At 48.6% G+C, this 57,671-nt stretch carries 39 protein-coding genes, 3 pseudogenes and 1 other annotated feature (1 of these 43 only partly in view); of the genes and pseudogenes, 6 read left to right on the top strand and 36 right to left on the bottom strand.

The features are described 5' to 3' along the window. The first annotated feature begins 172 nt into the window (after window positions 1-172). Window positions 173-2,002 (top strand): translational GTPase TypA, encoded by a 1,830-nt coding sequence (gene typA / locus DWZ60_RS04635; protein ID WP_055266953.1) that lies wholly within the window; start codon window positions 173-175, stop codon window positions 2,000-2,002. 87 nt (window positions 2,003-2,089) lie between these two features. Here the strand turns inward: typA and DWZ60_RS04630 are convergent, their stop codons facing one another. From DWZ60_RS04630 to DWZ60_RS04550, 18 genes and pseudogenes are all read right to left on the bottom strand, one after another. Further along, window positions 2,090-3,181, bottom strand: a complete 1,092-nt coding sequence (locus DWZ60_RS04630; protein WP_119221322.1) for a polysaccharide deacetylase family protein — start codon at window positions 3,179-3,181, stop codon at window positions 2,090-2,092. Window positions 3,182-3,561: 380 nt separating this feature from the next. Further along, window positions 3,562-4,776: a hypothetical protein gene (locus DWZ60_RS04625; RefSeq protein ID WP_117761432.1), complete on the bottom strand. Its 1,215-nt coding sequence runs from the start codon at window positions 4,774-4,776 to the stop codon at window positions 3,562-3,564. Window positions 4,777-4,797: 21 nt separating this feature from the next. Beyond that, the gene (locus tag DWZ60_RS04620; protein ID WP_055266947.1) at window positions 4,798-5,034 is read right to left on the bottom strand and encodes a hypothetical protein; all 237 of its coding nucleotides are present in this window, start codon (window positions 5,032-5,034) and stop codon (window positions 4,798-4,800) included. Between the two features lie 308 nt (window positions 5,035-5,342). Next, window positions 5,343-9,067, bottom strand: a pseudogene (gene rpoC / locus DWZ60_RS04615) (DNA-directed RNA polymerase subunit beta'). A gap of 38 nt (window positions 9,068-9,105) precedes the next feature. Continuing rightward, window positions 9,106-12,943, bottom strand: a pseudogene (gene rpoB, locus DWZ60_RS20640) (DNA-directed RNA polymerase subunit beta). A 350-nt stretch (window positions 12,944-13,293) separates the two neighbouring features. Further along, window positions 13,294-14,844: a carboxylesterase/lipase family protein gene (locus DWZ60_RS04605; RefSeq protein WP_117761434.1), complete on the bottom strand. Its 1,551-nt coding sequence runs from the start codon at window positions 14,842-14,844 to the stop codon at window positions 13,294-13,296. 165 nt (window positions 14,845-15,009) lie between these two features. After that, window positions 15,010-17,508 carry a GH39 family glycosyl hydrolase gene (locus DWZ60_RS04600; RefSeq protein ID WP_158576315.1) on the bottom strand — a complete coding sequence of 833 codons (2,499 nt, stop codon included), beginning with the start codon at window positions 17,506-17,508 and terminating at the stop codon, window positions 15,010-15,012. A gap of 113 nt (window positions 17,509-17,621) precedes the next feature. Continuing rightward, window positions 17,622-19,016 carry an MFS transporter gene (locus tag DWZ60_RS04595; RefSeq protein WP_117510483.1) on the bottom strand — a complete coding sequence of 465 codons (1,395 nt, stop codon included), beginning with the start codon at window positions 19,014-19,016 and terminating at the stop codon, window positions 17,622-17,624. A gap of 200 nt (window positions 19,017-19,216) precedes the next feature. Next, complete coding sequence (locus tag DWZ60_RS04590) at window positions 19,217-21,763, bottom strand: GH39 family glycosyl hydrolase (protein ID WP_117510449.1); 2,547 nt, start codon at window positions 21,761-21,763, stop codon at window positions 19,217-19,219. Between the two features lie 156 nt (window positions 21,764-21,919). After that, window positions 21,920-23,593, bottom strand: coding sequence for an alpha-glucosidase (locus tag DWZ60_RS04585; RefSeq protein ID WP_119221320.1), 1,674 nt, complete (start codon window positions 23,591-23,593; stop codon window positions 21,920-21,922). Between the two features lie 149 nt (window positions 23,594-23,742). Next, window positions 23,743-25,437, bottom strand: coding sequence for a CocE/NonD family hydrolase (locus DWZ60_RS04580; protein ID WP_158576313.1), 1,695 nt, complete (start codon window positions 25,435-25,437; stop codon window positions 23,743-23,745). A 4-nt stretch (window positions 25,438-25,441) separates the two neighbouring features. Continuing rightward, window positions 25,442-25,741: an AtuA-related protein gene (locus DWZ60_RS04575; protein ID WP_055227777.1), complete on the bottom strand. Its 300-nt coding sequence runs from the start codon at window positions 25,739-25,741 to the stop codon at window positions 25,442-25,444. Window positions 25,742-25,745: 4 nt separating this feature from the next. Continuing rightward, window positions 25,746-26,651, bottom strand: coding sequence for an acyclic terpene utilization AtuA family protein (locus DWZ60_RS04570; RefSeq protein ID WP_330422105.1), 906 nt, complete (start codon window positions 26,649-26,651; stop codon window positions 25,746-25,748). Next, entirely contained in the window at window positions 26,570-27,097 is a 528-nt protein-coding gene (locus DWZ60_RS19275; protein WP_330422104.1) for an acyclic terpene utilization AtuA family protein, read from the bottom strand. Before DWZ60_RS19275 ends, DWZ60_RS04570 begins: the two co-directional genes overlap by 82 nt. 195 nt (window positions 27,098-27,292) lie before the next feature. After that, window positions 27,293-27,775 carry a helix-turn-helix domain-containing protein gene (locus tag DWZ60_RS04565; protein ID WP_158576311.1) on the bottom strand — a complete coding sequence of 161 codons (483 nt, stop codon included), beginning with the start codon at window positions 27,773-27,775 and terminating at the stop codon, window positions 27,293-27,295. A 255-nt stretch (window positions 27,776-28,030) separates the two neighbouring features. Then, on the bottom strand, window positions 28,031-28,405 hold the full coding sequence (gene rplL, locus DWZ60_RS04560; protein ID WP_022462823.1) for a 50S ribosomal protein L7/L12: 375 nt from the start codon (window positions 28,403-28,405) through the stop codon (window positions 28,031-28,033). A gap of 71 nt (window positions 28,406-28,476) precedes the next feature. Continuing rightward, the gene (rplJ, locus tag DWZ60_RS04555) at window positions 28,477-28,986 is read right to left on the bottom strand and encodes a 50S ribosomal protein L10 (RefSeq protein ID WP_055227784.1); all 510 of its coding nucleotides are present in this window, start codon (window positions 28,984-28,986) and stop codon (window positions 28,477-28,479) included. A 37-nt stretch (window positions 28,987-29,023) separates the two neighbouring features. Then, window positions 29,024-29,168, bottom strand: a sequence feature (ribosomal protein L10 leader region). A gap of 415 nt (window positions 29,169-29,583) precedes the next feature. Continuing rightward, window positions 29,584-31,140: a DUF5605 domain-containing protein gene (locus DWZ60_RS04550; RefSeq protein WP_119221318.1), complete on the bottom strand. Its 1,557-nt coding sequence runs from the start codon at window positions 31,138-31,140 to the stop codon at window positions 29,584-29,586. Between the two features lie 298 nt (window positions 31,141-31,438). Here DWZ60_RS04550 and DWZ60_RS04540 point away from each other — a divergent pair, with 298 nt between their 5' ends. From DWZ60_RS04540 to DWZ60_RS04530, 3 genes are read left to right on the top strand one after another with little or no spacing between them, the layout of a single operon-like run. Next, entirely contained in the window at window positions 31,439-33,154 is a 1,716-nt protein-coding gene (locus tag DWZ60_RS04540) for a sensor histidine kinase (protein WP_055266927.1), read from the top strand. A 35-nt stretch (window positions 33,155-33,189) separates the two neighbouring features. After that, window positions 33,190-33,723 (top strand): response regulator, encoded by a 534-nt coding sequence (locus tag DWZ60_RS04535; protein WP_158576309.1) that lies wholly within the window; start codon window positions 33,190-33,192, stop codon window positions 33,721-33,723. Continuing rightward, on the top strand, window positions 33,684-34,769 hold the full coding sequence (locus DWZ60_RS04530; protein WP_119221315.1) for a helix-turn-helix domain-containing protein: 1,086 nt from the start codon (window positions 33,684-33,686) through the stop codon (window positions 34,767-34,769). Before DWZ60_RS04535 ends, DWZ60_RS04530 begins: the two co-directional genes overlap by 40 nt. Here the strand turns inward: DWZ60_RS04530 and DWZ60_RS04525 are convergent. From DWZ60_RS04525 to DWZ60_RS04505, 6 genes are all read right to left on the bottom strand, one after another. Next, window positions 34,766-35,731, bottom strand: coding sequence for a carbohydrate ABC transporter permease (locus tag DWZ60_RS04525; RefSeq protein ID WP_119221314.1), 966 nt, complete (start codon window positions 35,729-35,731; stop codon window positions 34,766-34,768). The genes DWZ60_RS04530 and DWZ60_RS04525 overlap by 4 nt on opposite strands. 10 nt (window positions 35,732-35,741) lie before the next feature. After that, complete coding sequence (locus DWZ60_RS04520; RefSeq protein ID WP_119221313.1) at window positions 35,742-36,680, bottom strand: ABC transporter permease; 939 nt, start codon at window positions 36,678-36,680, stop codon at window positions 35,742-35,744. A 136-nt stretch (window positions 36,681-36,816) separates the two neighbouring features. Next, window positions 36,817-38,367 (bottom strand): ABC transporter substrate-binding protein, encoded by a 1,551-nt coding sequence (locus DWZ60_RS04515; RefSeq protein ID WP_158576307.1) that lies wholly within the window; start codon window positions 38,365-38,367, stop codon window positions 36,817-36,819. A gap of 175 nt (window positions 38,368-38,542) precedes the next feature. Then, window positions 38,543-38,899: a putative collagen-binding domain-containing protein gene (locus tag DWZ60_RS17870; RefSeq protein ID WP_243038211.1), complete on the bottom strand. Its 357-nt coding sequence runs from the start codon at window positions 38,897-38,899 to the stop codon at window positions 38,543-38,545. After that, window positions 38,887-40,155: an apiosidase-like domain-containing protein gene (locus tag DWZ60_RS04510; RefSeq protein WP_243038210.1), complete on the bottom strand. Its 1,269-nt coding sequence runs from the start codon at window positions 40,153-40,155 to the stop codon at window positions 38,887-38,889. The genes DWZ60_RS17870 and DWZ60_RS04510 overlap by 13 nt, the downstream gene beginning before the upstream one ends. 97 nt (window positions 40,156-40,252) lie before the next feature. After that, on the bottom strand, window positions 40,253-41,716 hold the full coding sequence (locus DWZ60_RS04505) for an alpha/beta hydrolase domain-containing protein (protein WP_119221342.1): 1,464 nt from the start codon (window positions 41,714-41,716) through the stop codon (window positions 40,253-40,255). Between the two features lie 388 nt (window positions 41,717-42,104). On the opposite strand from DWZ60_RS04505, the gene DWZ60_RS04500 reads away from it, so the two are divergent. Further along, window positions 42,105-43,376, top strand: a complete 1,272-nt coding sequence (locus DWZ60_RS04500) for a prolyl oligopeptidase family serine peptidase (protein WP_119188690.1) — start codon at window positions 42,105-42,107, stop codon at window positions 43,374-43,376. A gap of 184 nt (window positions 43,377-43,560) precedes the next feature. Here the strand turns inward: DWZ60_RS04500 and DWZ60_RS04495 are convergent, their stop codons facing one another. From DWZ60_RS04495 to trkA, 7 genes and pseudogenes are all read right to left on the bottom strand, one after another. Continuing rightward, the gene (locus DWZ60_RS04495; protein WP_119221311.1) at window positions 43,561-45,348 is read right to left on the bottom strand and encodes a glycoside hydrolase family 2 protein; all 1,788 of its coding nucleotides are present in this window, start codon (window positions 45,346-45,348) and stop codon (window positions 43,561-43,563) included. 195 nt (window positions 45,349-45,543) lie between these two features. Then, window positions 45,544-45,756 carry a small, acid-soluble spore protein, alpha/beta type gene (locus DWZ60_RS04490; protein WP_055220834.1) on the bottom strand — a complete coding sequence of 71 codons (213 nt, stop codon included), beginning with the start codon at window positions 45,754-45,756 and terminating at the stop codon, window positions 45,544-45,546. 300 nt (window positions 45,757-46,056) lie between these two features. After that, window positions 46,057-46,341: an HPr family phosphocarrier protein gene (locus DWZ60_RS04485; protein WP_117510358.1), complete on the bottom strand. Its 285-nt coding sequence runs from the start codon at window positions 46,339-46,341 to the stop codon at window positions 46,057-46,059. Between the two features lie 175 nt (window positions 46,342-46,516). After that, a pseudogene (locus DWZ60_RS04480) lies at window positions 46,517-47,892 on the bottom strand (MATE family efflux transporter). A 121-nt stretch (window positions 47,893-48,013) separates the two neighbouring features. Then, window positions 48,014-49,087, bottom strand: coding sequence for a histidinol-phosphate transaminase (gene hisC, locus DWZ60_RS04475; RefSeq protein WP_119221310.1), 1,074 nt, complete (start codon window positions 49,085-49,087; stop codon window positions 48,014-48,016). A 162-nt stretch (window positions 49,088-49,249) separates the two neighbouring features. Beyond that, entirely contained in the window at window positions 49,250-50,692 is a 1,443-nt protein-coding gene (locus tag DWZ60_RS04470) for a TrkH family potassium uptake protein (protein WP_119221309.1), read from the bottom strand. Between the two features lie 15 nt (window positions 50,693-50,707). Beyond that, a complete protein-coding gene (gene trkA / locus DWZ60_RS04465; RefSeq protein WP_334294804.1) occupies window positions 50,708-52,081 on the bottom strand; it encodes a Trk system potassium transporter TrkA in 1,374 nt (457 codons plus the stop codon). 171 nt (window positions 52,082-52,252) lie between these two features. Here trkA and DWZ60_RS04460 point away from each other — a divergent pair, with 171 nt between their 5' ends. Further along, window positions 52,253-54,076, top strand: coding sequence for a S8 family peptidase (locus DWZ60_RS04460; protein WP_117804643.1), 1,824 nt, complete (start codon window positions 52,253-52,255; stop codon window positions 54,074-54,076). Between the two features lie 209 nt (window positions 54,077-54,285). Here the strand turns inward: DWZ60_RS04460 and DWZ60_RS04455 are convergent, their stop codons facing one another. The 5 genes from DWZ60_RS04455 to DWZ60_RS04435 all read right to left on the bottom strand — a co-directional run. Further along, complete coding sequence (locus DWZ60_RS04455) at window positions 54,286-55,425, bottom strand: type II toxin-antitoxin system HipA family toxin (RefSeq protein ID WP_055227801.1); 1,140 nt, start codon at window positions 55,423-55,425, stop codon at window positions 54,286-54,288. Then, entirely contained in the window at window positions 55,412-55,690 is a 279-nt protein-coding gene (locus DWZ60_RS04450; RefSeq protein ID WP_055227803.1) for a helix-turn-helix domain-containing protein, read from the bottom strand. Before DWZ60_RS04450 ends, DWZ60_RS04455 begins: the two co-directional genes overlap by 14 nt. Before the next feature lie 358 nt (window positions 55,691-56,048). Further along, window positions 56,049-56,660 carry a VOC family protein gene (locus DWZ60_RS19265; RefSeq protein ID WP_330422101.1) on the bottom strand — a complete coding sequence of 204 codons (612 nt, stop codon included), beginning with the start codon at window positions 56,658-56,660 and terminating at the stop codon, window positions 56,049-56,051. Between the two features lie 21 nt (window positions 56,661-56,681). Further along, window positions 56,682-56,948 carry a YfhO family protein gene (locus DWZ60_RS18605; RefSeq protein WP_199669399.1) on the bottom strand — a complete coding sequence of 89 codons (267 nt, stop codon included), beginning with the start codon at window positions 56,946-56,948 and terminating at the stop codon, window positions 56,682-56,684. Beyond that, window positions 56,942-57,671: the 3' portion of a YfhO family protein gene (locus DWZ60_RS04435; RefSeq protein ID WP_119221308.1), read on the bottom strand. 2,030 nt of this gene lie beyond the right edge of the window; 730 of the gene's 2,760 nt are visible here — the last part of the coding sequence; its start codon lies off the right edge, out of view; its stop codon occupies window positions 56,942-56,944. Before DWZ60_RS04435 ends, DWZ60_RS18605 begins: the two co-directional genes overlap by 7 nt.

Raw genomic sequence — 57,671 nt, 5'->3', positions numbered from 1 at the left:
TTCCCTGTTTTTTTTCTCTGTTCTGTGCTATAATAGTTCAGATAGGCAGGCATCCAGCAGAGACAAAACGGCAAGGCACCTGCCTTTGTGCTGTGATAAACATTCCCGGCCGGCTTGAAATTTTGAAAAATTGAACCCGGCAGGGTCAACCCATAGGAAGAGGAATGAAGAAATGAAAACAACGAGAGAAGATGTAAGAAACGTTGCCATCATCGCCCATGTCGATCATGGTAAAACTACACTGGTAGACGAGCTTCTGAAACAGAGTGGCGTTTTCCGTGCCAATCAGGAGGTTCAGGAACGTGTCATGGACTCGAACGATATCGAGCGTGAGCGTGGAATCACCATTCTTTCCAAAAATACAGCAGTTTACTACAAAGGAACGAAAATCAACATCATCGACACCCCAGGCCATGCGGACTTCGGCGGCGAGGTTGAGCGAGTTCTGAAAATGGTAGACGGCGTTATTCTGGTTGTAGACGCATTCGAGGGCGCTATGCCGCAGACCAAATTCGTGCTGAAAAAAGCACTTGAGCTGAATCTTTCCGTTATCGTCTGCATCAACAAAATCGACCGCCCGGAGGCACGCCCGGACGAAGTCATCGACGAAGTGCTTGAGCTTCTGATGGATCTCGACGCATCCGACGAGCAGCTTGACTGTCCGTTCCTGTACGCATCCGCAAAGCTGGGTCATGCCGTACTCGATCTGAACGACACCCCGAAGGATATGACACCTCTGTTCGAGACCATTCTGAAATACATCCCGGCTCCGACCGGCGATCCGGAAGCTGGCACACAGCTTCTGATCAGTACCATCGACTACAACGAATACGTTGGACGTATCGGTGTCGGCAAAGTTGAAAACGGAACGATCCGCGTGAACCAGGACGTTATGCTGGTCAACCACCACGATCTGACCAAGAAGAAAAAAGTAAAGGTCAGCAAACTGTATGAATTTGACGGACTGAAAAAAGTAGAGGTTACTGAGGCAGGCATCGGTTCTATCGTTGCTGTTTCCGGTATCCCGGATATCCACATCGGAGATACTCTCTGCGGCGATCTGGACAACCCGGTTTCCATCCCGTTCCAGAAAATCTCCGAGCCGACTATTTCCATGAACTTCATCGTAAACGACAGCCCGCTGGCCGGTAAAGAAGGTAAATACGTAACTTCCCGCCACCTGCGTGACCGTCTGATGCGTGAGCTGAACACTGACGTTTCTCTCCGCGTCGAGGAGACTGATTCCGCAGACTGCTTCAAGGTTTCCGGCCGTGGTGAGCTGCATCTGTCCGTCCTGATCGAAAACATGCGCCGTGAGGGATATGAGTTCGCAGTAAGTAAGGCAGAGGTTATCTACAAAGAGGACGAGCGCGGACGCAAACTCGAGCCAATGGAAATCGCATACGTTGACGTTCCGGACGAGTTCTCCGGTACTGTCATCCAGCTCCTCAGCGAGCGTAAAGGCGAGCTTCACGGCATGAGCCGCGCAAGCGATGGTTCCACCCGTCTGGAGTTCGAAATCCCGGCACGAGGCCTGATTGGTTTCCGTGGAATCTTCATGACCTCCACCAAAGGAACTGGTATCCTGAACACCGAGTTTGAAGATTACGCACCGTACAAGGGCGACATTGAATACCGCAAACAGGGTTCCCTGATTGCTTTCGAGGCAGGCGAGTCCGTTACCTACGGTCTGTACTCCGCACAGGAGCGCGGTACTCTGTTCATCGGACCTGGCGAGAAGGTTTACGCCGGTATGGTTATCGGACAGAACGGTAAGGCCGAGGATATCGAGCTGAACGTCTGCAAGACGAAGCACCTGACCAACACCCGTACTTCTTCTTCCGACGAGGCACTGCGTCTGACTCCGCCGAGAATCCTTTCCCTGGAGCAGGCTCTGGACTTCATCGACAAGGACGAGCTTCTTGAGGTTACTCCGGTTTCCTTACGTATCCGTAAGAAAGAGCTGGATTCCAGACTTCGTAAGAGAGCGGCAATGAAATAAATTTTCATAAAATGACATAAGAACCGCCGGTTCACTCTTGATTTGAGAGTAAACCGGCGGTTCTTTGTCGTTTTTCTATTCTGTTTTCTATTCGTTTGTCGTTCCGCCATGGAAGCCGTAATACGTCTCTCCCGCTGCAAGATCCACGCCGTTTGCCGCTGCAAGAGTATGAATCGTGACAAGCTCATACCCGCGGTTGATCAGCTCCGGCACGATCGTTGCACACGATTCTACGGTCGTCTCGTGGATATCATGCATCAGGATAATGTCTCCCGGGCTTACACTGTCGAGAACGGCGCTGATGTTTGCCTGTACATTTTTTGTCTGCCAGTCCAGGGTATCGACATCCCACATGATGCTCGGGCGGCCGATAGATGCGAGCAGTTCATCGGTGCTGTTTCCATACGGGAAACGGATGACAGTTGCACCCTGTCCGTTGTTGTACTGGGCGATCAGATCATCCGTCATCTGGAACTGGGCAAGGCCGTCGTCGGTGCTCAGTTCTTTCATATTCGGATGCGCATAGGAGTGGTTTCCAAGCTCACAGCCGATCGCCGCCATGCGCGGGATCACATCTGCACCGTATTTTTCCACATTGCTGCCGAGCATAAAGAACGTCGCCTGTGCCCCGTACTGCTCCAGCGTATCGAGAAGCGTGCTGGTATAGACGCCTGGGCCGTCATCAAAGGTCAGGGCTACCATCATCGAGCCGTTGCGGTCTGGCTGGTAAACACCCTGGTCATCAAAGTAACAGCCTTTTCCGCCGATCGCTTTCCAGCCGGTCGCTATGTAACCATTGGAATCAAAATGGTACTGGTTTCCGTCGATATCTGCCCAGCCGTTGACGTAGTACGTTGTGGCATCCGTTGCGTACCACCAGCCCGACGAGCTGTACTGCCATCCCGGCGTCTCATTCGGCGGCGTGGTCTCCGCAAGCTTCTTAATTCCCGCATTTCCCGATCCGTCCTCCGCCTCCGGCGCCGTCTCGCTCACCGTCTTTGCGGCTGTGTCATTACTCAGTACAATTCCTTTTTTCGCAAGCTGCGCTCCCGCAAATTTCCAGATAAGCGCAAGAAAAAGAAGGCCGATTACCACACACAGGGAAATCCGTGATACTTTCTGCATCATCTGTCTGCGGCGCATCTGCTTTCTTCTCTGTTTCAATGATTTTCTTTCCATATGATCTGTTTATACTCCATCGTCCCGCCCCTTTGCGGAACTTTCTTCCATCGTAACACAAACGTTTTTCGACATTTTTCTACTTACTATCATAACGTGATCTGACCTAAGATGCAAGGCACAAATTCTTACATTTTTCCACTTCTGGTAAATTAATGTTTATCGTTTCTTAACATCTTGTCACAAAAAAAGAGTGACTCTGCACCCATGGTAAAAGCGGATACAAAATCACTCTTTGTCACTCTCTTTTAAAAAACCTGGTTTCTTTCTGGTGCTTTGCCACCAAATCACAGGTCTTTCACCTGTCCAGCCTGATTATCCTCTCTGCTTAAGAGTAACTGCAAAGTTTTAACGTTGCCAGAACAACGGAAGCAAACACCTTATGCCTCATGTCCTATTTTAGTCAGGAAATCGCTGCCCATCACCCATTTTTCGTTTTCCAGCGTCACAACGGACTCGAGTTTCCAGGTGACGGTCTCTATTTTGGTTTTGCGGAAGAAATGGAGGAAACGGGTTCGTCGCTCGATCGCAGCGGTCACGTTGGTTTCGATCTTCATCTGGTTGGATTCGTTGGTTACGGTTGTGGAGACGCTGCTCACGGTGATGCTGGTGATTCCGGTGTTGGTGTCGCTGTTCAGGTAGGCATCGCAGAGCTGCTGGTACTGTTCTTTGGCGGTTTTCTGTACGGCGGTGTCGGCGGAAAATTCATTTTTGATGGTGCTGAAGGATTTTCCGGCGGCTGCGGCTGTGAATACCTTGTCCAGGGACTCTTCTGCGCGGTCGGCGATGGTTTTGCCGGTGGAATCGTTGAGTTTTAAATCCGGCAGGAATTCCATGCTGCTGTTGTCCTGCACGAGGACGATCTCGCGGTATGGGTCTTTCTGTTTTTCGGTCAGTTCAATGGTGTGGCCGCCGAGGAAGAGATACGGGATTTTGTAGATGCTGACGTTATCTGCCGTCTCTTTTAAATACTTTTTCCCGACCTGCACGCCGTCCAGATAGAACGAGGCATCCGCCGGGACGGTGATTTCGACATCCGTCACGCAGCTGTCTTTCGGCACAACGTACCACTCTTTGAAGTTCCATTTTACGGTATCCCCGGCGGCGATCTCCAATGTTTCTTCCTGCGAGTCGCTCATGCCTTTTAACGTGTACCGCACAGTATAAATCCTGTTTTCCCCGGTCTCAAGATTCTGTTTTCTGCGCATGAAAAAGCTCTTGATCTCCGGTGTTTCCTGCCCGTCAGTGCCGTCCTGTTTTGCTTTCCAGGTCATTGCATTGACGTAGTTCTTCCGCGACAGAAACGTGCTGTCCGGGAACTGGCATACATCGTATGCACTGTTCCAGTCTCCTGCCAGGCATGCTTCCACGTAATTCCGTCCTGCCGCCTGCGGCGCATACAGATACGCGCCTGCCATAAAAAATACGGCGCACAGAATCAGAAACAGACTGAGATTCACGATCAGAATCCGCAGACTCATCGGCAGATCACGAAATTTTGCCGCCCGTATTTTCACAGAAAGCTCCGTCGTCTCTTCTCCGTCTTTTTCCACATGGCGGAATCTTTTTCCTTTTCTTTTCCACTTCTGGAGCATAGTTTACCTCATCTTTTCCTCTTATTTAGACTGTTCTTTCACCGCATACGTATGCACCCGGTCGCTCTTCTGGCTGTATGCCTCTCCCTCGGAATAATACTCCTCCGATGTCGTGGAAAAACGCGTAATCGTCTCTTTCACACGCTCTCCCGCCGTTTGCTGGTGGAGAAACAGCGCTGCAATCATCAGAATCACAAATATATCCAGAATCAGTACCGCCGCATTTGCCACGATGCCAGGTAATTTTTTTATCCACATAGGCTTCCCTCTTTTCTGTCTCCATTGTAACAAAATGCTCCCGAAAACACAAGGAAAGCAGAGACCCCGGCGAACCGAAAATTCTCTGCTTTTCACAAATGACATATTTATTTTTTAACCTTGTTTCAATCCACAGTCGGTAATTTCACAGAGTCTGACATGTCAGCAGAATGCTGACTGTGGTTTGCCTCATGTCAGTGGGGGATACCGATTTCTCTCCGCCCGCCACTGCCGTTAACTTTCTTATTTGCAATTCATCTCACCACCTATAGAGGTGGGAGAATCCTTGCTATTATTTGTTGAAGGGTTTACTCCTCGGTATCATCCTTTGACGGAATCATTTCCTCAAAGTCGAAGTCGAGCATCGGCTCTTCCTCTTCAGCTGACGGCTCTTCAACCGGAGCTTCTGCCATCGGAGCTGCCGGAGCATCGTCCTCAAGATCTTCGGTCAGAATCAGATCCTCGTCCTCTTCTTCCTCGATCATGCTGTCGGTATTCAGATGAATGTTGCTGTAGCACTTCATACCGGTACCGGCCGGGATCGGTTTACCGATGATAACGTTCTCTTTCAGGCCTACCAGATGGTCAACCTTACCCTTGATAGCAGCGTCGGTCAGAACCTTGGTGGTCTCCTGGAAGGATGCTGCGGACAGGAAGGAATCGGATGCCAGGGATGCTTTGGTGATACCAAGCAGTACCTGTTTTCCTTCTGCCGGCTCTTTGCCTTCTGCGATCAGAGCTTTGTTGGTCTCGTCGTAATCCAGGAAGTCTACCATGTCGCCCGGAAGGAATTCGGTATCTCCGTTTTCCTCGATGCGGATCTTCTTCAGCATCTGGCGAACGATAACCTCGATATGCTTATCGTTGATTTCTACACCCTGCAGACGGTAAACTCGCTGTACCTCGCGGATCATGTAATCCTGAACGGCACGTACACCTTTGATCTTCAGGATATCATGCGGGTTGACAGAACCCTCGGTCAGCTCGTCTCCGGCTTCCAGAACTGTTCCGTCTGCGATCTTAATACGGGATCCGTAAGGGATCAGGTATGTCTTGGATACGCCGTCTTCCGGATTGGTAACAACGATTTCGCGTTTCTTCTTGGTGTCTTTGATCTGTGCAACACCGGCGATTTCGGTGATGATGGCAAGTCCTTTCGGCTTTCTTGCTCGAAAAGCTCCTCGACACGAGGAAGACCCTGTGTGATATCTCCACCGGCAACACCACCGGTATGGAAGGTACGCATGGTCAGCTGTGTACCAGGCTCACCGATCGACTGTGCTGCGATAATTCCGACAGACTCACCAACCTGTACTGCCTCGCCGGTTGCCATGTTGGCACCATAGCATTTTGCGCAGATTCCGTTACCGGAACGGCAGGTAAGAATGGTACGGATTTTTACTTTTGTATAATGCTCACCGTTCTCGTTGATGCCGTCTTTGATGACACGGGCAGCACGTTTCGGGGTGATCATATGGTTTGCTTTTACAATGACGTTGCCGTCCTTGTCTTTGATCGTCTCGCAGGAGAAACGGCCTGTGATACGATCCTGCAGACTCTCGATCTGCTCTTTTCCGTCTGTGAACTCGCTGACCCACATACCCGGAATTTCGTCCTTGCCCTCGGCACAGTCGATTTCACGGATGATCAGGTCCTGAGAAACGTCTACCAGACGACGGGTCAGGTAACCAGAGTCGGCGGTACGAAGCGCGGTATCGGACATACCTTTTCGTGCTCCATGTGCGGACATGAAGTATTCCAGTACCTGAAGACCTTCACGGAAGTTTGACTTGATCGGCAGCTCGATGGTGTGTCCGGTTGTATCGGCCATCAGTCCTCGCATACCAGCCAGCTGTTTGATCTGCTTATCGGAACCACGGGCTCCGGAGTCAGCCATCATGAAGATGTTATTGTATTTATCCAGTCCGTCGAGCAATGCTTTTGTCAGCGCATCGTCGGTCTTCTTCCAGGTATCTACAACCTCTTTGTAACGCTCTTCGTCTGTAATCAGACCACGTTTGAAGTTTCTTGTAATCTTGTCTACCGTTGCCTGTGCTTCGGCGAGCATCTCCGGCTTCTGCGGCGGCACGGTCATATCGGAAATGGATACGGTCATGGCTGCACGGGTGGAGTATTTATATCCGGTTGCCTTGATATAGTCCAGAACCTCTGCGGTTTTGGTAGCTCCGTGTGTATTGATGACTTTTTCCAGAATCTGTTTCAGCTGTTTCTTTGCAACGAGGAAATCAACCTCAAGCGCAAGCTCGTTACCCGGAACCGTACGGTCTACGTATCCCAGATCCTGCGGCAGAATCTCATTGAAGAGGAATCTTCCGAGTGTGGAGCTTACGTTCTGCTGCATTACAGTACCATCTTCCATCTCTTTTTCGCAGCGGATGGTAATCTTGGTCTGCAGGGTAATATATCCGTTCTCGTATGCCAGGATGGCTTCGTTCATATCGCGGAAGAAGCTTCCTTCGCCCTTCTCGCCCGGACGCTCCTGTGTCAGATAGTAGATACCAAGAACCATATCCTGGGAAGGAACGGCTACCGGACCACCATCGGACGGTTTCAGCAGGTTGTTCGGAGAAAGAAGCATGAAACGGCACTCTGCCTGCGCTTCTACAGACAGCGGCAGATGGACAGCCATCTGGTCACCGTCGAAGTCGGCGTTGAATGCGGTACAAACCAGCGGGTGCAGCTTAATCGCTTTACCTTCTACCAGAATCGGCTCGAACGCCTGGATACCCAGACGATGCAGGGTAGGGGCACGGTTCAGCATAACCGGATGCTCTTTGATGACGTCCTCGAGAACGTCCCATACCTGCGGCTCGAGTTTCTCGACCATTTTCTTTGCATTTTTGATGTTATGTGCAGTGCCGTTGGAAACCAGCTCTTTCATAACGAACGGTTTAAACAGCTCGATTGCCATTTCTTTCGGCAGACCGCACTGGTAAATCTTCAGTTCCGGTCCTACGACGATAACAGAACGGCCGGAGTAGTCAACACGTTTACCAAGAAGGTTCTGACGGAAACGGCCGGATTTACCTTTCAGCATGTCGGACAGAGATTTCAGAGGACGGTTTCCAGGACCGGTTACCGGACGGCCGCGGCGGCCGTTGTCGATCAGGGCATCAACTGCCTCCTGGAGCATACGTTTCTCGTTGCGCACGATGATATCCGGTGCACCGAGCTCCAGCAGTCTCTTCAGACGGTTGTTACGGTTGATGATACGGCGGTACAGGTCATTCAGGTCAGATGTTGCAAAACGTCCTCCGTCAAGCTGTACCATAGGACGCAGATCCGGCGGAATAACCGGAACCGCATCAAGAATCATCCACTCCGGACGGTTTCCGGACTCACGGAATGCCTCAACAACCTCAAGTCTCTTGATGATGCGGGCTCTCTTCTGTCCGGTAGAATCTTTAAGACCTGCCTTTAATTCAGCAGACTCTTTTTCCAGATCGATTGCCATCAGAAGCTCTTTGATGGATTCCGCACCCATACCTGCACGGAAGCTGTTTCCGAACTCCTCTCTGGCATCCTGGTATTCTTTCTCGGTCAGAACCTGTTTGTACTGTAATTTGGTATCGCCTGCATCAAGAACGATGTAGTTTGCGAAATACAGAACCTTTTCCAGAGTTCTCGGAGACAGATCCAGGATCAGTCCCATACGGGACGGAATTCCTTTGAAATACCAGATGTGGGATACCGGAGCTGCCAGCTCAATGTGTCCCATACGCTCACGGCGCACACTGGATTTTGTTACTTCTACGCCGCATCGGTCGCAGATTACGCCTTTGTAGCGAATTTTCTTATATTTACCGCAATGGCACTCCCAGTCTTTGCTTGGTCCGAAGATTCTTTCACAGAACAGACCGTCTTTTTCCGGTTTCAGCGTTCTGTAGTTGATGGTCTCCGGTTTTTTTACCTCGCCATGGGACCACTCCCGGATTTTCTCCGGGGAGGCAAGTCCTATTTTGATGGCATCAAAGCTCATCTGGTAATTTTCTTTTTTTGCTGTTTCTGGCATTTGATTACCCCTTTCCTCGCAAAGCGAAGATCTACAAGTTACATGTCATCATCTGAACTTTCATCCAGATCAAGATAAGAGTCTTCTTCTTCATCCTCTTCCACATCTACCATTTCTTCTCCGTCAAATTCTTTCTTGGAGAATCCATAGTCACCAAATCTCTCGTCCTCTCTGTCAGAGTAACGGTCTCCCTCGATGATGTGGTTCAGGTTGGTATCACCGTAATCAACTGATTCCATAATTTTAACTTCGGTATTGTCATCACGCAGTACGCGGACATCGAGTGCCAGGGACTGCAGCTCTTTCAACAATACTTTGAAGGATTCCGGAATACCAGGCTCCGGAATATTGTCGCCCTTGATGATGGCTTCGTATGTCTTCACACGGCCAACCACATCGTCAGACTTCACAGTCAGGATCTCCTGCAGCGTGTAGGATGCACCGTACGCCTCAAGCGCCCAAACCTCCATCTCTCCGAAACGCTGTCCACCGAACTGAGCTTTACCACCCAGAGGCTGCTGTGTAACGAGGGAGTATGGGCCGGTAGAACGGGCATGAATCTTATCGTCTACCAGGTGATGCAGTTTCAGGTAATGCATGTGTCCGATTGTCGTTCTTCCATCGAACGGCTCACCGGTACGTCCGTCGCGGAGCTGTACCTTACCGTCTCTTGCGATATCAACACCCTTCCACAGTTCTCTGTGATCCAGATGCTCTTCCAGATACTGATATACTTCCGGAAGCAGAATATCTTTATATTTCTCGGAGAATGCATCCCATTCCATGTTTACATAATCGTTTGCCAGTTCCAGGGTATCCTGAATATCTTTCTCGTTTGCGCCGTCGAAGATCGGAGTGGAAACGTTGAATCCAGCGCTGCTGCTGCAAGGCTCAGGTGGATCTCCAGCACCTGTCCGATGTTCATACGGGACGGCACACCCAGAGGATTCAGCACGATGTCCAGCGGACGTCCGTTCGGCAGGAACGGCATATCCTCTACCGGAAGTACACGGGAAACAACACCCTTGTTTCCGTGACGACCAGCCATCTTATCGCCGACAGAGATTTTTCTCTTCTGTGCGATGTAGATGCGGACTGCCTGGTTTACTCCAGGAGAAAGTTCGTCGCCGTTTTCACGGGTAAATACTTTGGCGTCCACGATGATACCATACTCACCGTGCGGTACTTTCAGGGAAGTATCACGTACTTCTCTTGCTTTCTCGCCAAAGATGGCACGGAGCAGACGCTCCTCTGCGGTCAGCTCGGTTTCTCCCTTCGGAGTTACTTTTCCGACCAGAATATCACCGGCACGTACCTCTGCACCGATGCGGATGATTCCACGCTCGTCCAGGTCTTTTAAGGCTTCATCGCCGACGCCCGGAACGTCTTTTGTGATCTCTTCCGGTCCAAGCTTGGTGTCACGGGCCTCTGCCTCGTACTCCTCGATGTGGATGGAAGTGTAAACATCATCCTGTACCAGACGCTCGCTTAAGAGTACGGCGTCCTCGTAGTTATATCCTTCCCAGGTCATAAATCCGATCAGCGGGTTTTTACCAAGAGCAAGCTCGCCCTGGTAGGTAGACGGACCGTCTGCGATTACTTCGCCGGCCTCTACATGGTCACCTTTAAATACGATCGGTTTCTGGTTGTAGCAGTTGCTCTGGTTGCTTCGCATGAATTTGGTCAGATGGTAAACATCTTTTGTTCCGTCATCATTGTTCATGCGGATCTCGTTGGAGCAGGAATAGGAAATGGTTCCTGCTTTTTTTGCAACGACGCAGACACCGGAGTCTACGGCTGCTTTTGCTTCGATACCGGTTCCTACTACAGGAGCATCGGTGATCATCAGCGGTACGGCCTGACGCTGCATGTTGGATCCCATCAGCGCACGGTTCGCATCGTCGTTCTGAAGGAACGGGATCAGCGCCGTAGCAACGGAGAATACCATCTTCGGAGACACGTCCATGTAATCAAACATGTGCGGCTCGTAGGACTGGGTCTCATCCAGATAACGTCCGGAAACGTTCTTGTTGAGGAAGTGTCCTTCTGCATCCAGCGGCTCATTTGCCTGTGCTACATGGTAATTATCCTCTTCATCTGCGGTCATGTAGACTACTTCGTCGGTAACACGCGGATTTTTCGGATCTGATTTGTCAATTCTTCTGTATGGAGCCTCAACGAAGCCATACTCGTTGATGCGCGCATACGATGCCAGAGAGTTGATAAGACCGATGTTCGGTCCCTCAGGAGTCTCGATCGGGCACATTCTTCCGTAATGGGAGTAGTGTACGTCTCGAACCTCGAATCCGGCACGGTCACGGGACAGACCGCCAGGTCCAAGGGCGGAAAGACGTCTCTTGTGCGTCAGCTCTCCAAGCGGGTTATTCTGATCCATGAACTGGGACAGCTGGGAAGATCCGAAGAACTCTTTGATTGCAGCTGTAACCGGTTTGATATTGATCAGGGACTGCGGAGAAATTCCGTCGATGTCCTGTGTTGTCATACGCTCACGTACCACACGCTCCATACGGGACAGACCGATGCGGTACTGGTTCTGAAGCAGCTCACCTACGGCACGGATTCTACGGTTGCCAGGTGGTCGATATCATCGGCATTTCCTGCGCCGTATTCCAGATGCATGTTGTAGTTGATGGAAGCGAAAATATCTTCCTTTGTGATATGTTTCGGAATCAGGTCGTGAATGTCACGTTTGATCGCCTGTTTGATCTCTTCGATATCGGTATTTTCCTCCAGGATCTTTTCCAGAACCGGATAGTATACTTTCTCGTTGATGCCAAGTTCTTCCTCGTCAACATCTACCCATGCTTTCAGATCTACCATTAAGTTGGAAAGAACTTTTACGTTTCTCTCCTCTGTCTGAATCCATACATACGGTACTGCTGCGTTCTGAATCTTGTCTGCGAGTTCCAGAGTAACGGTGGTGCCTTTTTCTGCAAGGATTTCACCGGTTGACGGATCTACAACATCCTCAGCGAGGATCTGGTTGCGGATACGGCTGCGCAGTGCAAGTTTCTTGTTGAATTTATAACGGCCTACCTTTGCCAGGTCATAGCGACGCGGGTCAAAGAACATGCTCATGATGAGGCTCTCTGCATTTTCTACTGCGAGAGGCTCGCCCGGACGAATTTTCTTGTACAGCTCGAGAAGACCTTCCTGATAGTTGGTGGAAGTATCTTTGGTGAAGCTTGCAAGAATCTTCGGCTCTTCACCGAACAGCTCTACGATCTCTGCATTGGAGCTTACTCCAAGTGCACGGATGAGGACTGTGATCGGAACTTTTCTGGTACGGTCTACGCGGACATAGAAGACGTCGTTGGAATCGGTCTCGTACTCCAGCCATGCTCCACGGTTCGGGATTACGGTACAGGAGAACAGTCTCTTTCCGAGCTTATCATGTGCGATGCCGTAATAAATACCAGGGGAACGTACCAGCTGGCTGACGATTACTCGCTCTGCACCATTGATAACGAATGTTCCTGTTGCTGTCATCAACGGCAGATCACCCATGAAAATTTCGTGCTCTGTGATCTCGTCTTTTTCCTTATTATATAATCTTACTTTTACCTTTAACGGTGCCGCATAAGTAGCGTCACGCTGTTTACACTCTTCGATTGAGTATTTTACGTCATCTTCACACAGTGTAAAGTCTACGAATTCAAGGCTCAGCCGTCCGCCGTAGTCGGAGATTGGTGAAATGTCATCAAAGACTTCCTTGAGTCCGCTTCTCAGGAACCAGTCATAGGAATCCTTCTGGACTTCAATCAAGTTGGGCATTTCCAATACTTCTTTTTGTCTCTGGTAACTCATTCGCATACTTTTTCCGGTAGGTATCGGACGTATTCTGTTTTTCTCCATTGACGTTGTCACCCCTTGTGTTATAATATATTTATTACCGCTCATGCCTGAACAAAAGGTTTTAGGCATATCTTGCCATAATAGTGCATTTTCTAGATTATCATGTTTTTTCAAGTGTGTCAACAAAACAGATTGTATTTTTTTCAGTACAATCTGTTTTTTACTGGTTTTTCTTCCGTGACCCTGTTAGAATAATACTTTAGATGTGATTGAAAGCACCGAATTTTCAGAAAAAACCGCCTGTTTGATTTTTTTATTTTTCAAATCAAACAGGCGGTTTTTTTATTCTAATTTTTTAATATTTCAGAGCTCCATCCCGATTTCGCTTATGCCGCGTCGAATCGTTCTTTTTAATGCTGAATATTGTCAGCCATCATGTCCATAAAGCTCCATGGTTTCAGAACTTTGTTGATCTCTGCAAACACTTTATCATCGTAGTTGTGTTTTACTTCCGTTTTGCGGTCAAACACCATGGTATCCGCATCCTCTGCTTCTACTTCCGGCCAGTGCGGGAGTCCGGCATGATCCGGGGTGCCGTTCTTTGCGAAGGCAAGAAGTGCTCCGAAGATTTCGCTTTCCAGTTTATCGCTGACATCCGGGATGCCACAAATTTCTACGAGATCTGCGTTTCCGAAGAAATATGGGATATCGGAGCAGTGCCATGCCGGCTTGCCGTGCTGGAACGGGAATTCCAGAGCGAAGTTGTAGAGATATGCTTTGCCGCCGCCTTTTGCGAACAGTTTGGCAAGTTTTACGGTCGGCTCACGCATTGCACGGTCGATGGCAAGAACATCTACGCCGTTCTTCTCCGGATATGCTTCTTTGAAAGCGTCCAGAACCTTTTCGGCATTGTCTCCATAAACCTTTTTGAGGATTTCCAGAATCTCTTCCGCTGTCAGTTTGTTCTTATCATAAGCTGCCGGTGCAAACGTTGCGAACTCGCCGTATACGGTTCCGATCATCATCGGAATCTGATGTGCATGCTCACGGAAGCCTGCGTCGAATGGATTTCCATAGAAGTAATCGCCCTTTTTCGGGCCGCCGCCGATGTAGCCGCCACTCTGTGCAATCGCCGGAGCCACTTTTGCATATGCAGCAGCAAGCTGCGGATACGGTACAGTTTCCAGCTGAGCCACATCGTCAAAGCCGAGCGCTTTCATCATTGCCGTAATAATCTCCGTGCCGTCTTTCTCTCCTGCGCCGAGCGGATCGTCCTCCATAACACCGCTCATGACAAGGCCTTTCTGGAACAGGCCGTCTGCTGATGGAATCTGCATCAGGTCAATCACCTTCATTCCGCCGCCGGACTGGCCGAAAATGGTTACATTCTCCGGATCGCCGCCGAACAGGGCAATATTGTCATGTACCCACTGCAGGGCTGCCACCATATCGGCGTGGCCTGCGTTTGCGGAGTTTTTGTATTTTTCCCCAAACGGAGACAGATCCAGATATCCTAAAATATTCAGTCTGTGGTTGACAGAAACAAGAATCGAATCACCTTTCTTTGCGATGCTGACGCCGTCATACGCAACCTGCTCGATGGAAGATCCCGCTGCGTATCCACCGCCGTGGAACCATACGAGAACCGGTTTTTTGGCTTCCGGATCAAGTTTGTTTGTCCAGATATTTAAGGACTGGCAGTGCTCATCCTGCGGCCAGTAGCGGTGCGGAACCATAAGCTCGCCGTTCGGTGTATCTTGGTTCTGAAGCGGGCATACAAAGCCGTAGTTTGTCGCATCCTTCACGCCATCCCATTTGGACGGAACCGGCATCTGGAAACGGTCTGCGTATGCATACGGAATTCCTTTGTAAATGTAAACACCGTCATAAAAATAACCTTTTAAATCGCCGGATGTGGTATGCAGCACCGGCACGCCATCGTAATCAAATATTTTCCCCATTTTGAAATACCTCTTTTCTGTAGAATTTAGCATTTATGTTGTTTTCAGTATAAACAATATTTTCGTCCTTTTCTACTCGAATTGCCGCAAGATCTTCTTATATTGTTGCTTTTTTTCCACTCTTTCTCTGTATTCTCCCACCGCGAGTGCAATTTTTTGAAGATTTTACAGAATCTGCTCCACCTCAATCAGCGCCGTCTCGTGCGGCTCCAGGCGTTCCTGCACCGTGAGGCTGCCTTCCGGGTCGGTTTCCTGCTCCCAGACACGGTATTCCGGGTCCGCACTGTGGCACAGCATCGCGCGCTCCATCCGGTTCATCCGCTCCGGAGCTCCCATCCGCACCCACGCATCGTAGCTGCTGCCGTGCTCTTTCGTCACTTTATACAGCCGCAGGCAATATTTTCCCGGTTCCAGTCCGGTCAGCTTCACTGAAAAGGTCCGGATTTCCCCCATATTGAATACGCGGTAACGGTCCGTGCGGGAAATATTCACGGCATGGCGGTAGCGGTACAGCATATCGTAGTGAACATAGTTGTAAAGGTAAATCTGGCTTTGGTTTTTCTCCGGCTCTGTGCTGATAAAATAGCCGTCCCCACGCTTCACCAGACGAGATCCCATTCTGCCGAGCAGCCGCAGCGCAGTGCAGACCGCCTTTGGAATGCCGTTCATCGTGAACAGCCCAAAACCTCCATGATACGTTTCCCGCGCCGGAAATACTTCATCCAAACGGTCATTGACCGAGAAATACGCAATTCCCTGCAGCGCCTCTTCATTTTCCAGAAGATTTTTAAACAGCCATGCCGCTTTATAACAGGTATCGTTGCACAGATCCCTCTGCCAGATGTTGCTGCTGCACTCATCCACCAGAACCGGCAGTGCACCAAGCCCAGCCTTCTGCAGCAGACCTTTTACCTTCTCCCCGCGGTTCCGCAGAAAATCCGGGTCGCGGCTCACAATCATATTGACGCTCTCGTTGTTCTGGATCAGATTCATTTTCTCCTCTTCCTCTCCATAGATCACCGTGCCAAACGAGCGGAATGCAAAAATTTCCGGCACACATTCCTTTTCCTTCATAGTTTCGATAAAGGCTTTGAGATGTTCCTCCGGTCCAAGACCAAAGGAAAGACATGTTACAAGATCCGGGCTCACACGTTTCATCTCCTCGTACGATGCTTTCCACGTCTCAAAGAACTCATCTCCTCCATCAATCGTGATCACGTCTCCGCTGATCCACGGGTTGAAAATCCAGCGCCGCATCTGGTTGATTCCATACCGTTCCCTTAGATGTTCCATCAGGTTTTTGATCAGCATGCGCCACTCAGCCAGATCTCGCGGAGAGCTGCTTAGCGCCGGACGCATCGTTCTTCCCGGGTCTGTTTTTGCCAGCAGCAACGGCATATGGCCGAATTCCAGCAACGGCTTCGCTCCCGTGGAAAGGATGAAATCGATCACCTCATCAATATAGTTCCAGCAGAACTGAATCTCGCCCCACATATTCCGCCGAAATACGCACATATCATCATCAAGAATTCCTTTTACGCGGATCAGCTCATAGCCGAGCTCCTGCACCAGCTGTTCCAGCTCATCCTGCACCTCGCGGTTCAGCACACTTGCCGCATAGCCGGCATTGATCACGCGCTTCCAGTGGCCTGCCACTCTTGGTTTCCGTCCGTTTACTGCCGCTGTCACGGAAACGGCACTCTCATTTGTCGTCTCAACCTCCTGCTCCGTGACCGCTGCATACTGCAGGAGATTCTGGAAAATATCATGGTCTCCCGCCGTTTTTTCCCGCTCTTTTCCTTTCTTTTCACTCTGTTCTGCCGTATGTTTCATCTGCTTCCGGTATTCGCTCGGTGTCATACCGCGGTATTTGCGGAATGCGCGGATCATCGCCGTCTCGTTGACAAATCCATTGCGATAGGCAATCTCCGTCAGCGTTGCGCCGCTGTGCATTTCCTGTACGGCATGCGCCAGGCGCACCTGAGTCACGTACTCCAGAAATGATACGCCGAAATACCGCGGAAAGCTCCGTGAAATATAGGCACGGCTCAGATAAAGATGATCCGCCAGATCCTCCAGCGTAATCTCTTCCCGGTAATGCTGCAGAATATAGTCCGATGCCCGCTGAAGGCGTTCCCGTCCGCTCCGGCCCTGTTCCACCTTTTTCTTGGATGTAAAGTAAGAAAGCAGATCCTCCAGAAGCGCCGTCACACGGCTTTTCATATAGACCGGTTGTTCCTCATTATTTTTGTACATTTCAAGAAAGATTCGTGCCATATCCCGCCGGATCAGGTCAAATTTTTCCTGCTGATCTTCCATATAAAAAAACGACTGACATTTGACTTCACATTTCAGCAGCTTAATGTGAAATGAAGCAATTGTCTCCGCTGAAATGCAGAGCGACAGGGCCAGTCCGTCTTCGTCCAGATCCAGATCACAGATCTGAAACCGGTTGATCGCAAAGACAGATCCCACCGGGAGACTGTGAACTTCTCCGTCCTCGTAGCTGACTCTTCCCGTCCCACGAAGCAGAAATAAAAGTTCAAAATCCGGATTCCACAGTTCCCGTTTCTCCTCCGACCGGAGTAGCCGAAAATAGAATCCCGGCATTTCCTGTTTTGTTCCTTTCAGCATCATGTCTTCGTCTCTGTTTTCTCTTTCCATTTCACACCTCATGATAGATTTTTTTGTTGTATTGTACCACAAAAAAGGTCCCGCAAAAAGATCTTCTCCTTTTGTGGGACCGATTTTTCGGTTTTTGTTTTAGTGTTTTTGTTTTAGTGTTTTTCTTTTGCTGCCTCTCTTGCCTTCAGGTCTTCCATTACCTGCGGATAAATTTTGTCAAGTTTATAAAATACATAGAAGAGAATCATAATTGCATAGAACGGAATCGGAATCCACAGATACAGGGCTTTGATTGCAGAAAGTGCACTTGCGGTCTGGGTTGCGGCAAGTCCGTTATAACCAGCTGCGGAGATGACCCACAAAGCAACGGCACTTGCGAAGCCACTTCCTACTTTCGCACCGAAGGTTGTGGTGGAATACAGCATACCTTCGACACGTGTTCCATTTTTCCACTCGCCGTACTCAATCGTATCGGCTACCATTGCGAAGATGGTTCCGGTCAGGGTTGCTGAGCCGACACCTTTGATCAGCGAGCATACCAGAAGCCAGGTAGCATTGGTCGGATTGATGACCATCAGGAGCTGGCCGGCAAGGCTGAAGAAAGTTCCGACAAGGGCTACGTTTCGTTTTCCGTATTTCAGACTGAGCGGTACACAGAACGGCATCAGAACCAGAACCGGAATGATAGAAACAGATGAGATAAATCCTGCCATGTTCTCATTCATCAGAATATATTTTGCATAGTAAGTTCCAACCGCACCGCTGGCGCCCATGCCAAGGCACATAGTAATCCAGATGCCGCAGAGCAGCAGCCACTGGCTGTTTTTGAAGATCAATTTCAGAGACTGTACAAAGTTGACATCTTCTTTCTGCTCGGAAGATACGGTAACACGCTCTTTGGTGTTTTTGAAACATACTAAGAACAGAATTGCTGCGATGACTGCATAAATCGCAGATACGATGATCCAGCTCTTCTGGTTGCTGCTTCCACCCATTTTATTTACCAGCGGAAGGGTAGATGCATTGATGATAAGGGAACCAACCTGTGCCATAAACATGCGGAATACGTTGATGACAGTTCTCTGTCCCTGATCACGGCTCATTAAGGATGTCAGTGCGCCGTAAGGAATGTTGATCATCGTGTAAAGGAATGTGGTAACGAGGTTATACGTAATCGTTACGTAAACATACTTTCCAACGGTTCCGGTATTCGGAACGAGGAATACAAGTACACATGCTACTGCAATCGGTATTGCCAGCCATAACAGCCATGGTCTTGCCTTTCCATATTTCGTTTTGACGCGGTCCATGACATATCCCATGAGCATGTCGGTGACACCGTCTGCAAAACGGGAAAACATCATGATGCTTCCGATGATTGCTGCATTTAATCCCAGTGCATCGGTGTAGAAATACGCTACAAATGTGGATGTCAGCACGAGAATCAGGTTACTGGCCAGATCTCCGCATCCGTAGCTGACCTTCTCTTTCGTGCTGATCTTTTCGGTAAGGCTCTGCTTTGCCGAAGCTTGTTCTTTTGCTGCCATTGTTTTTTCCTCCATACATTTTTGAGGCTGCGGATGAATCTCCTTCTCTCTTCCGCCCTCTTTGTGGCCGTACCATGCGCCTACGACCTTTGTTCTGTTTCTCAGTATAAGGATTTTTTTGGCAATTTTCTACTCACTTTCCACACGCTATTTCTCATTTTCTTGTCTTTTTCTGTTTTATTATTATGTTTTCATATTTTTTAGTGCAATTCTCGATAATGATTCAGGCAAATTATCTCTATACATGCAACCTCATGTACCTTCAAATGTTCCTGAACAGAAAGAATCTGTTCCTCTCCCACCGTTTCCCGCCAGACACGGTACTCCGGATCTGCACTGTGGCATATCATTTCCTTCTCTTCCGATGTCATTGCCTCCGGCGCACCCATCGCCGCCCAGCAGTCATATGGGCTGCCCTGTTCGCGCGTAATCTTATAGCACTGGATACGGTATTCTCCCCCTGGCACTTTTTGGAGCTGCACAGAAAATGTCAGATTTTCTCCCGCCTGAAAAACACGATATCGATCTGTCCGTGAAATATTGACGGTATGGCGATGACGGTACAGCATGTCATAATGCACATAATTGTAGAGATAAATCTGTATTTTCTCTTCTCTTTCTTCGGTGCTGATAAAATACCCTTTTCCCGATGCAACAAAACGCGTCCCCATCTTTCCGAGAAGTTTTGCCGCACCATAAACTGCTTTAGGTATCCCATCATCCGTAAACATTCCGAATCCTCCATGGAAAGAATCGTGTACCGGAAAGATCTCATCCAGACGGTCATTGATGGAAAAATATGCAAGGCCATTTGCCTCATTCTCGTTTTCCAGCATGTTTTTAAACAGCCATGCCGCTTTATAGCAGGTATCATTGCACAGATCTCTCTGCCATACATTATTGCTGCACTCGTCCACAATGATCGGTGTTCCCTGAAATCCCATTTTCTGCAGCCTCTTTCTGATTTTCCGAAGATAGTTTTGCAAATAATCCATATCCCGGCTGACTGCAAAATCAAAGCTGTCACTATTGACAATCAGGTTCAGGTCTTCCTGCTCTTCCCATGACATAACTGCGCCAAAGCTGCGTACTCCGTAAATTTCCGGAAGGCAGCCCGCCTCCTCCATTTTCAAAAGCAGCTCTTTTATCCCATGTTCTCCCATCGTTCCATAAGAAAGACAGGTCAGAAAATCCGGGCAGATTCTTTTAATCTCCTGATGGGAAATCCGGTAAACCTCTATATACCGATCCATCCCGCAGTTCTCAAAGAAATCCGCGTTCACCCAAGGAACCCAAATCCAGTTGCGCATCCGTTCCACTCCATACCGGGTGCGCAGATGATCCATAATCCCGCCGATCAGTCTTTTCCATGCTTCCAGATCCTTCGGCGCGGCATTTTGCACCGGACGCATGGTAATCTGACTCGGCTGCTCTGCCAGCAGCCCCGGCATATGACCGAATTCTATCATGGGCTTCGCTCCAATGGAAAGAATAAAATCAAGAACCGCATCAATATATTGATATCCGACCCGTATTTCTCCTTTCATATCTCTCCGCAGCACGCACATATCATCGTCCAGAATTCCCTTTACCCGAATAAATTCATATCCGATATCACGAATCGCCTGCGCCAGTTCCTCCTGCACACGTGCATCCAGAACAGATCTTGCATAGCCGCCATTGATGATACGCCTCCAATGCCCTGCTATTCTCTGTTTTCTTCCTCCCAGTGCAGCCAGAATCTGAACTGAATTTTCTTTTTCCGCATCAAATTCCTGTTCTCGGAATCCCGCATACTGCAAAAGTACCCGGTATACATCGTTGTCTTTCTCATAGTCCTCTGTTGTTCTGTCGATATACTTAATGAGCCCGCAATTCTTTTCTTCTTCTCTTACGGCAGTCTGAACTATGCTTTTCCGATATTCTCCCGGTGTCATGCCGAAATATTTTCGGAATGCGCGGATCATCACATTTTCGTTAGAAAATCCGTTATTGTATGCAATCTCCGTCAGCGTCGCATCTCCATGCATATCAAGAATTGCATGCGCCAGACGTACCTGAGTTATGTATTCCAGAAACGAAACACCAAAATACCGCGGGAAGCTCCTTGAAATATACGTCCGGCTCAGATAAATATGGTCCGCCAAATCCTCTAGCGTGATTGCTTCTTTATAATGCTGCAGAATATAATCCGACGCCATCTGAATCCGTTCACGGCCGCTCCTGGAATGTTTCATCCGTTCACCGGCAGCAAAATACCTCGAAAGATCCTCAAGAAGCGCCGTTATCCGACTGCGCGCATTGACAGGCTGCATCATATCGTTTTTGTATGCTTCCTGAAAAACCCGTGCCAGATCACTGCGTATTACATCAAATGCTTCCTGCTGCTCCTCCGTGAACAAAAAGGATCTGCATTCTATCTCATATTTTAAAAATTCAATATGAACGGACGCAATCGCATCTGCACTCATTTTCAACGACAGCAGAATCCCCTGCTCATTCAGATCAATCGAACAAATCTGAAACCCATTCACAACAAAAAGATCCTTCTCTTGAACCCGATACACAACACCGTCTTCATAACTGACTCTTCCATCACCTTTCAGCAGAAACAGAATCTCAAAATCTGCATTCCATAGTGATCTCTTGTCTTCCGCCCGATAGATCTGAAACTGAAATCCCGGCAGCGTCTCCTGACCCCCTTTCAGGATTTCTTTCAGACCTGTTTTTTTCTCCTGTTTTTTCATCCTCTTTTCCTTTTGCTCTCCCACACCTTTTAATTCTATTTTTACGTTTCCCAAGGAGTATGTCAAGGGGAAATTTTAATTCTCTATCTGCGAAAAACTGCGGTTCCGCAAAGCATATGCATCCGCAGAACCGCAGTTTTTGTTTCCGTTTTTTGTCTATTTATTTACCTTCAGCACCAGACACTGATACGGCTGCAGACGGATCGTTCCCTCGCCCGCCTCGCAGGTGTCATAGTTATTCAGAAGTACTTCTTCGATTGTATCTGTAAATGGCAATGTAATGCCATCCGCAAGAGAAGTAGTAAGGATCAGAACATTATTCTTCTCATCCTTCCTGCGGTACGCCAGAACGCCGCTTACCGTCTCGTATTCCGGAATCAGCGTTCCGTAGAGGAAGGTTTCTTCCAGATCTTCACGTCGTCTTACTGCCACCATTTTGCGGTAGAACCACAGCAGGGAATCAGGATCTTTTTCCTCGGCCTCATAGTTCAGTTCCGTATAGTTTTTATTCACCGGGAACCACGGCGTACCTGTTGTGAATCCCGCCTCGGCAGATGCATCCCACTGCATCGGAGTTCTGCTGTGCTCGCGGCTCTCGCAGTTGATCTGCTCGAGCGCTTCCGCATCCGTTTTTCCTTCGGCAATCAGGCGGTCGTAAATAGCAAAGGTCGGTTTATCGACGAATCCCTGAATGGACTGTTTCGGGTCGTCGCGCATGCCGATTTCCTGTCCCTGATACAGGAACACAATACCCGGCAGGAAGAAATTAGTGACCGGAAGCATTTTTTCGCTGCAGCGGTTCTGGTCCTCCGGCATCAGGAACCGGTCGATGCTGCGCGGTTTGTCATGATTTTCAAGGAAATTACAGAGCATGCCGCGGCCATCCACGATTTTCTGTGCCGCAAAAAGCTGATCGCGATAATCGTCAAACAGCGCCACGGTATTGCCCCATTTCGGATTACGCACATTGTCGAGGGTGTGACAAAAATCGAAAACGGACGAGAAACTGCCGTTTTCCCCAATCACATCCTCCACATCCTCCGGTCCCATGTGATCGTACTCTCCGATCGTCAGCGCATCGGTCGGCGCAAAGGTGCGCTCCTTCATTTCACACAAGATATCGGCAAGACCGTCTACATTGTTGAAATACTCGAACGCCATATTGTACTCGTCCGGTCCATCCGGCGGAAGGTTGGTGTACTGATAATTCTTTTTCAGATGGCTGATCGCATCAAGACGGAATCCGCCAAGTCCCAGATCCATCCATTTTAAAATCATCTCATAAATTTCTTCCCGCAATTTGGGATTCTCCCAATTGAGATCCGGCTGCTCTTTTGTGAAGATGTGGAGGTAATACAGTTTATCATATCCCGGTACTTTCTCCCACGCGCTGCCGCCAAAAATCGACCGCCAGTTGTTCGGCTCTTTGCCGTCTTTTCCTTCCCGGAACACATAATACTTTCCGTACTTTCCAAACGGATCTTTGAGTGCCGCCTGAAACCACGCATGCCGGTCAGAGGAATGATTCACGACAAGGTCCATCAGAATGCGGATGCCGCGTTTTTTTGCCTCCGCAATCAGCTCCTTCATGTCCTCCATCGTTCCAAACGACGGGTCGATATCCATGTAATCGGAAATATCGTATCCGTTATCCACCATCGGGGATGCAAACACCGGACAGAGCCAGATGACATTGGCTCCCAGTTTTTCTATTTTGTCAAGATGACGGATCACGCCTTTCAGATCTCCTATGCCGTCTCCATTGGTATCCTGAAAACTCTTCGGGTAAATCTGATATCCGACCGTTTTGTGCCACCACTTTTTCTCCATTACTCTTCTCCTGTTCATTTTGTTTTTATAATGCGGGCCGTTCTTTAGGTTTACCGCAAAACCTATAGTGTTTCCACTATATCACAAAAGAATGGATTATGCTACTTTTTCTTTTTGATTTTTCCCGATGTCCGCTTTACCGTTACGGTTCACTGTTTTTTCATCAGCGGCAAAATCACGCAGGAAGCAGCTTTTCTGCCCATATGAATGGTCTGATGTGCAATTTTATTTTCCGTTTTTTCCGACCACAGCCCTTTCTGATTGCTGTGGACATGGTACTGCGGGAAGTCGGAGGAGGAAACATCTACACGAATGCAGGAACCCTTTGGAATCGTGTATACAATATTCCACATAGTAATCTGTACCTCTGCCACGCTGCCCGCCTCATAGGCTCCGGCCTCCGTTTTTCCCTGCTCCAATGTTGCAATCGAGGAACGAATGTTGTACGCTTTTCCTTCCGGCGTTACCTCCATGATTTTAGCGGTAAATGCCGTATCCTCGCAATCACTTTCCACGAACAGACGGACGGAAGCTTTTCCGTTCAGCGTGAAAGTTTCTTCCAGCGGTTCTGATACAAAACTCAGGACATCCTCACGATAGTCCGGTTCCGGCTGGAGATGGCTGCCGATCTGCGGCATCGTATGCAGAAGGGCTTCTCCGCCGATACTCTCGACCGGAGTGGCCGGGTCAAACGTGTAGTTTCTCGTTTTTTCCCGTTCCGGCGCGTCTGCCCGCAATGCTTTTTCATCCAGATACAGCGTCATGTTTCCCGCAGTTCCTTCTTCTCCCAGTCGGTCGGATACGATGTCAATCCACCGGTCCGCTCCGATTTCATAGGCACGGATCCGCTGCGTCGGGATTTCTTTTTGTTTCAGCGTCAGCTCAAACCATTCCAGCATCTTTGGAATTTCTTCATTCTGCGGGTGCAGCACCTCTTTATCTTCAAGACAAATCTGGAAAAAGTGGTTCCATGCACCGATTTCCAGCCAGCTGTGCTGTTTCGTCTCCTCGTTCAGGCGCTCCCACGTTTTCATACTACTGCCGTGGTGATGATCGTACCAGCCGCTCAAGAGATAGATCGGGACTTTCGTTTTTGACGGGATTTCCCGCAACTGTTTCCACCAGCCCGTCTGCCAGAGTGCCGCATCCGGGCTCGGGCTTGTGATGTATTCGCGGTAGGACGGAACACGCTGTCCCCAAAGAGCTTCATCCACCTTGACCTGCGGCAGATAGCGACAGCTTTCGCGGTAATCGGCGGACACCGGTTTTTCTGCATTTTCCATCGACCATGCCGTCAGGATATCGTGGCGGAAGCAACCTTTTTCGTAGGCTGAGGTAAAGCGGTCGGTTCCATAATCTTCAAGGAACATGGCAGCAACCTTTCCTTCCGCGGCATCGGCAAAAGCCCAGCCGGTCATACTCGTGTAGGAATGACCCCAGTAGCCTAAAATCTCGCACCATGGCTGTTCTACAAGGTAATTCATCGTGTCGATGCCGTCGTTCCGTTCGTTAATGTTTGGCTCCCATTTTCCTTCCGACTGCTCTCTGCCACGGCAATACTGGTAGACATACACATAACCCCTGCGCGCCAGTCCCTCACCGTAGGCACGGTGAATACGGTCGTTGCCCGGATAGCAGGTACGAGTCAGGATGACGGGATATTTCTTGTTTTCTCCTGATCCGCCTTCCCTTGGAAAATAATAGATTGTATGCAGCTTCACACCATCGCGCATCTCGATCTGGCTGTCTTTTCTTTCAAATGCTGCACAGCTTTCGGAAACGCCGCTTTTCGCAAATTGTGCTTCTACGCGTTTTACCGCAGCCGTCATAAAATCTTCTGCCATTGCCCTAAACCTCCATTTCCAGCAGTGCCATACCGAGTGTCTTTCCATGTTTATCCAACGCCAGCGATCTTGTAACACCGCCGCCGAGTGTCTTGTCGAGGACAAAGTTCAGCGCATGGATTCCGTCCAGTTCGTAGCGGGTTACTTTTCCGTGGCAGATTTCGCGGAAGTATTCTGCTACGCGTGTTTCTGTTACTTTTTCTTTCAGCATTTCATAATTATTCTCATCATACGGGATCACCGAAATATTGGAGATCTCGCCCTTATCGCCTGTTCTTGCATGTGCAATCTCTTTTAATTTCATCGCCTTATACCTCCCGGAATGTAACTTTTGCTTCTACTGCATCGCGCGGCACAAAAATTGAGCAGACCGAGACAATCTCAGACACCCGTTTCACTGCTCCGCCGCCTCCTGCGGGACCGTTGGTATAGAGAGCCTCCACCTCGTTTGCCAGCAGAACGGCATTTTTCCGGTCTTTCGTTCTGCCTGCGGCGCGGAGACGCACTTCACACAGAGTTCCACTTCCGATCTCCTTGGAAATTGCATCACGATACAGGGAATTGCATCCGATAAAATCAGTACGGTACTCTTCCAGCTCGATGCCTGTCAGTTCAATCCGCTTCTCCAGAATCTCTGCCGCCAGCTCCGCCCGTGCCACACAGTTGCTTCCGCCGTAGGAAATTTCACCCTCACCGATGAAGCAGTCCTTGTAGCCGACACTCACTTTCAAAGTTTCCGGTCTTCCATGCGTTGTCGCATGCTCGGCGCGAACCTGGTTTTCCCCGATCTGCCGGAACGTCACCTTTGAAAAGTCCGCTGTTGCATCCGGGGTCAGGTAAGCCTTTGGGTTGTGGATTTCGTAGATCATCTGCTCTTTACAGGTATCCACGCTCACCAGTCCGCCACTTCCCTCGACTTTTGTCACGGTAAATGCGCCTGTCCCGTCGATCTCAATGAGCGGGAATCCAAGTTTCCACAGATCCGGCACATCCTTGTAGCCCGGATCCGCAAAATAGCCGCCTGTCACCTGTCCGGCACACTCCAGCAGATGGCCTGCCAGAACCGCCTGTCCCATCTGATCCGGGTTGTCGTCAATGTTCCATCCGAACTCATGTACCAGCGGTCCGATCGTCAGTGCAGGATCGGAAACGCGACCGGTAATGACAAGATTGGCGCCCTCTTCCAACGCTTTTGTGATGCCCTCCGCACCCATATAGACATTCGCAGAATCAGAACATCTTTTTTCTCTTTTAACAGCGTGCCATCCTCCAGCACTTTTTCATTTTCATACTTATCCAGTTCGTCTGTAATATCATCGCCGGTCACACAGGCAATTTTCAATCCACCGACACCCAGTTTTCTGGCAATTTCACACGTCCGTTCTGCAGCAGATACCGGGTTGGCAGCTCCCATATTGGTAATAACTTTTACTTTGTTTTTCGCCATCAGCGGGAGAATTTTTTCCATTCGGTAGTCGAGCAGCTGGTTGTAACCCTTCGACGGATCTTTCTCTTTGTCCTGCTGCCCGATCGCAACGGTGCGTTCCGCCAGACACTCGAAAATAATGTAGTCCAGATTTCCTTTTTCCATCAGCTCCACTGCCGGCTCAATGCGGTCTCCCGCATAGCCTGCGCCGCTTCCGATTCTGATTTTTTTCATGTTCTATGGCCTCGCTTTCTTTGATCTGAGATCATTGTAATGCGATATCCGGGCAGATACTACAAAAGGGATCGTAATTTCTAAAATTTTAGAAATCATGATCCCTCTTTTATGTGAGTTCTGTTACAGCAAAGACAGAAAATACCACAAAGCCACAGAGCTGCAGAAATTCCGGCATTTCATTCTCCTTCTGTCTTATTCTTTGATTTTATTGTATAACGTTGCCAGCGAAATTCCGAGTTCCTTTGCCGCTTTTTGCTTCCCTTCCATATCCCGTCCGTACAGCAACAACGTATTTTTGATCTCCTGCCGTTCAAAGCGGCGCACCCGCTCTTCCAGCGTCATGTGAGCCTCTGATTCCCGTTTTTCAAACTGTACGAGACTCGTCACAATTGAGATGCTTCCGCGGATATGATGCTCTTCCCAGATCGGATAAACACTTGCAAAGTATTCCTGTGTTCCCTCTCTCCGCACCATTCCCTCGACCGGGATGCCGCTCCAAATGACTTCCGGAGCAATGGCAGATTTGCGGTACTCCGTGATTTTATGACCTTTCGCGGTTTCAAGCGGAACGCCGATGAAATCGCTGTAGACTTGATTAAAGAACACAATCCTGCTGTGCTGATCGCAGATCAGGATTCCCTGCTGTAGAGATTCCAGAACGGAATGTACCTGCATTTTTCGTTCCTCCCGTTTTCTCTTTCTGTACTCTCGGAGTCTTTCTGTCATGAGGATATTTAGCCCTTATACTCCTCCTTAAATGTCTTGTATAAATAGATCACATTCTCAATTTTATCTCCACGGTCGCAATTACATTTTGATACCACATGGCATCACCATACCTTTCGGCAATTTTTAACTTTATTGCCAGTTCAAAAAAACGCACGGCAGGAAATCCCGCCGTGCGTCCATAGATTCTGATTTACGCTTAAATTATTTAAGAGTAACTTTAGCGCCTTCAGCCTCAAGTTTAGTTTTGAGCTCTTCAGCTTCTGCTTTGGAAGCACCCTCTTTGAGGACTTTCGGAGCACCGTCAACTACTTCTTTAGCTTCTTTCAGGCCAAGTCCTGTAGCTTCACGTACAACTTTGATAACTTTAACTTTGTTCGGGCCAACCTCTGTCAGCTCTACGTCGAACTCGTCTTTCTCCTCAGCTGCTGCTGCATCGCCTGCTGCTGCTGCAACTACAACGCCTGCTGCTGCGGATACGCCGAACTCTTCCTCACATGCTTTTACAAGATCGTTTAACTCTAATACAGATAACTCTTTGATAGCGTCAATAAATTCTGCGGTTGTTAACTTTGCCATTTTATTTTCCTCCTTGGATATTTTCTGAATAATGTTCTCAGGCTGCGTATTTCACGCTGCCCGCTTGAGGCTTAGGCCTCTGCTGCGCCGCCTTTGGACTCTGCGATCTGGTTGAGGACGCGAGCCAGGTTTGCGATCGGGGACTGGATGCTTCCAAGCAGTTTGCCAAGAAGTTCTTCTCTTGACGGAACGTTTGCCAGTGCTTCCATTCCAGCTTTGTCGTAGTAGTTTCCTTCTACAACACCAGAAACCATCTCCAGCTTCGGAGCGGTTTTTGCAAATTTAGCGATGATTCTTGCCGGAGCTGTTGCATCGTCTTTGCTGATTGCGATAGCGTTTGTGCCATCCAGGTCTTTGGTAAGAGACTCGAAAGCAGTACCAGCGAATGCACGTTTCATCATTGTATTTTTGTATACTTTGTAATGAACGCCTGCTTCTCTTAACTCTTTACGCAGCTGAGTATCCTGAGCAACGGTTAATCCGCTGTAGTTTACCAGCAGCACGCACTGTGCGCCTTCTACCTGTGCGCTGATCTCTTCCAGGACCGGCTTCTTCAGATCGATTTTTGCATTGATTGCCATGATTGCACCTCCTTGTAGTATTTCGTACCTACGCTTTGGAAGTATAAAAAAAGCTCTTCGCGAAGATTGGCGAAGAGATCTCAAAATTCCATAACATGAACCTTGTGTAACTTCTCCTCGGCAGGCGTTTGAAACTTACGCCTTGCGGCACCTGCTGTCTTCGGCGTGATACAGGTGGTATGATATCATATGTGAGGAGGGTTGTCAAGATCAAAATAGACTTTTTTCATATTTGTGCAACTTCATCAAAATATGCGTTCTATTTTTTCAAACCGTTTCTTCCTATACCATGTTATACTTACGTTGTTGTCGCCTCCCAAACTGGCAACAGGAAGGGGGTGAGCGCATGTCTATACTTATTTCTCTTATCGTTTCCGTTGTAGCAGGTGTAATCAGCTACTATATCTGCAAGTGGCTAGACGGAAAACATGGTGACAATTAGCCCAGGCGGATGCCCTTCCGTAAAATAGGGAAGAACCCCCAGCAGTTGCCGCTGCTGGGGGTTCGCTTTGTGAACACATGTCACTTATTTCTCTTATCAGCTACATATACTATATCATATGCAGAACCGAATTTCAAGATTCCTCTCCCACATTTTTATTTCACTTTCACCAGTCGCACAGCCATATACGGTCTTGACGGCATGTCGATCGTAAATTCTCCGCTGTGACGGCCTGCCGGGGTAATCGTCATGTTCCAGGTGTCGATGACTTCCACATCAAACTCCTGGCCTTCCGGCATGTAGAACGGGCGGCGGCATGGGCGGTTGGCACCGTAATAGTACATCACGCAGTCCTTTCTCGGATGGCTTGCGCTGTTTGTGCAGCAGGTCTCATCAAAGAATGCCGGAAGCGGCTCCATATAGCCCCCGTTTTCTTCCATAATATCCAGCAGGAACTGGATTCGCGCCGGGCTTCCGCCCTTCAGCTCTCCGCCGTGTGACCACCAGATCACACCGTTTTCATTTTCATACGTCTCTCCATGCTGGCCATATCCACCTCTGGTGTATGCCTCCCAGAACCGGCGTGTCATCTCCTCGCCGCTGATATTTCCCCAGCCGAACGGAAGATTTCCTTCATATGCAATCTCATCGAGTACGCACGGTTTTCCATACTGCGGGCGCCAGATTTCCACATTTTCTGCGGTACGGTACAGATCGATTCTCTGCAGACTGCAGTGCGTGATCCATCCCCTGGAATGATCGTACATGGTCATACAGTTGTGAATGGAGCGCAGATGGCGGTACGGATCCTGACGGCAGACGGTTTCTGCATTGGACTCCCACTCGGATACCGGTTTCCAGCGGAACAGGTCAAATTCATTTGCCATAGCCCACCATACATTGTGGTATGCGCTGAAACGGTTAACAACGTATCTTAAATAAAAGTTCTGCTGCTCCAGATTCATGCGTGAATAGCCCCAGCGGTCGTACGGATGGAACAAAATCAGATCAGCCTGGATTCCCATGGTGCCAAGGCGTACGATCGTATTTTCTATGTGTTCAAAATAAGAAGGATTTGGACGGGTATAATCCCATACTTCATCCGGGTTTTCGATCATGGCATCAATGCCGCCGAACATATTGCGCGGAGCTTTTTCCAGCTTCTCTGTCTCAAAATCAGACGGAGACCACGGAGAGTTTTCACGAATTTCAAACGGATACTGTGCCGGCTCTTTTAAATTGTAGACATAGTGCTTCGGGAAAACGCAGAATCGGATCTTGTTGAATGGAGAAGCTGCAAGACTTTCATACGTTTTCTCCTGTGTCTCCTTACTCTGCAGCTCCCACACATAGCAGGTCGTACCACACGGGTAGTATTCCTTTCCGTCATCGTAAGCAAAATGATAGGTGTTTGCCACACGAACCGGACCGTGGCAGTTTTCATCGGCTGCGCTGACCTCCACCGTCACCTTCGCCTCATCGCCCCAGCTTGTTGCCGCGGTGATCTCATACGTTCCTTCGCAGGATGGCATAAAGCGAAGCTTGTATACGCCGTTTCCGTCATAAAAGCCCTCGGCATGCTTTTCCTCTGCCTGACCTGCCATCGTTCCTTTCACCCACTGCTCCGCAAACGGATTTCCCTCGGACGGTCCCCTGAAAACCAGTTCTGCAATTCCATATCGTTTTACATATTCGGTATAAGACTGTAACATACGTTCCACCTTTCTAAAATAAGTATTGCTTCGTATCGTGATAATTTAATTTTACTAAATGTATTTTGAATAGTCAATCTTTTTAAATTAAACTTTTAAACAATAATTCAGTTATTTTTTTATCACTTTTGCCGATATCTATTTCTTTTTTCCTTGTATTTATTGACGTTTTTTCACTTTTATTGTAAACTTTCCCATAGAGTCTGCCGGACCTTTTGCTGAACAGTTCCGGCATTTTCTTTTTATCTGGCTCAAAATTCAGCATATATCTAACATGTACAGGAGAGGAGATGGTCCTTTGAAAAAACGCTTTTCCAAAATTTCCATACACTCACTTGGTTTTCGTATTTTTGTTCTGCTTGCAGTCATGATCGTCCTTTTTTGCGCGCTTGTCGCGTACAACAACACAGCCGCTTTCGGTCTGATGCTTGAGCGGATCCATGAGAACTCGGAAAATACACTGGTTCTGTACCAGAAAAGCCTGGATGAAAATCTTTCCCGCACGGAAACCTACCTCTATGTTTTCGCATTAAATGATGCCGATCTTCTTTCCCTCCGCGCAGCAGAACCACAGACAACCAACTGGTATATCACATTAAACCGAATCAAAAAAAGCTTTGAAAACGCAACGCCAAACTATACCGTAGACGGCTTTTTCTGCTATCAGGAAGCCACAGATGCCCTGGTCCTCTATGACCAGACCACCAACCCGACACCGTTCCTCTGGAACTATATCCGTGAAATCGCCAAAACAGAGGATCCGTCCTCTGTATGGAATCTCAACGAAATCAACGGGAAATATTACCTTGTCCGTATTCTGAACCTGAACGGATATCTGCTCGGCGCGTACATTTCCACGGATACACTCCTTGGCACTCTGGTCGATACAAAAACGCAGGACAGTCTTCTGTATTTTTCCGATGGTCCCCTTCTTCTGCGCACCCCGTCAAACGATGTCCGCCTGGAGGCTCCCCGCTTGAAATGGCGACGATATCCTTCCTACGACATTGATGGAACCTCCTGGATGGCTGTTTCACATGAACTGAACGAAACACCGCTGTCGCTGACCCTGCTTTTAAAGGCTTCGGAATACACCAAATATCAGAGCAGCTTTTATCTTCTCGCCCTGATCGTTTCGCTCGGTCTGTTCGTAATCTGGCTGCTCCTGTCTGCTTCCCTGCACCGCTGGGTTCTTCACCCGGTTCACATGCTGACGCATGCGCTGGAACAGCTCCGCGGCGGTGATCTCAAGGTGCGGATTCCGGATGACGCTATGCTCGACGAATTCCGGAAAATGACGACCGCTTTCAACGATATGGTCGAAGAGATCGATGATCTGAAAATCGCGAATTACGAAAAACAGCTCGCCCGTCAGAAGCTGGAAGCGCTTTACCTGAAGCAGCAGATCACGCCGCATTTTATGATCAACTGCCTGAACACCATTTATCAGCTGACTGAAAATAACCATGCGGACCTGGCACGGCAGATGCTTCAGAACCTGAGTGTACATCTGCGCTATACGCTTTCCTCCGGCCAGACCGTCTCGCTTTTAGAAGAGCTAAACCTTGTAAAAAACTACGTGGAGCTTTCCTCCATCCGCTATCCCGGCGCGCTGCGCCTGCTCCCTTCCTGCGAAGAATCGCTGCAAAATGCAACGGTTGTGCCGCTTATACTCCTGAACTTTGTGGAAAACACGATCAAATATGAGGTCGTTATGGGGAAAGTGCTGGACATGCATATCGATATCACCGCGCAGGAAGAAAATCAGTGTACCCGTCTTCATATCTGTATCTGGGATACCGGATGCGGTTTTTCCGAGGATATACTTGCCGTGCTGCAAAAGCTTGATACCTATGTAAACTCCGAGCAGGAACACATCGGCATCACAAACGTGGTGCTCCGCCTCCGCCAGATTTTTCCCGACGCAGCTTTTGCTTTTGGCAACCGCCCCGGCGCAGGCGCTCAGATTACCATTGATTTTCCTTACGTTCCCTTTTTCCGCATCGACGGATAACCGGAACAGCTAAAAATATGTTTTGGGAGGTTATTATGAACCTGTTAATTGTAGACGATGAATATTATACCGTTGAAAGCATCTCCAACAAAATCCGCACACTACGCCCGGACTCTTTCGAGATTTTCTGTGCCTACAATATGACGCAGGCATTGGAAATCTTTTCCGCACATACGATTGATCTGATGATCTGTGATATCGAGATGCCCGGCGGCTCCGGCCTCGAACTGCTGGACCAAATCCGCCAGGCACACTACGAAACCGTCTGCATTTTTCTGACCGCCTATGCAAAATTTGAATATATTTCCCGCGCTATGAAGCTTTCCAGCAGTGACTATCTGTTGAAGCCGCTGGACGACCATGCTCTTCTGGAAGCTCTTGACAAAGCCTGTGCGCAATGTGAAAAGCAGCAAAAGGACCGCGTCAACACCCTTCATGCCAATTACTGGAAGGAAAGTGAGCTCCCGCTTGCGGAACAGTTTTTCCTCGACCTGTTAAATGGCAGTATTTCCTCTGCTCCTTCCGAAGTGTGGATGAAATCCGCTATCGCCGTCTGGATGTCAAACTGATTCATCAGCCCTTCTATCCGCTTCTGATCCAGACCGGACAGACGAACTCCTTTTCTCCGACCGACAACCGTACCCTGTATGAATTTGCCTTAAAAAACATTGTCCGTGAATATTTTTTCAAAGCTTCCGAGCTTCCCCTGACGATCCGCGCATTGGACGGTTTTTATCTTCTGCTTCTCCCGGCCTCCACACACTCTCGGGACGCCGTGATTGGCCGATGTCGTCAGGCCCTGACCGACTTTGTGACACACTTTCCGTTCTCGATCAACTTTTTCGTTGATCAGAAGGTCTGTCTCCCGGAAGACCTGCGAAAAACTTTTCTTTCCATGAAAGCCTTCGCCGGAAAGAATGTCACCTACGAAAATCACGTTTTCGATCTTGCCGCTGAAACCGAAGCTCCTGTTCAGACACCTTTTCAGCCGATTCCATCTGACCGCTGGTCCGATCTTCTCACATCCGGAAAAACGGAACAGCTTCAGATTGAGATTTTTGCTTTCTTAAATCAGATGAAAAGCTCCGGCACCGCTACGCGGGAATTTCTGACCGGCTTTTACTATCAGTTCCTGCAGCTGCTGTTTCGCCAGATGGATCATCCGGGCAGCGAAGACGAAGCCTTCCGCCGCCAGATTACCGTTGCTTCCCCGGAGCAGACCTTCTCCTCGTTTGGTGCTTTACGAGAATGGATTTCCAACAGTCTTCTGCTGTTCACACAAAGCCGTCAGGCAGCCGCTTCCCAGGACACGGCTGTTGCCACCGTGAAGGCATATATCGAATCGCACCTCTCCGACGAGCTGGATCGCGATACGCTTGCGGCCATGGTGTATCTGAACGCCGATTATCTGTCCCATCTCTTCAAAAAAGACACGGGAAGTTCTCTCATCAACTACATCATCGACCGCCGGATTGCTCGCTCCAAGGAGCTTCTCGCAAAGGGCGAAATGAGCATCCGCGACATTGCCATCACCTGCGGCTTCCAGAATATTTCGTACTTCTCCCGCCAGTTTAAAAAATCGACGGGCATGACACCACGGCAGTTTAGAAATTAAAAAAATCCGGCCTTCCTTTTGCATATCGGAAAGCCGGATTTTTTGGATTCACTTACTTTTTTATCAGCCTTCACGCCGCCAAGGGTAATACCTTTTACAAAGTTTTTCTGGATGAACGGATAAATGATCATGATCGGCAGAATACCAAGTGCTGCCATCGCCATACGAACCGTTCCGGATGGGATCTGGGAGAGGCCTTCGCCTGCCTGCGCCATGTTGTTGGCGTTCTGCGTCAGCGCCTGAATATTCTGCATCAGACGGTTCAGCAGGTTCTGGATACTGTAGAGATCCGTTCTCTTTGTCAGATAGATATAACCATTGTTCCAGTCATTCCAGTAAGCGATACCGGAGAACATGGCAACGGTGGTAATAATCGGTTTGGACAGCGGAATGGCGATCTTCCACATAGTCTGGAATTCGTTTGCACCGTCAATATAGGCAGCCTCAAGAATTTCATCCGGCACACCGGTGACAAAGTAGCTCTTCATCAGGAGAACGTTGAATGCGCTCATCATCAGAGACGGAACCAGCAGCCCGAAGAACGTATCTTTCACATGGAATACGGTCGTGTAATTGATATAAGTCGGTACAAGGCCTCCATTAAACAGCATGGTAAAGAATACCAGGAAGGTCAGGACATTTCGTCCCGGCAGACCCTTTTTCGAAAGGCCGTAGGCCAGACAGGTTGTCAGTGCAAGGCTGCATACAACGCCGGTTGCGGTCAGGATAAAGGACATTCCATAGGCTTTGATTACCATGGAACTGCTGGATGTGAATACCCACTCATAAGCATAGGTACTCCACTTTTCCGGCAGAAAAGAGTATCCATTCTGTAACAGAGTTGCATTGTCAGTCAATGAGGAAATGAACATCAACAGAATCGGAATGATCGCGAGCAGTGTCAGGATTGTCATGATCAGATGGCCGAAAAAGCTATAAATTTTATCTTCTCTTGTTTTCATACCGTTCCTCCTAGATCAGCGCGCTGTCGCGGTCAATTTTACGTACCAGCAGGTTGGCGCCAAGCACCAGAATAAATCCTACGATCGACTGGTAAACACCGGCTGCGGCAGACATCGAAACATTGCCCATCTGAAGCAGTCCGCGATATACGTAGGTATCAATTGTGTTTGTTGTGGAATACAGAGCTCCCTGGTTCATCGGCACCTGGTAAAAGAGACCGAAGTCAGAGTAGAAAATTCTTCCGATTGCCATCATGGTCAGCATGATAATGGTCGGACGCAGAAGCGGCAGGGTAATATATTTGATCTGCTGCCATCTCGTTGCACCATCGATCTTGGCTGACTCATAGAAGGATTTATCAAATCCCATCAGTGTTGCCAGATACACAATACAGTTGTAGCCAACCGACTTCCATGCACTGACAAAAACCAGGATAAACGGCCAGTATTTCGGTTCCGAATACCAGGAAACCGGATCTTTTCCCAGCGCCTTTAAAATCGTGTTGTTAATGAATCCGTTTTCTACACTGAAGAATGCAAAAACAAGATATCCGATGATAACGGTGGAGAGGAGGTTCGGAAGAAGAATTGCACTCTGGTAAACTTTCTTCCGTTTTCCTTCCAGTTCACTCAAGACAATAGCTACTGCGATTGCCAGTGTTGTGTTGATTACGATAAATGCCACATTGTAGAGAATGGTATTTCGTGTAATAACAAAGGCATCGCTTGTCGTAAACAGATATTCAAAGTTTTTCAGTCCTACCCATGGACTTCCGTAGATGCCTTTTCCGGCATTGTACTGTTTGAATGCAATCACAAGACCCGGCAGAGGCATGTAATTGTTGATAAACAGATAAATGAGGCCCGGCAGCATCAGAATATAGATCGGCAGAAAACGTACAAATGTTTTTCGTCTTTTCTGGCCCTTCTGACTTTTCACTCTTGCCATGTTTTTCCTTCTCCTTTTTTCTTATCCGCAGCCGGTCATGACGCGTTCCGGTTTTGACAGATTTTTCTCTTCTTACAACCTGCGCCGTCCTGTTTTTGGGACGGCGCAGTCATTTTTTGATCTAAATTCTTAAACTTTATTTGTTTGCTTCCTGCCACGCTGCAAGCTGTGCCTTTTTCTCGTCGATAATCTTCTGGAGGCCTGCAGTCATCATCTTATCATTCATCTCAGCAATTCCGGTCTCCGGGTCTACAAAGCCGTACTCTACGCTGGTCTGATACTCGTTGTATACGTTCTGTACTGCTGTGAGCTCGTTTGCCACATTTGTGCTGTCAAAGGAGAAACCGCTTGCTTTGGAAACCTTTGCATTGGTGTTAAACTCTTTCATCTCTGTCCACAGATCCGGATCATTTCCTTCCCATACATGGGTCAGGAACTGGTTCGGCATCATCCATCCCATAGAATGATTCCATCCGGAGTTGGATGCATCTACACCGTCTGCATAAGTAGCAAGTCCGTCATCGCCAATTTTATAATGTGTTCCCTCGATGCCCCATGCCAGAAGGTTTGCGATATCGGCATTTGTGTAGCACTCATTCAGGAATTTCATGGCTGCTTCTTTATGCTGTGCAGAGATCGGAATGGTCCAAGGCATACTAGCCACAGATGTGGAACTGATATAGTCATCCAGTGTCTGGAAGATGGTCATATCGCGACCGGTCAGTGTAGTCTCCTGCGCTTTGATGCCAGGCTTTCCGCCTGTGGTATAGCTCATCAGAGTTCCGGCTTTTACAAGCTCTCCGACTGCTGTTGTATCGGTCGATGCATCGGCACTGATATAGCCTTTCTGATTGTAGTCATACAGTCTTGCACAATAATCCTTGTAGAAATCGCTCTCAAAGAGATTTACAACATCAAGGTTCTGGCCATAGTCAAGCAGCACACCGAACACATTTCCTCCAAGGGAGTCTACGTTAGAGAACTGCGACATAGAACCTGTTGTCGGACGATAAACCTCTTTGTCCGGATATTTCTCATGCAGCTGTGCATAAATATCGTTTAATTCATCCAGACCGATTTTTACGATCTCATCGTCTGTGTTTGCTTCGTAGCCAATACCATCGAGATACTCGGTTGCGATCGCTGCGCATCCACGTCCCTGTGCAATGTCCCGGTTGCTTGGAAGGCCATAGAGAACTCCGTTCACACGGCAGGCATCAATGTTATCCTGTCCAACTGCTTCTGCGATGTCCGGTCCATACGTTGCAAGAAGATCGTTCTCTTCCAGATCGGAAAGATATCCCTGCTGAATTCCGGTCTGATATGGGAATCCTACACAAACAAGCACGTCGACTTCCTCGTTTGCGGAAAGCGCCAGCGTCGTGTTCTGGTTAAAGGAACCGTAATCAGTAATGGAAAGTTCAATTTCAACACCAATCTTATCTCTTGTGATATCATTGATGGCTTCCTGTACTTTCTCCGTATCTGCCGGAGCACCCGTCCAGGTCGGGAAGCTTACGATGATTTTTTCCACTTCTCCGCTTCCGTTCTCTGCTGTACTGGATGCGGTACTCTTATCCTTAGAATCTGTCTTTCCGGAATCTGAACTTCCGCCGCTGCTTCCGCATGCAGCCATGGAGCATGCCATAATGGATGCCATGAAAATCGCTGCTACTTTCTTTTTCATTCTTTCGTCCTCGCTTTTTATCTTTTTGTCTTGCTGCTTTATTTCGTTTCTGAGTTTCGGCCGTGACTCATTTGATGATCTTATTATATCTGCTTTCTTACCTCCAAAAAAGAACAATCCTGCGATGAATTTGCACTTTTCTGCGGTTTCTTTCCGCATTTTGTATAGTTTATGATCACTTTTCAGTTTTTTCTATGCATTCTGCTATCAGCATCCAGTCTCCCGCCGCCGGTTTCTTTGGCATAATGCACGACTTTCCACGCACTTCCACCTGGATTTCTGCTTTTTCTGTCTGTCCCGTTCTCGGATCAAACCAGGAAATTGCATAGATTCCGTCGCAAAGGCCTGCGAGCGGTGTACTCGTGCCATCCATCTCTCCGTAATAAATCAGTGCTCTTGTTTTATCCCGGCTGATCGTGGCAGTCGCAAGCTTATTGACAAACGGGCTGATACTCTCCTCTGCTTCTGCCGGATCGTAAGGCACCATCTCCTCAAAATGATGTTCCTCATAGAAACGTTTCAGATATCCCATCTGTGCGCCTCCGGGGCCGTCAATGGCTTTCGCCAGGTGATGCCAAATTTGTTGAATGCATTAAAATCCGGGTTGATGTCACTTACCTCCCAGATATTATCCCAGATTCCCTGCGCACCGTACGTATAGCCGCAGCCGCCGGTCTGGACTGCCATATATGCCACGCGGCGCAGCATTGCATCGGTGCAGAGCCGGGTTCCGTTTTCTTCCAGTGTGGAACAGTATTCATACAGAGACTCTCCTTCAATGAACGGTTTTGTTCCGTGTTCCTTCCAATAGGTACGGTACCAGGACGGATTGATCGGAAAATCGCCGTGTCCGGCCTGATTCAGCACAAAATCAAACCACGATTCGTCATAATAGTAATCTGCAAACGGACGCTCATTCGTATAATGTGCGGTCTGCAGTGTTCCATATCCGTCCATTTTTTCCACATACTTTGCGACCTCGCGCCAGCCTTTGATGGCTGTTTCCCGCGGCTTTCCCGGGAAGTAGCCTGCCACTTCGCCTGCCAGCGTCCACACAACCGGAAGGGCACCATAGCGGGCAATGATATAGCGCGCCAGATGTTTCTGGTGCTCCACACCCTGCTCGATCGAGCCGGACCAGGCAAAACCGAGCGCGTTGATAAAGCCGAGGTCAGCGAGATACTGCATGCGGCGGTCGAGTTCGTTCTGGTAAAATGCCACATCCGGCACATCATCTGCGGCATCCGTTTTCCAGTAACGGCTCTTGTGCTCCTTCCAGCTGTCGCTTCGAAGGTTTGTCTGATAAACGTTATAACCCTGTTCCTTCCTGCGGTCCGCCATGCCGCGGAACATGCTCGTCATCTGTGGATGGTTCGACTCGTCCCACCGCTCACCAAAGGCAAATTCCCAGTGCGTATCGCCGAGCCAGAAAAACGGTGTTCCGTCTGCATACGTCAGATATCTTCCTGATGGATGCACTTTCAGAAATCCGTGCTGATAGATAGCAAGATTTCCTTCGTATGGAATACATTCGATCGTTCCCTGCACTCCGGAAAGTCCCGTCTCCTCCGGTGCTTCCAACCTATAACTCCACATTCCGGTTTCGGTCGGCGCAAAGGCAATCCGATAGGTATTTCCGCCGTCCCAGTATGCTTCTCTTCTGATCCTTCTTCCCGACGGTCCCGTAAAAACACTCCAGATGGAAACATCGAGGAATGGATTGTTGTATGTTTTCTTGCTCTCAAATGATAAAATAATTTGTCGCCACTGTTCTGCTTTCATCCCCATTTTATTTTCTCCTTTATCTGCGCAGAGCGCGCCCGGTTTTTTTCGGGCACGCTCCTCGAATCTGATTTTACTGTAACTGTTTATTGTTTATTGTTTTTTATTCCAGTCCGCGTTTCTTTGCAAGCTGCACGGCAATCTCAACCAGCTCCGCCGCATCCTCGCGGCAGACAAAGCCTTTCGTTACCTGCTCTTTCGTGTTTTTCTCCGCCATTTCCCGGTAATGTGCCAATGTTCCGTACAGCTCTTTTATCATTTCTTTCGAAAACGCCTGCTGATAACCGAACAATCCTTCCTTTTCCGATTCCGGATCCAGGAAATTCTGGCCTTTTTCAATGTCGCTGGTATTGCTGTATCTTCCGGTTGGATAGTCAAGGAGGCAGGTACGCAGTCCACCGATCGTATTTCCGAACGCATCCTTTTTGTTTTCTCCGTCGCTGTCAATCGCAATCCGGTCACAGTGCGCCGGAGCTGCGCCTGTCCGTACCCAGGTAAAGAGATTCCGAAATGCTGCCGCAAAAAGAATCTGGGACGGATAGTCGTTTCCTTCCTCATTTTTTCCCATATAGAATGGCAGATGGTTGATCCGCACCAGATCCGGATCGTTCTGATAGTAGTCCACATAGCTATAGGAAGTGTCATGGCTTGCACCCGTCACATCATACTGGCGGAACAGGAACTCCGGATCATCGCTGTCCTGCTGGGCAATGCGCCATGCTTCCATTCTTCCGTTTTCACTCTCCGTCTGCACAGCGATAAACGGCTCGCGCGCCTTTTCCACACGTGTCAGACTGTAATGGTACGGAGCCATGGTTTCATACTGGTTGACCGGAATACCAAGGGAATGGACTCCTCCTCCGGAAAGGTAGCCATCAAATACACACGCACCGCGTGCCACCTCCGGACGATACGCAAAGCTGTTCAGATAGCGGAACAGATACGAACCCGACTGTGACCAGCCCGTCAAATAGACGTATTCTCTCTTATATTCCCGAATCGGATTCTGCTCCTCATCGCCGCGCAGCAGCCACGCCAGGTCTGTCAGCATATCCCAGAAAAGACCCGTTTCGTAATCATGATTCAGATCGCCGAGTCCGCCTGTGACCTGCAGTCGCTCCGAGAACGGCACATCCGGCGTCGGGTTAGCCCAGGAAAGACAGCCGTAACGCTTTTCATCAAACTCTACCATTTTTGCGATCGTATTCGGTTTGCTTGTGATTCCCACATAGATATCTCCGTCCCGCACAAATTTCTTCCAGCCGAGAATCCACATGCGGTCAATCTCCATAAAACTCGTTGGATTGATGATCTCCACTACAACGTTTCCGCTGCATTTTGCAGTGTCCTGCGGTGCGCGGACAATGATGCGGTTTGTATACGGCGCATCCGCAGTGCGCACACGGACGCCGCCGCGCTCGTCGGCTGTCTCGTAGACATTTGCCGTTCCATACATATAATATTCCTTCTCCACATAGCCGCGCTCCGACAGCTTCAGGTAACGCTCCGCACTGGCAAACGGATAGCTTTCTTTCGTTACCGGAATCTCCTCTAGTCTTGTAATCATCTCGTAAAACCTCCCTTTTTCCTTGTATGATTTTATTATTCCATACGGCTCCAATACGAAAAACAACGATTCTGCTGTTTTTTGACACTTTTCTGCTGTTTCTGTTTCGATCAGACTTTTTCCGTTCCGGAAACAAAAACACAGAAAAAGCATCTCCGTGCAAATTTATCTCTGATTTGTACTTTTTCTTTCGGAATGTCTGTAGTAGACTGGTATTGTAGGGCAGAAAAAATCTATCATTCCCAATACCGTCTTTTCTGCCCATGCAAACAACTGTACTCTCAAGCTTTTTCTGTACCTGATTTTGTGAGATGATTTTTGTCAGTCGCAAAAGCAAGTGCAGAAAGACTCTGAGCGTACATTCCGTACCAAAGGAGGGTTTTTACAAATGAACGGAACTTATTATACCATTACCGAAGTTTTTGATTTCGGTCCGCATATTTCGAAAATAATTCTGGATTATGGCAAAAGCATGAAGGGTGCGGCCCCATCTCCGGAGCAGTTTACGGTACACGTTACCCGTACATCCACCGAGGGTGAGAACTTTGTCTGGCCGAATTTCATGGGTGACAAACCGGATGATTCCATGGACGGCACACGCCGCGTTTCGAACGTTTACGTTTCTGACAAAACCGGTGCACCGTGCGAGGACGGTACCTGTCTGACGCTGGAGCTGCCGTGTTTCATCATGGAAGGAATCGGCTCCATCATCAAATTCAACGGTAATTTTAATGTATTTGTCAATGTTGCTTACGATGTGACACAGACCTCTGAAATTGCAACAGACGATGATGCCATTTCTCCGCAGACGTTCGACGTAGACGGCGGAAACCGCGTCATCTACGGTGAATGGCTCAAAGAAGACCGCTACGATGATCCGCAGATTCCGCTCTCTTACGTTTACTACGAGCCGGAAATGGATGCGGATGAGAAAATCCCGCTGATCATCTGGCTGCACGGCGCAGGTGAGGGCGGACAGGAACCGCCGATTGCAGCAATCGGAAATAAAGTTGTAAACCTGATTTCCCCAAAGATTCAGAAAATTTTCGGCGGCAAGACCTACCTGCTCGCTCCACAGGCTCCAACCATGTGGATGGATGACGGAACCGGCGAATATACCAAAGACGGTTCTTCCAAATATACCGAAGTTCTCGATGCCCTGATCGGTGCTTTCGTGGATGCCCATCCGCAGATTGACCGCTCCCGCATCTACATCGGCGGCTGCTCCAACGGTGGCTTTATGACCATGAAACAGATCATTTTCAACCCGTCCCGCTACGCTGCCGCATATCCGGTCTGCGAGGCTCTGGCGGATGCATTTATCTCCGATGAAGATATTCTGAAGCTCAAAGATCTGCCGATCTGGTTTACACACGCAAAAACCGACCCGGTTGTCGTTCCGGATGACTTTGTCGTTCCGACCTATGAGCGTCTGGCAAAGGTCAATCCGAATGCACACTTCACCTACTGGGACAAGGTACTCGATCACACCGGAACACAGAAAAATGCAGACGGCACCCCATTCGAATACATCGGCCACTGGTCCTGGATCCCGATGCTGAACGATGAGTGTGTCCTCGATTATGACGGCAAACCGGTTATGACGGACGGAAAAGAGACTCCGATTCTGGAGTGGATGGCTGCACAGAAAAAAGCATAACACAGCACTTGCCGGATTCTCCGCCTACGGCGGATTGTTGCAGTGAAAAAACAGATGGTATGAAATCGGACTTCAAAGCTAATTTCATACCATCTGTTTTTGTCTGTTCTTGTCTTTTTTTCTCTGTTCCGTTTGATATCATCAACCGTGCAAGTCGGCTGATCTTTTTGAAAAGCTCTTGCCCCTACTGTTCTTTTCTTTTCAGCTCTTCATAAAATTTCTGCAACACATAAAATGCCGGTTTGCGGTACTTTTTGTCCTCAGAGAGCAGCCCCTTCCGGTTATAATATTTCTGGATCAGGCTTGTTCTGCGCGGGCAGCGGAAGTCGTAGAGAATCCAGGGGGTCATGCCCTTGATGTAGTCAATGTTCCGCAGCGTTGCAATCTGTTTTTCGTACACATCCGCCTGGCACTCCTCGGTTCCTTTGTCCGAGATGGTTCCATGGTGATGCGGCAGCGCGTCTGCGCCGAACTCCGTTACGATAACCGGCTTGTCCGGCTGGCTGTTTTCCATCAGTGCCGGCAGCATCGCAAAATCCGGGGTGTACCAGCCGCAGTACTCGTTGATGCCGATGATGTCAAGGTATTCCATCAGACGGTCCTCAATCTTATTTTTCGCAGCATTAACCAGGCAGGCCGCAGACACCATTCGCGTCTCATCCTCCCGATGCGCGCATTCTGCCAGTGCGCTCATGAATTTCAGCCGTTCATCCGTATCGGCATTCTCATTTCCGACAGACCAGATGATCACGCTCGCGCGGTTCCAGTCACGGTTGATGAGTTCGCGGAGCTGATTTTTGGCATCCTCATATGTTTTTTCACGTTCAAAACGAATTGCCCAGTAAACCGGAATTTCCTCCCACAAAAGAAGCCCAAGCTCGTCGGCGAGTTTTGCCATTTCTTCGTTATGCGGGTAATGTGCAAGGCGCATGAAGTTGCATCCCAGTTCTTTCGCAATGCGGATATTTTCGATCCGTTCCTCTCTTGTCAGGCCTTTTCCGTTTTCCACGCTGTCTTCGTGGCAACTGATACCACGCAGGAAAACGGGCTCTCCGTTCAGCAGAATGTCTCTGCCGTTCACGCGAATTTCACGAAAGCCGACCCGGTCGCTGACGGTATCGGTTCCACAGGTTACTTTTACATCATACAGCTTCGGTTTTTCCGGTGTCCAAAGCTCCGGTTTTGCATCAAAAACAACTTCTCCAGCTCCGTTTTCCAGCTGGATTTTCCGGCTCACGCCAAGCTCCTCGATGACAAGCTCTGCCTTGGCTGTGATTTTTTCCGACAGTGTCACTTTCGCCATAACATGTCCAAATGTTCCGTCCGGCACAAGCGCAATTTTAAAAGTTTTGATATGGCATTTCGGAACACGGATCAGTGCGATATCGCGGTATACGCCGCAGTAGTTGAACCAGTCGGTATTCTCGGTCGGCACCTGCTCCGGCCGTCTCGTTCCGTCAACAGCAAGCACGATGCGGTTCTCCGCTTTCAGGTATTCTGTGATATTCCAGAACGCCGGTGTCGATCCGCCGCGATGCATACCGACGTATTTTCCGTTTAAGAAAACGCGGCACAGATAATTGGCTGCGCCCACCTTCAGAAAGACTGTTTCCTCTCTTTCTGCGATATAGGAAAATTTTCTCGTAAAGACCATGCTTCCCTCATACAGGAGATACATCGGATCGATGGTATTCCAGCTGCACGGAAGCTGCATCACCGGCCACTCGTCAAAGGAATAGTCGATTGGCACAGTGAAGCCTTTTTCGTCGCGGTATCTCTCTTTGTACCATTTCTGGCGCAGACAGGTATCGTACTGATCGACTGCATAATGCCAGCCGCCGTTCAGCAGCTCCTCTCTTCTTCCCCCTTCAAATATCATCGTGTCCACTGTGGCAAATCCCGTTTCGTACTGTTCGGTATAATCCTCGAGATGGATATCCGACATATACTTTTTCTCTTTTTTTGCTTCCATAAACTTTTCCCTCACTTCTCCAAACGATCCGAAACACGCTCTGCGAGTTTCTCAGGGTATCGCGGCAGTCGCCGGGTCTCGTGCAGACACGGACTTTGGCGCGGCACCACCCATTCCTTGTTTTTATTATAACGCTTTCACAGGAAAAATCTATGGTCAAAACTGTTGAGGATATTGCAAAAATTGCGGTACCGCTTATTTTTCTTCGTTTTCGTTCTTTCCTTCCGCCGCCATCTGCCGCTTCCTCCGTGTCACAAGGCCACCGATCCGTCCCGTTTCTTTTGCCGTGAGTGATCGCCAGCCGTCATTCAGCACGCGTTCTAAAAGCCCCAGCTCACCTGCGATTTCGTATTTCATTTTCTCCTTCTCCGTCATATGTTCCAGATCAATTTTCTTCTGCCTTGCCATTTTTTCTACACTCCTTTTCTCTGCATTTTTGCTTTATCCAGAGTGTAGACACTTTTTTCCGGCCTTATACCTCCTGTTGTCAAACGGATATTCGCAATCCGCTTCGCTGCTTGCTCATAGCCGAAGAGCTGCTTCGCAGCTTATCTTTTCATCCCTGCTTTCGAAATCCCCCCCGAGGCAGGAATCTTTTATCTGCCGCCACACAAAAACCTCGCTTTTTGAAATACGGTCCGGTTTCCCATTCCGTTTTTTCAAAAAGCGAGGTCCTTTTCTTTATTTCTATTCTATGTTCCTATCTCCTCACTCCGGCGTCTCTCCGAGCCCGCTTTTAATTGCGGCAATGGCCGCCCGAAGTGCTTCCTCTTCATCCTCTCCTCTGCTGCAGATCTCAATAGTGTCTCCCTGCCTGATTCCTGCGGCAACGATACTCAAAATACTCTTTAAATTAACCGTTCCCTGCATCCCGTTGTTTTCATAGGTAAACGACATGGAAGATTTGTACCGGCTTACACTGTTTGACAAATTTACCGCGTTTAAAAGATGCAGACCTGACGAATTGACAATCGTTACTTTTTCACTTACCATCTTACGTTCCACCTGTCTTTCCTTTGTAATCCGCTCATTTTTCTTTGAAAAATGGCTACTTACTCATTTTTTGCCGTGTCCCGAGTTCAAAAATCCTCCTGCATCGGTTTTTTGACCTTTTGACACTGATATTTTTATGATAGCACAGTTTTGTTAATACAGTTTGAACATTCTGTTAGATACTCCTCAATTCTTTCCGCTTACTCAGCTGGCTGAAGAACAGGTAATAAATAAAGTACGCAATCGTTGTGATCACCCACGACAGCGGATAGCAGAAGGCTGCTCCTTTTAAGGAGTGGAAATGCGGCAGAACTGCCGTCATCCACACGATACGCACACCGCAGATTCCTATTCCGGTGATAAACATCGGAATCCATGCATCTCCGACACCGCGGAGTGCACCGGAAAGGATTTCGATGGAAATGTAGGTAAAGAAGGTCGGAACCAGGAAATGGATCAGTCCGTGACAGATTTCACGCACCGCCGTATCTGTGGTAAACAGAGAAATCAGTGTATCACCGATAAACCACATAAACACAACCATCAGACCCGTCATCAGGAATGCCATGATCATGCTGGTGCGCACACCGCGGTGTACACGATCCATCTTTTTCGCACCGTAGTTCTGACCGACAAAGGTTGTCGCCGCAATACCGAGCGCATTGATCATCATCCAGAAAAGACCGTCCACCTTTCCGTAAGCCGCCCACGCAGCCACATTGTTGGTTCCCAGCGAGTTGACAGCAGACTGAATGATCACGTTCGATACCGAGTACAGAATTGACTGTACGCCTGCCGGAAAACCAATGCGGATAATCCGTTTGAGCATAATCCAGTCAATGCTGATTTTCCGCAGATGAAGCCGGTAAATGTCTCTGGTCCGCATCAGAGAGCCCATAACAAGAACCGCACTGATGATCTGCGACAGAATGGTCGCAAGCGCCGCGCCCATAACACCCATCTGCAAACCGACAACAAATAAAAAGTCAAGCGCGATATTGGTCATACAGCAGATGATCAGATACAGCAGCGGACGTTTCGAGTCGCCGACCGCACGCAGGATACCGGAACCCATGTTGTAAATCAGGTTTCCGATGGTTCCAAGGAAATAAACACGCATATAAATCAGCGCATAATTTACAACATCATCCGGCGTGTTCATCAGATCGAGCATCCATCTCGAACAGCCAATGCCGACTACCGTCAGCACAATACCTCCGAGAATGGAAAAGGCAATGGACGTGTGCACTGCCCACTGAACCTTGTCCTCTTTATTGGCTCCGTAATGCTGTGAAATAACAACTGTCGCACCACTCGAAAGGCCGACGAAAAATCCGACCAGCAGATTGATCAGTGTACCTGTCGTTCCGCCGACCGCCGCAAGTGCCTGTTTTCCAAGAAAGTGTCCGACAATCATGCATCCGCCGTGTTGTAAAGCTGTTGGAAAAACGTTCCGAACAGAATCGGCAGGAAAAAGATCAGAATCTGCTGCCAGATAACACCTTCCGTAATCTGATTTACCTTTACTACTTCTTTCTTCTCTTTGTTCATACCCAAATACCTTCTAAAACTGCCGCCGGATCTCATGGCTGATTCCGACGGCAGTCCCCCTTTAAAATTTTCTTCTGCTCCTCTGCAGATACTCTTCTTCTGTTTTATATTTTTTGCTGTTTCATCCCTCTTTTAAGTAATCTTTCAAAAAGTCAAACAGCGTCTGCATTTCTTCCCGCGTGCCAATCGTAATACGCAAATAATTGTCAATGCGGGGTTTCTCAAAATACCGCACATAAATATGGCGTTCCCGGAGTGCCTGAAAAATCTTCCCGGCCGGTACGCTTTTGTGCGTTGCGAAAATAAAGTTCGATTTCGAATCTTCGAAAGAAAATCCCAGCTTTTTCAGCTCCTCCTTCGACCACTCTCTCGTTTCCATCACTTTTTTCACCGTCTTGCGGAAATATTCCACATCGCGGATCGCTGCGGCTCCGGCTGCGATCGTGGTCTGATTCATGGTATACGAATTGAAAGAATATTTCACATCATTCAGATACGAAATCATCTTCTCATTTCCGATTGCATAGCCGATGCGCATGCCGGCAAGCGAACGAGATTTTGATGTTGTCTGCACAACCAGCAGGTTTTCATATTTTTCCAGCAGCGGCTGCGCAGTGGCTGCTCCGAAATCCACATATGCCTCATCCACAATTACAACCACATCCGGGTTGTTCTGTAATATCGATTCGATCGCAGAAAGCGAAAGCTCCACACCCGTCGGTGCATTCGGGTTCGGGAACACGATTCCGCCATTTGGATGATTCTCTGCAAAATACTGCTCCGGCACAATGCAGAAATTTTCATCGAGCGGGATCTGCTCGTACGGAATGCGGAATTCCTCCGCCCAGACATCGTAGAAGGAATACGTAATGTCCGGGAAAAGAATCGGTTTGTCAGAGTTAAAATACGTCATAAACGCCATCGCCAGAACATCATCCGAACCAACGCCGACAAAAACCTGCTTTGTGCTTACGTGGTAGACATCCGCGATCGCCTGCACCAGTTCTGCCGCGGTCGGATCCGGATAGAGACGGAGGGTATCCTCTTCTGCTACCCGTCTGATCGCCTCTGCGGCTTTTGGTGACGGCGGATACGGATTCTCATTCGTATTCAGCTTGATCATGTCAGCCTCATGCGGCTGCTCGCCCGGTACATACGGCACAACTTTTCTTACATTCTTTTCCCAGTTACTCATAAGTTCCTTCCTTTCTGCCTGTGGTCAGGAAATGCACCCTGACTTTATTCCGTCTTTCTGTTTTTTTGGAAACCCCTGTGAATCGTAACCATTTTTTCTTTTCCTTCTGCTCCCGGCAGTTTCCCGCCGACGCAAAGTCCCTTTTCTTCCCGGTGAACCGCTTTATCCTCTCTTCTTCCAGGTAGACGGATAGAAAAGAATCAGCATCGGAAACAGTTCCAGACGGCCTGCCAGCATATCAAAAATCAGAATCAGCTTGGAAACCGGACCGTATCCAAAGAAGTTACTGGTCGGTCCTACCTGGTCAAGACCCGGTCCGATGTTGTTCAGTGTTGCGGCAACTGCCGTGAAGTTTGTCTCGAAGGAAAATCCATCCACACTGATGATCAGCATGGAAAAGCTGTAGATCACCAGATAAACAATCAAAAATACGTTGATCGCCCGCAGAACCTCATGCTCTACCGGGTGATCGTCGAAACGGATGCGTTTGATACTGCGCGGATGTACGATCGAACCAAGCTCTTTTTTCACGGTTTTTAAGAGGATCAGGATTCGCGAAACCTTGATTCCGCCTCCCGTTGAACCGGCACAGGCTCCGATGAACATCAGCATCACCAGAATACATTTTGACAGCTCCGGCCAGAGGTCAAAGTCCGTCGTGGAATAACCCGTTGTCGTGATAATCGATCCGACCTGGAAAAAGGCAGTCCGCACCGCTTCACCGATGGAATGGTACATCGGATAGGTATTCCAGGAAATCACGCCTCCTGCCAGAAGGATAATCAGGAAATACGCTCTTACCTCCTGGGACAAAATGGCGGCCTTTCCCTTTTTGCAAAGCATCAGATAATAAAAGTTAAAATTCACACCGAACGCAATCATGGCGATTGTCAGAATCCACTGCTGCAGTGGTGTGTACACTGCACAACCGCTGTTCAACACGGCAAAACCTCCTGTTCCGGCAGCTCCCATGGCGAGTGTGACAGAATCAAATGTCTTCATGCCGGAAAGCAGCAGGGCAGCAATGGTAAAAAGTGTCATGCCAAGATAAATCTGATACAGAATTTTAGCAGTTCCGCGCACTCTCGGAACAAATTTGGAAACGGTCGGTCCCGGGCTCTCTGCCTTCATCAGGTTCATGACGGAACCGCCCTTCATCGGAAGCAATGCAAGAATGAACACAAGAACGCCCATACCGCCAATCCAGTGGGAAAAGCTTCTCCAGAACAGGCTGGCGTGTGAAAGTGCTTCCACATCGCTCAAAATGCTGGCTCCTGTCGTTGTAAAACCGGAAACGATCTCAAACAGCGCATTGATATAAAACGGAATTTCCCCCGTAATTACAAACGGCACCGCTCCGAAAACACCAAGGACAACCCAGCTTAACGAAACGCAGACAAATCCGTCGCGGGAATAGATTTCCATATTGGACGGTTTTCTGAAGCAGAGGATCAGACCGGCCGCAATGCAGAGCAGTCCCCAGATAAGATACGCAAAGCCTGTCTTTTCCTGATACATGGCTCCGACCAGCGCCGGAAACAGCATCAGCATACCTTCCACTTTCAGCACCCAGCTGATGACAAAACGAATCATTTTATAGTTCATAATCCGCTTCCCCCGTTACTCTGCCAGAATCTCATGGATATCCTGAAGACCGGTTTCCGTTGTTACGATAATGACGGAATCTCCTGCCTCAAAGGAATCCTGTCCACCCGGAATGATGACCTTTCCCCGTCTGTTAATCGCTGCTACCAGAAGGTTTGGCCGTGTTTTCATATCCTGCAGACGGATGCCGATCATACGGCAATTCTGGTTCACGATAAACTCAAGAGCCTCCACACGGTCTTCCATCAGCTTATACAGCGTCTCAACGTTGCTTCCGATGGAGTTTTTCATTGCCCGGACATACTGCAGAATGTACTCTGCGGTGATGTGTTTCGGGTAGATCAGGCTGTCCAGGTTCAGGCTGTGGATAACATCATTAAATTCCAGATGGTTGATTTTCGTTACAACCTTTGAGGATACCTTCTCTTTCGCATACAGCGACAGAATGATGTTTTCCTCATCCATATCGGTGCAGGCCACAAAGGAATCCATATTCTGGATGCGCTCCTCTTTTAAGAGCTCCTGGTCACTTCCGTCACCGTAAATAACGGTTGCATCTGGCAGTGCTTCGCTTAAAACCTCACAGCGATCCTTATTTTTCTCGATAATCTTGACATCGACGTTCATATTTGCCAGTGATTTTGCGAGATAATACGTAATTTCACCGCCGCCGACGATCATCGTACTGTGTACCTTGTTTGTATGAACACCGATTTTCTTAAACAGGCTCTCTGCGTTCTGCGGTGTGGTAATGATGGAAAGGCTGTCTTTTGCCTGGATCACAAAATTTCCATCCGGTATGTAAACCTCGCCGTTTCGCTCAACAGCACAGACCAGCAGACTGTACTGAAGCGCTCCGGCCAGCTCACGCAGCGACATATGGACAATTTTCGATGTTTCCGGCACTTTAAAGCGCAGCATTTCGATTCTTCCGCGGGAAAAGCTGTCGATCTCAATCGCAGATGGGAACCGCAGCAGTCTTGCCATTTCCATGGCGGCCGCGTGCTCCGGGTTGATGATCATGGACAGACCCAGCTTTTTACGGATAAATTCTCTCTCCTCCCGATACATCGGATTTCGAACTCTGGCGATGGTGTGACAGTCTGCTGCCTGTTTGGCGATGACACAACAAAGCAGGTTCATTTCATCACTTTTGGTTACGGCAATCATCAGATCCGCATGCTCAATATCCGCCTCCTGAAGCACCTGATAGCTTGCTCCGTTTCCTACAATTCCCATAACGTCATAGGTGTTGGAGACGTTGCGGACGACAATACTGTCTGTGTCGATGACCGTCACAAGGTTGTCCTCGCGGCTCAGCTGGGCGGTCAGTGCGGCTCCGACTTTTCCGCAGCCCACAATGATAATTTTCATGTTCTCTCCCTTCAATGCAAAAGCATTTCGCGTAAAATAGTAAAGACCCGCCAGGCGGCATCGTAAAACCATTTTTCGATGCACTCCAAAAAGCAGATCTGTACCCCTATTGTACGATGGCGATTATATCATATTTCCAGGAAAAGCGGAATAGATTTTAACAACATTTTGGACGGAGTTTTTGTAATGATTGATCAAAAAAGGGAAAACCTGTTGAACCTTGCGCTGGCCGCAACGGAAGTCGAACGGCGGCGTGTGCCGGAGCTTTCGGCAGGTTATAACTCTTACAGCAAAACATGGGAAGTAATTGTACAGTATCAGGGAGACCTGGCTTTTCTGGAGGAGCAGGGAGTTCGTGTGACGCTGCTGCTGTTTTCGTATGCCATTCTTCTGGTTCCGGAGTCCCTGATGGATTACGTGACAGGACTGCCGCAGATTACCTATCTGGAGAAACCGAAATTACTTTATTTCGCAGATGCATTTGTGCGGAGCATATCCTGTATTACGCCTGTGCAGGAGGGGGTTATGGGTCTGTCTGGGAATGGGGTGCTGCTTGCATGCATTGATTCAGGCGTGGACTATGCGCATCCTGATTTCTGCGCACCGGACGGGACAAGCCGAATTGCAATTTTATGGGATCAGACGATTCCGGGGAATCCTCCGATGGGGTATGCTCTTGGGTCGGTATATACACGGCAGCAGATCAATGAGGCACTTGCATCTTCTACGCCGGAAGAACGGTTTGCCCTCGTGCCGTCCCGCGATGTGACGGGGCATGGGACAGCGGTGCTCGGAATCGCAGCGGGAAATGGGAGATCCTCGGCAGATGCGGCCATGCGGGGCGTGGCACCGGAAGCAACACTCGTGGTCGTAAAGCTTGGGAATCCTGATCCGGCGGATCTGCCGCGGACATCGCAATTGCTGCAGGCGGTGGATTTCTGCGTAAGATATGCACTTCTGGTGGAGCGGCCGCTTGTGATTAATTTGAGCTTCGGGAATAATTACGGTTCGCACAGCGGGGATTCCTTACTTGAAACGTATTTGAATGCAGTGTCAAATTTAGGGCAGAACGTGATCTGTATCGGGGCAGGAAATGAAGGGGATACCGGACGCCATTATACCGGGAACCTAAAGTCGGACCGCAAGTCGTCCGGTCAGACGCAAACAGTCCGTCCGACATCTGATCCGGCTGCGACGTCTGCGGTCTCGGCAACGGCTGACCGCGCTGTCTCCGTTGAATTTCAGGTCGGTGCTTATGAATCCTCGTTCAGTCTCCAGATCTGGAAGGTTTATGGGGATGAAATCTCGATCGAACTGATTTCCCCCGGCGGCATCCGCTCCGGCACGCTCTCTCCTGTCCTCGGCACGGCGCGTCTGACGCTTGGTCCGACAGAACTTCTCCTGTTTTATGGCATGCCATCCCCCTACAGCCAGGCGCAGGAAATTTACCTGACCTTTCAGGGCGCAGGAAACCATCTGTCCGTCGAAAACGGCATCTGGACCTTGCGTCTCACCCCCGGCCGCCTGATCTCCGGTTCCTTTGACCTCTGGCTTCCCGGCGGAAACGCCGTCGGTTCACAGACACGCTTCTTCTCCCCCACTGCCGACACCACACTCACCATCCCTTCCACCGCCCGCTCCGCCATCACGGTCGGTGCCTACGATCCCCGCCTTTCCTCCTATGCCAGCTTCTCCGGCCGCGGCTATACCCGTATTCTCCACGAAATTAAACCTGATCTCGCCGCCCCGGGTGTCAATATCCCAGCTCCCCGTTCCGGCGGCGGCTATGCTTCCTTCACCGGCACCTCGTTTGCCACGCCTTTTGTATCGGGAAGCGCCGCTCTTATGATGGAATGGGGTATTCTGCGCGGAAATGACCCGTTTTTATATGGTGAAAAGCTGAAAGCTTATCTCATCGCAGGCACAAAACCCATCGCATCCGAGAGCGAATACCCGAACAGGCGGGTGGGATGGGGACGACTTTGTTTAGAAAGTAGCCTGCCAGATTAAAGTTATTGAAGGATTCGATAGAAGAAATAAAAGCGCAATGTAAAGAGTTAAACGACAAATGAGACATATTTTTATCTCTGTACTATCTTGTACTTTGCTACGAAAATAAAACTCGTAGCAAGGTACTTATAGTGTTCATTTGTCTGGCAACTCTTTTTTATTTAACTGTTAATAACTTGCTGTTTAAAATTTTTTGAATGCAAAGAGAATCACTTACCCAAAAGATATTCTTCCAACATTTCCTTTACTTTTTTCTCAATTTCGTCTATGATCTCTTCACACCTTGTCTTTTTCATCCCTGCACCAGTTCCTACCGCCAGTAACTCTTTTCTGCCTGGATTTCTTCCATTTCCATCTACTGACGTAGTATGTTCGCCATAATACGTATTACTGTAAGTAAGATCATATGCCGGACTTAAATGCCATTTATCTTCGTCTGCTTCGTACAAATACGTGAAGTTCTTCGAATGATCATCTCTGTTATGTGCAAAAACATTGAAACACATTCGGCGGAACATATTTTCAACATCTTCATCGCAATTGCGTGTCATGATTTTTGTCAGTTTCATTAATCCATGATAGTCCAGACTTGGCTGCTCAAAATCCAATTCCAGAATTGCAGCTGTCGTCAACATGTGCACTTTCTTTTTCCCTTTCAAACAGTTTCTCCTGTCAAACCTTTTAGTTCCAAAATATCCTTTACATTTTTCTGATGGAAACAATCTCGTTTCACTCATCATAATTCCGCAGGCCTTGGCACAGCAGGAATAGTCATATTCCATTTTTCCTGCATCTTTTCCGTCCACATGCGCTGGAAATTTGATAATCCATTCTTCATTATCAATGGTTGTCATGATTTTAGGTCTTGCTCCGCCGCTGGTACCTCCCAGCAGATACAATTCGTCCAGTTTATCCGAATACTCTGTATTCAGTATCTTTTGACACTCTTCCGCCAGTTTGTCCAGATCTGCACTGCTCTGCTCCTCTGGAAAATTCTTTTCCGGGTGATATGTCAACGCTCCCATCCCCGATGTGCCCACAATCGCCAGACGATCCAGTACGGTCAGTTCATCCGGATTTTGTTTATGTGCCCGTAACAGGCGATCCAACAGTAATCTGCCCCAATGATCTGGAAGACTGTCCGCAAAAACCCCAAATAATCCTTCAAAATGATCCTTAACTGGAACAAATACCTGTTTTTGCAAAGGCAATGAAAATGGGTTGATCGAAAATCCGGTTTCCAGCCATTCATCACTGTACTGAAATGCCACTTTGTGGTCTGCCGTCATAGCTAATGTTCCCACCGTTTGATCCTCATAACACACCTGCAGTACTTTATCTTGTTTCATTGATAACCTCCTGAATATCTTTATACGGTACCTGCGTGAAAATATTTCTGAGCTCATCTGCAAGATCCAGTGCGATTGCAATTTTCGTTAAAGATAACAGGGAAATTTGTCCTGTCGTTTCGAATCTTTTGATTGAGCCGTAACTCACTCCGCTTATAGATGCTAATTTTTCCTGCGTAATTGAACGTCTCTTTCTGATTTTTCTCACTCGCTGCGCAAGTTTTTGATCCAGTTCTTCCGGAGTTTCCCATATAAATTGTTCCATTTTTTCCCCTTCTTGTTACAGATTATATGTTATCTAAAATATCCTGTTTTTATTCAAAACAGATTATATATTATCTATTCTATTTTACCACTCACGTGCAGAAAGCACAATGATTTCCTGCCCTGTTTCCATAAAAACTCCACCCCGTTTTTGTAACTGCAGATAAATTTTGCATCTCCTTTACTCTATAGGGATAATTTGCGCTTTTTTGACTATCCGGTAGTATTTGTTTCAGAGTAAGTAAAAAAGCCTCTGCCGGGCAAAAATTTTGCTTTCCGGCAGAGGCTTTGCTGGTCAAACGGATATTCATGCAAGCATGATTCGCGATTTTTCTTCCATTTCGCATGGCTTGGAATCGTTACAAATACTGGCTGAATTCCACTTTTTCTTTATTTGGTCCTTCGATCGTGAAGAAACGGACGCCATTTTCCCAGAACGGAAGGAAATGTACTTCATCCTGCGTCGTATTCAGACCGGCCCCGGTAATCATTTCGTGAACCTTTTCAATATTCTTTACGTCAATCGCCACATGGTCGATTGCTCCGGGTTTCAGTGCTGCAGCTTTGTTTTCGTACGTTTCGATCACAAGTGTTCCAAGCTTTAAGAATGCCACTTTCTCATCCGCCGCCTCATTTACGGTGCGGAATGCAATTTCAAATCCAAGCTTTTCATAAAACGCAATCGTCATCTCAATATCGTTGGTCGGAATAGAGCGTGTCTGAAAAAGGCTTTTCGTGAGCTGCGAGTCCCAGTTCGTGGGAGATTTTATCCGAATAAGGGCGGCGTAGCGGGCTACGGCAACCGAATGAGGGTAAAATATACCGCAAAGTGGAGCTTGCAGATTGCGGAAATGATTTTTCAGACACGCTCTAGCACCTTTTTTCTCCACACAAAGGCTTGCAACGGCGTTTCCAAACCGGGCAAACGCTGCCAGTTCTTCCTGCGGCTGTAAAGATATGCTCCATTCCACCAAGTGTCACTACAACTATTTTTACACTCTGATGATATAATATTTCCGCTGTTTTTGCAACATTTTGCTCTCTCCTGCCCGTTCGCTGCCGTTTTGCTGTTTCTTTTTTTCACAGATCACAAGGATGAGTGCCAGCATTCCTCCCATCAGGCTGCACCAACTGCCAGCCGTCCGTCCGGGCGCATGGTACACAAGAACAATTTTGTGCTCGCCTGATGGGATTTTTGCGCCGAGAAATGCCGTGTTTGCGCGGAACAGCAGTGTTTCTTTCCCATCCACTTTCAGCACAAAATTTTCATCGTATGGAATGCTGGTGATGAGGTATCCGTCTCTTCCGCGGAAACCACGCCTGTGATGCCGTCGCCGCCGTATGTTGCTGTTGTTCCGCCAATCAGGGTAACCGCCTGACTGTACAGCTGCTCCGTTTTTTCCAACGGCTGTGCCATACCAGTCCATGTCTCAAAATTTTTCAGGATATAATGGCCTTTTCCCATCCGAATGAATACGGTTCCATCTTCTTTCATCGTTACAAGATAGTTAAACTGTGTATTCCCATTGGCATACGTATGGTTGATGCCGGTCAGGCGGTTGGTCTGGCCGTTGATGCGGATAAACATATCATGACTCGCTTTCTGATTCTCCACCTCGAAAGAAACGGCGAGCAGCGTTGCTCCCTCTGCGGCACCCGGCAGCGTTGCTGAGACGGTCACGGATTTTTTCGTCTCAATCTCATATCCGTCCGCTGTCTTCTGAATGCGCAGATCTTCCTGATCGGTCTCTGGAATTTCAAGGTTTACTTTCTGAAAACAACTGTGAAACAGGGGTCCTACAGAACCATTCTTTGTATCTGAATCTGCAGCGGCTCTGAAATTATCCACAGATTCCGCCGATTTTTCCTGATCCGTGATTGCCGCTGTTGTCTTCCGCATTTCCTGATCCGGGATCACGGCTGCCGTCTCCAGTATTTCCTGGTTCTGCGGATAAGGTAACGATTTGTATTCCGTCTCGGAA

This window comes from Blautia sp. AF34-10 (genome assembly GCF_003477865.1).
GTDB classification, from domain to species: Bacteria; Bacillota; Clostridia; order Lachnospirales; family Lachnospiraceae; genus Fusicatenibacter; species Fusicatenibacter saccharivorans.
The sequence above is the reverse complement of the archived record's forward strand: the minus strand, read 5'-3'. Positions and strand labels throughout refer to the sequence as shown.

Coding starts and splice junctions, on each gene's coding strand:
- typA (WP_055266953.1), top strand. CDS start 173: ATGAAAACAACGAGAGAAGATGTAAGAAACGTTGCCATCATCGCCCAT.
- DWZ60_RS04630 (WP_119221322.1), bottom strand. CDS start 3,181: ATGGAAAGAAAATCATTGAAACAGAGAAGAAAGCAGATGCGCCGCAGA.
- DWZ60_RS04625 (WP_117761432.1), bottom strand. CDS start 4,776: ATGCTCCAGAAGTGGAAAAGAAAAGGAAAAAGATTCCGCCATGTGGAA.
- DWZ60_RS04620 (WP_055266947.1), bottom strand. CDS start 5,034: ATGTGGATAAAAAAATTACCTGGCATCGTGGCAAATGCGGCGGTACTG.
- DWZ60_RS04605 (WP_117761434.1), bottom strand. CDS start 14,844: ATGGGGAAAATATTTGATTACGATGGCGTGCCGGTGCTGCATACCACA.
- DWZ60_RS04600 (WP_158576315.1), bottom strand. CDS start 17,508: ATGGAAAGAGAAAACAGAGACGAAGACATGATGCTGAAAGGAACAAAA.
- DWZ60_RS04595 (WP_117510483.1), bottom strand. CDS start 19,016: ATGGCAGCAAAAGAACAAGCTTCGGCAAAGCAGAGCCTTACCGAAAAG.
- DWZ60_RS04590 (WP_117510449.1), bottom strand. CDS start 21,763: ATGAAAAAACAGGAGAAAAAAACAGGTCTGAAAGAAATCCTGAAAGGG.
- DWZ60_RS04585 (WP_119221320.1), bottom strand. CDS start 23,593: ATGGAGAAAAAGTGGTGGCACAAAACGGTCGGATATCAGATTTACCCG.
- DWZ60_RS04580 (WP_158576313.1), bottom strand. CDS start 25,437: ATGGCAGAAGATTTTATGACGGCTGCGGTAAAACGCGTAGAAGCACAA.
- DWZ60_RS04575 (WP_055227777.1), bottom strand. CDS start 25,741: ATGAAATTAAAAGAGATTGCACATGCAAGAACAGGCGATAAGGGCGAG.
- DWZ60_RS04570 (WP_330422105.1), bottom strand. CDS start 26,651: ATGGGTGCGGAGGGCATCACAAAAGCGTTGGAAGAGGGCGCCAATCTT.
- DWZ60_RS19275 (WP_330422104.1), bottom strand. CDS start 27,097: ATGAAAAAAATCAGAATCGGAAGCGGCGCAGGCTATGCGGGAGACCGC.
- DWZ60_RS04565 (WP_158576311.1), bottom strand. CDS start 27,775: ATGCAGGTACATTCCGTTCTGGAATCTCTACAGCAGGGAATCCTGATC.
- rplL (WP_022462823.1), bottom strand. CDS start 28,405: ATGGCAAAGTTAACAACCGCAGAATTTATTGACGCTATCAAAGAGTTA.
- rplJ (WP_055227784.1), bottom strand. CDS start 28,986: ATGGCAATCAATGCAAAAATCGATCTGAAGAAGCCGGTCCTGGAAGAG.
- DWZ60_RS04550 (WP_119221318.1), bottom strand. CDS start 31,140: ATGTTACAGTCTTATACCGAATATGTAAAACGATATGGAATTGCAGAA.
- DWZ60_RS04535 (WP_158576309.1), top strand. CDS start 33,190: ATGAACCTGTTAATTGTAGACGATGAATATTATACCGTTGAAAGCATC.
- DWZ60_RS04525 (WP_119221314.1), bottom strand. CDS start 35,731: ATGAAAACAAGAGAAGATAAAATTTATAGCTTTTTCGGCCATCTGATC.
- DWZ60_RS04520 (WP_119221313.1), bottom strand. CDS start 36,680: ATGGCAAGAGTGAAAAGTCAGAAGGGCCAGAAAAGACGAAAAACATTT.
- DWZ60_RS04515 (WP_158576307.1), bottom strand. CDS start 38,367: ATGAAAAAGAAAGTAGCAGCGATTTTCATGGCATCCATTATGGCATGC.
- DWZ60_RS17870 (WP_243038211.1), bottom strand. CDS start 38,899: ATGGGATATCTGAAACGTTTCTATGAGGAACATCATTTTGAGGAGATG.
- DWZ60_RS04510 (WP_243038210.1), bottom strand. CDS start 40,155: ATGGGGATGAAAGCAGAACAGTGGCGACAAATTATTTTATCATTTGAG.
- DWZ60_RS04505 (WP_119221342.1), bottom strand. CDS start 41,716: ATGATTACAAGACTAGAGGAGATTCCGGTAACGAAAGAAAGCTATCCG.
- DWZ60_RS04500 (WP_119188690.1), top strand. CDS start 42,105: ATGAACGGAACTTATTATACCATTACCGAAGTTTTTGATTTCGGTCCG.
- DWZ60_RS04495 (WP_119221311.1), bottom strand. CDS start 45,348: ATGGAAGCAAAAAAAGAGAAAAAGTATATGTCGGATATCCATCTCGAG.
- DWZ60_RS04490 (WP_055220834.1), bottom strand. CDS start 45,756: ATGGCAAGGCAGAAGAAAATTGATCTGGAACATATGACGGAGAAGGAG.
- DWZ60_RS04485 (WP_117510358.1), bottom strand. CDS start 46,341: ATGGTAAGTGAAAAAGTAACGATTGTCAATTCGTCAGGTCTGCATCTT.
- hisC (WP_119221310.1), bottom strand. CDS start 49,087: ATGAGTAACTGGGAAAAGAATGTAAGAAAAGTTGTGCCGTATGTACCG.
- DWZ60_RS04470 (WP_119221309.1), bottom strand. CDS start 50,692: ATGAACTATAAAATGATTCGTTTTGTCATCAGCTGGGTGCTGAAAGTG.
- DWZ60_RS04460 (WP_117804643.1), top strand. CDS start 52,253: ATGATTGATCAAAAAAGGGAAAACCTGTTGAACCTTGCGCTGGCCGCA.
- DWZ60_RS04455 (WP_055227801.1), bottom strand. CDS start 55,425: ATGAAACAAGATAAAGTACTGCAGGTGTGTTATGAGGATCAAACGGTG.
- DWZ60_RS04450 (WP_055227803.1), bottom strand. CDS start 55,690: ATGGAACAATTTATATGGGAAACTCCGGAAGAACTGGATCAAAAACTT.